The organism is uncultured Lactobacillus sp. (assembly GCF_944327175.1).
Classification (GTDB): domain Bacteria; phylum Bacillota; class Bacilli; order Lactobacillales; family Lactobacillaceae; genus Lactobacillus.
The window spans coordinates 1-55,147 of record NZ_CALVGT010000058.1; the positions used below are offsets into that span (position 1 = coordinate 1).

At 51.3% G+C, this 55,147-nt stretch carries 60 protein-coding genes, 2 tRNA genes and 1 pseudogene (1 of these 63 cut by a window edge); 53 read left to right on the forward strand and 10 right to left on the reverse strand.

What is annotated here, in order from left to right:
• Positions 1-226: 226 nt before the first annotated feature.
• Both Q0J41_RS07650 and Q0J41_RS07655 read right to left on the reverse strand, forming a co-directional pair.
• Positions 227-299: transfer RNA gene (locus Q0J41_RS07650), tRNA-Gln, on the reverse strand.
• A gap of 5 nt (positions 300-304) precedes the next feature.
• Positions 305-376 (reverse strand) — tRNA-Glu (locus tag Q0J41_RS07655).
• 169 nt (positions 377-545) lie between these two features.
• Here Q0J41_RS07655 and Q0J41_RS07660 point away from each other — a divergent pair.
• A complete protein-coding gene (locus tag Q0J41_RS07660) occupies positions 546-1,550 on the forward strand; it encodes a serine hydrolase (RefSeq protein ID WP_296228083.1) in 1,005 nt (334 codons plus the stop codon).
• A 22-nt stretch (positions 1,551-1,572) separates the two neighbouring features.
• Positions 1,573-1,824, forward strand: a complete 252-nt coding sequence (locus Q0J41_RS07665; RefSeq protein ID WP_003619086.1) for a hypothetical protein — start codon at positions 1,573-1,575, stop codon at positions 1,822-1,824.
• Positions 1,825-1,885: 61 nt separating this feature from the next.
• Here the strand turns inward: Q0J41_RS07665 and Q0J41_RS07670 are convergent, their stop codons facing one another.
• A complete protein-coding gene (locus Q0J41_RS07670; protein WP_296228089.1) occupies positions 1,886-3,241 on the reverse strand; it encodes a Mur ligase family protein in 1,356 nt (451 codons plus the stop codon).
• Positions 3,242-3,381: 140 nt separating this feature from the next.
• On the opposite strand from Q0J41_RS07670, the gene Q0J41_RS07675 reads away from it, so the two are divergent.
• The 18 genes from Q0J41_RS07675 to Q0J41_RS07760 all read left to right on the forward strand — a co-directional run bounded on the left by Q0J41_RS07675 (position 3,382) and on the right by Q0J41_RS07760 (position 17,347).
• The gene (locus Q0J41_RS07675; RefSeq protein WP_296228091.1) at positions 3,382-3,984 is read left to right on the forward strand and encodes a thymidine kinase; all 603 of its coding nucleotides are present in this window, start codon (positions 3,382-3,384) and stop codon (positions 3,982-3,984) included.
• A gap of 23 nt (positions 3,985-4,007) precedes the next feature.
• Entirely contained in the window at positions 4,008-5,093 is a 1,086-nt protein-coding gene (gene prfA, locus Q0J41_RS07680) for a peptide chain release factor 1 (RefSeq protein WP_296228093.1), read from the forward strand.
• Positions 5,086-5,928 (forward strand): peptide chain release factor N(5)-glutamine methyltransferase, encoded by an 843-nt coding sequence (gene prmC / locus Q0J41_RS07685; protein WP_296228095.1) that lies wholly within the window; start codon positions 5,086-5,088, stop codon positions 5,926-5,928. The genes prfA and prmC overlap by 8 nt, the downstream gene beginning before the upstream one ends.
• Positions 5,928-6,923 carry an L-threonylcarbamoyladenylate synthase gene (locus tag Q0J41_RS07690; protein WP_296228097.1) on the forward strand — a complete coding sequence of 332 codons (996 nt, stop codon included), beginning with the start codon at positions 5,928-5,930 and terminating at the stop codon, positions 6,921-6,923. The genes prmC and Q0J41_RS07690 overlap by 1 nt, the downstream gene beginning before the upstream one ends.
• A 99-nt stretch (positions 6,924-7,022) precedes the next feature.
• Positions 7,023-7,652: a uracil phosphoribosyltransferase gene (gene upp / locus Q0J41_RS07695; RefSeq protein WP_296228100.1), complete on the forward strand. Its 630-nt coding sequence runs from the start codon at positions 7,023-7,025 to the stop codon at positions 7,650-7,652.
• A gap of 109 nt (positions 7,653-7,761) precedes the next feature.
• Entirely contained in the window at positions 7,762-8,481 is a 720-nt protein-coding gene (atpB, locus tag Q0J41_RS07700) for a F0F1 ATP synthase subunit A (protein WP_296228102.1), read from the forward strand.
• 18 nt (positions 8,482-8,499) lie between these two features.
• Positions 8,500-8,727, forward strand: a complete 228-nt coding sequence (gene atpE / locus Q0J41_RS07705) for a F0F1 ATP synthase subunit C (RefSeq protein WP_296228104.1) — start codon at positions 8,500-8,502, stop codon at positions 8,725-8,727.
• 55 nt (positions 8,728-8,782) lie between these two features.
• Complete coding sequence (gene atpF / locus Q0J41_RS07710; protein WP_296228106.1) at positions 8,783-9,289, forward strand: F0F1 ATP synthase subunit B; 507 nt, start codon at positions 8,783-8,785, stop codon at positions 9,287-9,289.
• Complete coding sequence (gene atpH, locus Q0J41_RS07715) at positions 9,289-9,831, forward strand: ATP synthase F1 subunit delta (RefSeq protein ID WP_296228107.1); 543 nt, start codon at positions 9,289-9,291, stop codon at positions 9,829-9,831. The genes atpF and atpH overlap by 1 nt, the downstream gene beginning before the upstream one ends.
• Before the next feature lie 22 nt (positions 9,832-9,853).
• Positions 9,854-11,365 carry a F0F1 ATP synthase subunit alpha gene (gene atpA, locus Q0J41_RS07720; protein ID WP_270448245.1) on the forward strand — a complete coding sequence of 504 codons (1,512 nt, stop codon included), beginning with the start codon at positions 9,854-9,856 and terminating at the stop codon, positions 11,363-11,365.
• 10 nt (positions 11,366-11,375) lie between these two features.
• Positions 11,376-12,338 carry a F0F1 ATP synthase subunit gamma gene (locus tag Q0J41_RS07725; protein WP_296228110.1) on the forward strand — a complete coding sequence of 321 codons (963 nt, stop codon included), beginning with the start codon at positions 11,376-11,378 and terminating at the stop codon, positions 12,336-12,338.
• Positions 12,339-12,357: 19 nt separating this feature from the next.
• On the forward strand, positions 12,358-13,797 hold the full coding sequence (gene atpD / locus Q0J41_RS07730) for a F0F1 ATP synthase subunit beta (protein WP_296228112.1): 1,440 nt from the start codon (positions 12,358-12,360) through the stop codon (positions 13,795-13,797).
• Positions 13,798-13,808: 11 nt separating this feature from the next.
• Positions 13,809-14,249: a F0F1 ATP synthase subunit epsilon gene (locus tag Q0J41_RS07735; RefSeq protein WP_296228114.1), complete on the forward strand. Its 441-nt coding sequence runs from the start codon at positions 13,809-13,811 to the stop codon at positions 14,247-14,249.
• Positions 14,250-14,296: 47 nt separating this feature from the next.
• Positions 14,297-14,527, forward strand: coding sequence for a DUF1146 family protein (locus Q0J41_RS07740; RefSeq protein WP_296228116.1), 231 nt, complete (start codon positions 14,297-14,299; stop codon positions 14,525-14,527).
• An 85-nt stretch (positions 14,528-14,612) separates the two neighbouring features.
• Positions 14,613-15,602, forward strand: coding sequence for a rod shape-determining protein (locus Q0J41_RS07745; RefSeq protein WP_003611418.1), 990 nt, complete (start codon positions 14,613-14,615; stop codon positions 15,600-15,602).
• 2 nt (positions 15,603-15,604) lie between these two features.
• On the forward strand, positions 15,605-15,892 hold the full coding sequence (gene yidD, locus Q0J41_RS07750) for a membrane protein insertion efficiency factor YidD (protein WP_003617406.1): 288 nt from the start codon (positions 15,605-15,607) through the stop codon (positions 15,890-15,892).
• A gap of 12 nt (positions 15,893-15,904) precedes the next feature.
• The gene (locus Q0J41_RS07755; protein WP_002880076.1) at positions 15,905-16,132 is read left to right on the forward strand and encodes a DUF2969 domain-containing protein; all 228 of its coding nucleotides are present in this window, start codon (positions 15,905-15,907) and stop codon (positions 16,130-16,132) included.
• 24 nt (positions 16,133-16,156) lie between these two features.
• Positions 16,157-17,347: an FtsW/RodA/SpoVE family cell cycle protein gene (locus Q0J41_RS07760; RefSeq protein ID WP_296228125.1), complete on the forward strand. Its 1,191-nt coding sequence runs from the start codon at positions 16,157-16,159 to the stop codon at positions 17,345-17,347.
• A gap of 73 nt (positions 17,348-17,420) precedes the next feature.
• Here Q0J41_RS07760 and Q0J41_RS07765 read toward each other — a convergent pair whose 3' ends face one another.
• The 5 genes and pseudogenes from Q0J41_RS07765 to rpsD all read right to left on the reverse strand — a co-directional run bounded on the left by Q0J41_RS07765 (position 17,421) and on the right by rpsD (position 21,121).
• Positions 17,421-17,882: a universal stress protein gene (locus tag Q0J41_RS07765; RefSeq protein WP_296228127.1), complete on the reverse strand. Its 462-nt coding sequence runs from the start codon at positions 17,880-17,882 to the stop codon at positions 17,421-17,423.
• A 57-nt stretch (positions 17,883-17,939) separates the two neighbouring features.
• Positions 17,940-18,224, reverse strand: coding sequence for a hypothetical protein (locus tag Q0J41_RS07770; protein WP_296228129.1), 285 nt, complete (start codon positions 18,222-18,224; stop codon positions 17,940-17,942).
• Positions 18,225-18,575: 351 nt separating this feature from the next.
• The gene (locus tag Q0J41_RS07775) at positions 18,576-19,880 is read right to left on the reverse strand and encodes a replication-associated recombination protein A (protein ID WP_296228131.1); all 1,305 of its coding nucleotides are present in this window, start codon (positions 19,878-19,880) and stop codon (positions 18,576-18,578) included.
• Positions 19,877-20,385 (reverse strand): annotated as a pseudogene (locus Q0J41_RS07780) (YueI family protein). The gene Q0J41_RS07775 and the pseudogene Q0J41_RS07780 overlap by 4 nt, the downstream one beginning before the upstream one ends.
• Before the next feature lie 124 nt (positions 20,386-20,509).
• Positions 20,510-21,121, reverse strand: coding sequence for a 30S ribosomal protein S4 (gene rpsD / locus Q0J41_RS07785; protein ID WP_270448230.1), 612 nt, complete (start codon positions 21,119-21,121; stop codon positions 20,510-20,512).
• Between the two features lie 296 nt (positions 21,122-21,417).
• Here rpsD and ezrA point away from each other — a divergent pair, with 296 nt between their 5' ends.
• The 4 genes from ezrA to Q0J41_RS07805 all read left to right on the forward strand — a co-directional run bounded on the left by ezrA (position 21,418) and on the right by Q0J41_RS07805 (position 26,315).
• Positions 21,418-23,136 carry a septation ring formation regulator EzrA gene (gene ezrA, locus Q0J41_RS07790; RefSeq protein ID WP_296228135.1) on the forward strand — a complete coding sequence of 573 codons (1,719 nt, stop codon included), beginning with the start codon at positions 21,418-21,420 and terminating at the stop codon, positions 23,134-23,136.
• Positions 23,137-23,221: 85 nt separating this feature from the next.
• Entirely contained in the window at positions 23,222-24,379 is a 1,158-nt protein-coding gene (locus tag Q0J41_RS07795) for a cysteine desulfurase family protein (protein WP_296228137.1), read from the forward strand.
• A 2-nt stretch (positions 24,380-24,381) separates the two neighbouring features.
• Positions 24,382-25,599, forward strand: coding sequence for a tRNA uracil 4-sulfurtransferase ThiI (gene thiI, locus Q0J41_RS07800; RefSeq protein ID WP_004560522.1), 1,218 nt, complete (start codon positions 24,382-24,384; stop codon positions 25,597-25,599).
• A complete protein-coding gene (locus Q0J41_RS07805) occupies positions 25,599-26,315 on the forward strand; it encodes a pseudouridine synthase (protein WP_296228145.1) in 717 nt (238 codons plus the stop codon). Before thiI ends, Q0J41_RS07805 begins: the two co-directional genes overlap by 1 nt.
• 56 nt (positions 26,316-26,371) lie before the next feature.
• Here the strand turns inward: Q0J41_RS07805 and Q0J41_RS07810 are convergent, their stop codons facing one another.
• On the reverse strand, positions 26,372-26,497 hold the full coding sequence (locus Q0J41_RS07810; RefSeq protein ID WP_274606601.1) for a hypothetical protein: 126 nt from the start codon (positions 26,495-26,497) through the stop codon (positions 26,372-26,374).
• 81 nt (positions 26,498-26,578) lie between these two features.
• Here Q0J41_RS07810 and Q0J41_RS07815 point away from each other — a divergent pair, with 81 nt between their 5' ends.
• From Q0J41_RS07815 to mreD, 7 genes are all read left to right on the forward strand, one after another.
• On the forward strand, positions 26,579-29,218 hold the full coding sequence (locus Q0J41_RS07815) for a valine--tRNA ligase (protein ID WP_296228149.1): 2,640 nt from the start codon (positions 26,579-26,581) through the stop codon (positions 29,216-29,218).
• A 4-nt stretch (positions 29,219-29,222) separates the two neighbouring features.
• Positions 29,223-30,488, forward strand: a complete 1,266-nt coding sequence (locus Q0J41_RS07820; protein ID WP_296228151.1) for a folylpolyglutamate synthase/dihydrofolate synthase family protein — start codon at positions 29,223-29,225, stop codon at positions 30,486-30,488.
• An 18-nt stretch (positions 30,489-30,506) separates the two neighbouring features.
• Positions 30,507-31,187 (forward strand): HAD family phosphatase, encoded by a 681-nt coding sequence (locus Q0J41_RS07825; RefSeq protein ID WP_296228153.1) that lies wholly within the window; start codon positions 30,507-30,509, stop codon positions 31,185-31,187.
• Positions 31,188-31,235: 48 nt separating this feature from the next.
• On the forward strand, positions 31,236-31,850 hold the full coding sequence (locus Q0J41_RS07830; protein WP_013439330.1) for a JAB domain-containing protein: 615 nt from the start codon (positions 31,236-31,238) through the stop codon (positions 31,848-31,850).
• A gap of 90 nt (positions 31,851-31,940) precedes the next feature.
• Positions 31,941-32,945 (forward strand): rod shape-determining protein, encoded by a 1,005-nt coding sequence (locus Q0J41_RS07835; protein WP_296228156.1) that lies wholly within the window; start codon positions 31,941-31,943, stop codon positions 32,943-32,945.
• Positions 32,946-32,995: 50 nt separating this feature from the next.
• Positions 32,996-33,847: a rod shape-determining protein MreC gene (gene mreC, locus Q0J41_RS07840; RefSeq protein ID WP_296228158.1), complete on the forward strand. Its 852-nt coding sequence runs from the start codon at positions 32,996-32,998 to the stop codon at positions 33,845-33,847.
• Complete coding sequence (mreD, locus tag Q0J41_RS07845) at positions 33,847-34,386, forward strand: rod shape-determining protein MreD (RefSeq protein WP_296228160.1); 540 nt, start codon at positions 33,847-33,849, stop codon at positions 34,384-34,386. The genes mreC and mreD overlap by 1 nt, the downstream gene beginning before the upstream one ends.
• Positions 34,387-34,442: 56 nt before the next feature.
• On the opposite strand, the gene Q0J41_RS07850 is transcribed toward mreD, so the two are convergent.
• A complete protein-coding gene (locus Q0J41_RS07850; RefSeq protein WP_296228163.1) occupies positions 34,443-34,565 on the reverse strand; it encodes a DUF4044 domain-containing protein in 123 nt (40 codons plus the stop codon).
• A gap of 117 nt (positions 34,566-34,682) precedes the next feature.
• Between Q0J41_RS07850 and Q0J41_RS07855 the strand changes: the two genes are divergently transcribed.
• The 22 genes from Q0J41_RS07855 to mnmA all read left to right on the forward strand — a co-directional run.
• Positions 34,683-35,012 carry a DUF3397 domain-containing protein gene (locus Q0J41_RS07855; RefSeq protein WP_296228165.1) on the forward strand — a complete coding sequence of 110 codons (330 nt, stop codon included), beginning with the start codon at positions 34,683-34,685 and terminating at the stop codon, positions 35,010-35,012.
• 130 nt (positions 35,013-35,142) lie between these two features.
• The gene (mraZ, locus tag Q0J41_RS07860; protein ID WP_296228167.1) at positions 35,143-35,574 is read left to right on the forward strand and encodes a division/cell wall cluster transcriptional repressor MraZ; all 432 of its coding nucleotides are present in this window, start codon (positions 35,143-35,145) and stop codon (positions 35,572-35,574) included.
• 2 nt (positions 35,575-35,576) lie between these two features.
• Entirely contained in the window at positions 35,577-36,521 is a 945-nt protein-coding gene (gene rsmH, locus Q0J41_RS07865; protein ID WP_296228169.1) for a 16S rRNA (cytosine(1402)-N(4))-methyltransferase RsmH, read from the forward strand.
• 11 nt (positions 36,522-36,532) lie between these two features.
• Positions 36,533-36,889 (forward strand): cell division protein FtsL, encoded by a 357-nt coding sequence (ftsL, locus tag Q0J41_RS07870; protein ID WP_296228171.1) that lies wholly within the window; start codon positions 36,533-36,535, stop codon positions 36,887-36,889.
• Complete coding sequence (locus tag Q0J41_RS07875; RefSeq protein ID WP_296228173.1) at positions 36,889-39,051, forward strand: penicillin-binding transpeptidase domain-containing protein; 2,163 nt, start codon at positions 36,889-36,891, stop codon at positions 39,049-39,051. The genes ftsL and Q0J41_RS07875 overlap by 1 nt, the downstream gene beginning before the upstream one ends.
• Before the next feature lie 7 nt (positions 39,052-39,058).
• On the forward strand, positions 39,059-40,018 hold the full coding sequence (gene mraY, locus Q0J41_RS07880) for a phospho-N-acetylmuramoyl-pentapeptide-transferase (RefSeq protein ID WP_296228175.1): 960 nt from the start codon (positions 39,059-39,061) through the stop codon (positions 40,016-40,018).
• 7 nt (positions 40,019-40,025) lie between these two features.
• Entirely contained in the window at positions 40,026-41,408 is a 1,383-nt protein-coding gene (gene murD / locus Q0J41_RS07885) for a UDP-N-acetylmuramoyl-L-alanine--D-glutamate ligase (RefSeq protein WP_296228177.1), read from the forward strand.
• A 1-nt stretch (position 41,409) separates the two neighbouring features.
• Positions 41,410-42,522, forward strand: a complete 1,113-nt coding sequence (murG, locus tag Q0J41_RS07890) for an undecaprenyldiphospho-muramoylpentapeptide beta-N-acetylglucosaminyltransferase (protein WP_296228179.1) — start codon at positions 41,410-41,412, stop codon at positions 42,520-42,522.
• A gap of 23 nt (positions 42,523-42,545) precedes the next feature.
• Complete coding sequence (locus tag Q0J41_RS07895) at positions 42,546-43,391, forward strand: cell division protein FtsQ/DivIB (RefSeq protein WP_296228182.1); 846 nt, start codon at positions 42,546-42,548, stop codon at positions 43,389-43,391.
• Between the two features lie 58 nt (positions 43,392-43,449).
• A complete protein-coding gene (ftsA, locus tag Q0J41_RS07900; protein WP_296228184.1) occupies positions 43,450-44,832 on the forward strand; it encodes a cell division protein FtsA in 1,383 nt (460 codons plus the stop codon).
• A 15-nt stretch (positions 44,833-44,847) separates the two neighbouring features.
• Entirely contained in the window at positions 44,848-46,206 is a 1,359-nt protein-coding gene (gene ftsZ / locus Q0J41_RS07905) for a cell division protein FtsZ (RefSeq protein ID WP_296228186.1), read from the forward strand.
• A 14-nt stretch (positions 46,207-46,220) separates the two neighbouring features.
• A complete protein-coding gene (locus Q0J41_RS07910; protein ID WP_296228188.1) occupies positions 46,221-46,667 on the forward strand; it encodes a cell division protein SepF in 447 nt (148 codons plus the stop codon).
• A complete protein-coding gene (locus Q0J41_RS07915) occupies positions 46,667-46,969 on the forward strand; it encodes a YggT family protein (protein WP_296228190.1) in 303 nt (100 codons plus the stop codon). The genes Q0J41_RS07910 and Q0J41_RS07915 overlap by 1 nt, the downstream gene beginning before the upstream one ends.
• Positions 46,969-47,766 (forward strand): YlmH/Sll1252 family protein, encoded by a 798-nt coding sequence (locus Q0J41_RS07920; RefSeq protein WP_296228192.1) that lies wholly within the window; start codon positions 46,969-46,971, stop codon positions 47,764-47,766. The genes Q0J41_RS07915 and Q0J41_RS07920 overlap by 1 nt, the downstream gene beginning before the upstream one ends.
• Before the next feature lie 318 nt (positions 47,767-48,084).
• Entirely contained in the window at positions 48,085-50,880 is a 2,796-nt protein-coding gene (gene ileS / locus Q0J41_RS07925) for an isoleucine--tRNA ligase (protein ID WP_296228194.1), read from the forward strand.
• Entirely contained in the window at positions 50,880-51,089 is a 210-nt protein-coding gene (locus Q0J41_RS07930; RefSeq protein ID WP_296228196.1) for a cold shock domain-containing protein, read from the forward strand. The genes ileS and Q0J41_RS07930 overlap by 1 nt, the downstream gene beginning before the upstream one ends.
• Positions 51,090-51,104: 15 nt before the next feature.
• Positions 51,105-51,662, forward strand: coding sequence for an NUDIX hydrolase (locus tag Q0J41_RS07935; RefSeq protein ID WP_296228199.1), 558 nt, complete (start codon positions 51,105-51,107; stop codon positions 51,660-51,662).
• Positions 51,663-51,665: 3 nt separating this feature from the next.
• Positions 51,666-51,884 carry a hypothetical protein gene (locus Q0J41_RS07940; protein ID WP_296228201.1) on the forward strand — a complete coding sequence of 73 codons (219 nt, stop codon included), beginning with the start codon at positions 51,666-51,668 and terminating at the stop codon, positions 51,882-51,884.
• A gap of 19 nt (positions 51,885-51,903) precedes the next feature.
• On the forward strand, positions 51,904-52,602 hold the full coding sequence (locus Q0J41_RS07945) for a 5'-methylthioadenosine/adenosylhomocysteine nucleosidase (protein WP_296228203.1): 699 nt from the start codon (positions 51,904-51,906) through the stop codon (positions 52,600-52,602).
• A complete protein-coding gene (locus Q0J41_RS07950; RefSeq protein ID WP_296228205.1) occupies positions 52,602-53,765 on the forward strand; it encodes a cysteine desulfurase family protein in 1,164 nt (387 codons plus the stop codon). Before Q0J41_RS07945 ends, Q0J41_RS07950 begins: the two co-directional genes overlap by 1 nt.
• Positions 53,766-53,819: 54 nt before the next feature.
• Positions 53,820-54,161: a DUF1831 domain-containing protein gene (locus Q0J41_RS07955; protein ID WP_296228207.1), complete on the forward strand. Its 342-nt coding sequence runs from the start codon at positions 53,820-53,822 to the stop codon at positions 54,159-54,161.
• 4 nt (positions 54,162-54,165) lie between these two features.
• Positions 54,166-55,147 carry the 5' portion of a tRNA 2-thiouridine(34) synthase MnmA gene (gene mnmA / locus Q0J41_RS07960; RefSeq protein ID WP_296228209.1) on the forward strand. The gene runs 146 nt beyond the window's last position, so only the first 982 of its 1,128 coding nucleotides appear in the window; the start codon lies at positions 54,166-54,168; its stop codon lies beyond the right edge, outside the window.

Sequence of the window (55,147 nt, forward strand, 5' to 3'; positions counted from 1 at the left end):
ACTGGCAAAAAGCAGAGCAAAAGCTTTCTCTGTACGAATTTAAGTAAAAAGAGGCTGGCAAGCCCTATCCCTCCACCCATTGAAATAGGTGGAATCCCGGGCTTGCCAGCCATTGACAATCATTGAAAAGAAGAAAAAGTGCTAGACGGGAGCTAGCACTTTTTCATTTGATCTGAAAAGGACAAGAAAAAAGGCAAGCTCCAGAGGAACTTGCCTTTCGGTATTATTGCGATGTCCGGGCTCGAACCGGAACATTATGGATTCAGAGTCCACTGCCTTACCAATTTGGCTACATCGCAGTAAATCACCCGTACGAGAATTGAACTCATGACTCCACCTTGAGAGGGTAGCGTCTTAACCACTTGACCAACGGGCGAAGTTTGTGTTCGAATTACCGACATTCATTATTATGCTTTCTTTGCAAGAAAAAGTCAAGGCTCCAGACAAAAAAAGTCTAAAATTTTTTCAGGCTGGCTTGGAAAGGCTGAAAACTGCCGTATAATAGAGCTAATTGCCTGTTCGGGCCTTTTAGAAAGGAGTCACGCTTGCTTAATTTTCCTAAAACCCAGCTGCTGATTGAAAGCCTGGTTTCTGAAAGAATTGTTCCCGGAGTCAACTACGCCCTTTTAAAAGGGGACCAGGTCTTTGCCTCGACCTTGGGCTTTGCCAGCATCTACCCGGCCAAAAGCCAGCTGAGCCCCTTTGCCTACTATGACTTAGCCAGCTGCACCAAGGTTTTGGCCACGACGGCTGCTTTCTTGCAGCTGAGGGAAGAGGGAAAGATTGACTTTGCTGACTCCTTGCAAAAATACGTGCCAGAATTCAAGGACGGCCGGGTCCGGCTCAGCCATCTTTTGACCCATACTTCTGGCATCCGGGGCTGGATCGAAAACCGGAACGCCTTGTCCGGTCCGGAATTAATGAGGGCGATCGTGGGCTTGCCGGTGACCAGCGAGTTTAACCGGGTGGTTCGCTACGCTGATACCAACTTCGTCCTTTTAGGCCTGGTTTTAGAGCGGATTACAGGCAAAGCAGTCCAGGATCTGGCCAGCGAGCGGATCTTTCAGCCGGCTGGCTTGATGGAAACGACTTTTGCCCCGCCAAAAGAGGAGTGCGTGCCAACGGAACTAGTTGACGGCCAGGTCATTCAAGGCTTTGTTCATGACCCTAAGGGCCAGCAACTGGGCCGGCGGTGCGGGTCAGCTGGCCTGTTCAGTACCGTCAGCGACCTGGTCAAAATGGGGCAGGGCTACATGGGGGTCAGTGACCTTTTGCCATTAAAGAGAGAGACGATCCAGGACCTCTACCAGGTCAAGACACCAGCGGGGTTAAAGGCCCGGTCCTGGGGCTGGAACCTGCTCTTTGACCCTAAGGAAAACTATCCCATTATCTACCACACCGGTTTTACCGGCACTTTGGTCTTGTTTGACCAGGTCAAGCAGTCCGGCTTGATTCTTTTGACCAACCGGGTTCACCCTTCCCGGCATAATCAGATCTTTTTGACCATGCGCAGCCGGATCATCAACGCTTTTTTGCAGGAAAACCGCTAGCTAGAAAGAGGAGCAAAATCACATGAAATTAAGCAATAAGCAAAAGGGCTGGCTGCTTTTAGCTGTCTATGGCCTGGTCATCATCATCCTGGGCCGTTTTAACAGCCGGATGTCGCCTTATTATGCCATCACCGCTATCGCGGCGTTTGCCGTGGCCCTAATCGAGGGCCTGCTTTTTGCCTTTAGCAAGAACGCGACCTACAAGGCGGTTGCCTTTTTTGCCGGCTTGGTTGCCTTGATCAACGTAGTCGCCGTCTTAACCACGGCAATTTAAAAAATCCCGCGGCTGACCGCGGGATTTTTATTTACTCTTTTACTTACTTGCTTTGCGTATACTAGTTGATTCTTCTCTTCAAGACGCCCTTGTCGGCAAAGACCTGCCGCAGGTGCAACATGGCCGTGTAGGTTGAGAGAATGTAGATCTTGTCAGTCGGCGCCTTTGCAAAAGCGGCCAGCAGCTGGTCAAAGTCGCTTTCAATGACCATCTTGTCCGGGTCAAAGCCGGCAACTTCCAGGCGGAAGGCCATGTCCTTGTGCCGCTCACCGCCGACGATAACCTGGTCGATCTTGGCCCGGTCCAGGCTTTCAAAGTTTCCGTCCCAGATCCAGCTGGTGTCGATGCCGTCAGCGTGGTGGGCGTTTAAGAGGGCAGCCAGGCTGTAGTGGTCCTTTTCCGTGTCCAGGAGGCTGAGGACTTCGTTTAAGCCGACCGGGTTCTTGACCAAGATGATGTTGATCTGCTTGCCCTGGTAGTGGATCAGTTCCTGGCGGCCGAAGATGCGCTTGTTTTTGGCAAAAGCCGCCGCGATTTCATTGGCGGAAACGCCGAATTCTCTGGCGCAGGCAAAGGCAGCCAGGGCGTTGTAGATGTTGTAGGTACCGCCGATGTTGATGGCGAATTCCTTGCCTTCAATGGTGAACGTGATCCGGCTTGGGGTCTGCTCGCTGATTTCTTCCAGCTTGTAGGTCAAATCCGGCCGCTTGTAGCCGCAGTTCGGGCAGAAGAAGTCACCTAGGTTAGCATAGGAAATTGCGTGGTAGTGCAGGATATGCTCGCACTTAGGGCAGAGGACCCCGTCAGTGTTGACGGCCGCCTTGAGGCCGTTTTGCGGTTTGTCCTGGTCAGTTTCAAAGCCAAAGAAGACTTTTGGATTCGGCAGGTCGACTGAAGAGAAGATGCTGGCGTCCCCGTTAGCGATGATGGTTGCCTCTGGTGCCAGCTTGATGCCGTTGACGATCTTTTCATAGGTCGTGTAGATTTCCCCGTAACGGTCCATCTGGTCTCTGAAAATATTGGTCAAGACAAAGGCCTTGGGGTGGACCAACTGGGTTACAGCCTTGACATTGGCTTCATCGACTTCCAAAACGGCCAGTTTCCGGCTGCTTTTTTTCTGGCCATGAGCCAAAAAGGCGGTCACGATCCCCTGGGCCATGTTGGAGCCGGAGGGGTTGGTCAAAATGTCACCGTATTTTTCCTTCAAGGTCTGGGTGATGAGGGCCGTGGTCATGGTCTTGCCGTTGGTCCCGGTAACGATAATGGTCTCGTAGTCCTTGCCCAGCTGCTCAAGGACGTTTGGGTCAAGCTTCATGGCCAGCTTGCCGGGGAAGCTGGTCCCGCCCTTCAAGACATTGTGCAGGAACCAGTAAGATGACTTGCCGGCAAAAGTTGCGATGTTGGATTTAAAACTCATGATTAACTCCCTATTCTGCATTAAAACTATGATAAATCTTACCATAAGACGGAAAGTTTAGCGGGGAAAATGCGACGCTTTTAAACTTTTGCAAAATACACTATACTTATTTGAGCGAGATTAATACAAAGGTGGAGAATATGGCACAGTTTTTTTTCGAATACGGAGCGATGGGCAGCGGCAAGACGATTGAAATCTTGAAGGTTGCCCACAACTACGAAATTCAAGGACGCAAGGTGGCTTTATTGACCAGCAGTGTTGATACCCGGTCTGGCCGCGGCGTGGTGGCTTCCCGGATCGGGCTCAGCCGCAGCGCCCAGCCGATTGAGCCGGACCTGGACCTCTTTGAATACATCGCGGCTTTGAACCAGCAAGAGCAGGAGTCTGACGGCCACCCCTTAGCGGCGGTCTTGATCGATGAGGCCCAGTTCTTAAAAAAGGACCAGGTCATCCAGTGTGCCCGGGTCGTGGACGACTTGCACATTCCGGTGATGGCCTTTGGCTTGAAGAATGATTTTCAGAACCATCTTTTTGAAGGCAGTGAGTATCTTTTGCTTTATGCTGATAAAATAGAAGAGATGAAGACGATTTGCCACTTTTGCGGGCACAAGGCAACCATGGCCCTGCGCTACAAGGACGGTTTGCCCGTCTATGAGGGCGAGCAGGTGCAGATTGGCGGCGACGAGGCCTACTACCCGGTCTGCCGTTTCCACTATTTCCACCCCGATCAGGCAAGAGACTAGTTTTTATTGGAAGGATTGATTAAATGGATAATGTAATGGCACAGCTAGAAAGCTTGGAAGTGCGCTATGAAGAAATTCAGGAAATGATGGCGGACCCGGAAGTCATCGCTGACACCAAGCGCTACATGGAAATTACCAAGGAAGAAGCTGACATGCGGGAAGTCGTGCAGAAGTTCCGCAAGTTCAAGGCCGACAAGGAAGAAATCGCCGGCAACAAGGAAATCATCGCTGACGGTTCAGACGCTGAGCTGGTTGAGATGGCCAAGATGGAAAACTCGGAGCTGGAAGATGAAATCAGCCAGCTGGAAAACGAAATCAAGATCTTGATGCTGCCAAAGGACCCTAACGATGATAAGGACATCATCATGGAAATCCGGGGGGCAGCCGGCGGAGATGAAGCTTCCCTGTTCGCGGGCGACCTTTTGCGGATGTATGAAAAGTACGCGGAAAACCAAGGCTGGAACGTCTCGATTGTCGACAGCGAACAAACTGAAGTTGGCGGCTACAAGCGGGTGGACATCATGATTACCGGCAGCAAGGTCTACTCCAAGCTGAAATATGAAAACGGGGCCCACCGGGTGCAGCGGATTCCAGTAACTGAATCTGCCGGCCGGGTGCACACTTCAACTGCCACTGTTGCCGTCATGCCAGAATATGAGCAAGTCGACATCGACCTTGATCCAAAGGACATCCGGGTGGACGTCTACCGGTCATCCGGTGCGGGCGGTCAGCACATCAACAAGACTTCCAGTGCCGTCAGAATGACCCACTTGCCAACTGGTATTGTAGTTGCCATGCAGGACCAGCGGTCCCAGCAGCAAAACCGGGCCAAGGCCATGGAAATTTTGAAGTCCCGGGTTTATGACTACTACGAAAGCCAGAACCGGGACAAGTATGACGCCAAGCGGAAGAATGCGGTCGGGACTGGTGACCGGTCTGAAAGAATCAGAACCTACAACTATCCGCAAAACCGGGTGACTGACCACCGGATCGGCCTCACTTTGAACAAATTGGACCGGATCATGAACGGGGAACTGGACGAAGTCATCGATGCTTTGACGGTTTACTACCAAACCAAGCAATTAGAGGAGCTGGCAGAAAATGCCTAAGAGTTTACGAGAAATGCGGATTGAGGCCAGTGAACTGGCTGAAAGCGCCCGGAACGAGGAAATCGACTTTCTTTTGGCTGAACGGCTGGGCCTGACACCAAGCCAGTTTCAGCTTAAGCAGGAAATGGAATTGTCTGACAGCGAAGTCAAGCAGGCCAGAAAGGACATGAAGCGCCTGGCTAAAGGGGACTCACCCCAGTATATCCTGGGCTATGCCTGGTTTTTAGACTACCGCTTGCGGGTGGCCAAAGGCGTGCTTATTCCCCGCTTTGAAACCGAAGAATTGGTTGAATGGGCCCTGGCGCACTTAAAAGACGGCGATACTGTCCTTGACCTGGGAACCGGGTCAGGCAATATTACGGTGGCCCTGGCCAAGGAAGCTGAAAGCAAGGGGATCAAGGACCTGCATTTTTACGCCAGTGACATTAAGGACACCCCGCTCAGAATCAGTGAAGAGAACTTTTTGGACTACGGCCTGGACGTAACCACCCGCAAGGCCAATGTTTTGCTGGGCCTGGGCAAGTTTGACCTGATCATTTCCAACCCGCCTTATATCAAGCCCAGTGAGAAGAACATGATGGACAAGAGCGTTCTGGCCAATGAGCCGGAAGAAGCCTTGTTCGGCGGCCAGGATGGCCTGGCCTTTTACCGGAAGTTCGCTGAAGAAGTCAGAGACCACTTAAATCCGGGCGGCCGCTTCTTCATGGAATTCGGCTTTAGCGAGGAAGATGAGCTGAAGACCCTGTTTGCTGAAAAATTGCCGGACTTTAAGGTGGAATTCCGCCGGGACATGGCCGGCAAGCCGCGGATGTTGTTTGGGGAGTGGCAGAAATAATGGAAACCAAGATTTTTAAACGGGAACAATTAGATGAAGCAGCCCGCCTGCTTGGGCAAGGAGAATTAGTTGCCTTTCCGACGGAAACTGTTTATGGCCTGGGGGCTTTGGCCACCCGGGATGATTCAGTCAAAAAGGTTTACGCGGCCAAGGGCCGGCCTAGCGACAACCCCTTGATCGTGACCGTGGCTGACGAAGCCATGATGCGGCCTTACGCTAAGGAAGTGCCGGAGCGGGCAGAGAAGTTGATCAAGCATTTTTGGCCTGGTCCTTTGACCATCCTGCTTTTTGCCAAAGAAGGGGCCCTGCCGGAATCAGTAACCGGGGGCCTGCCAACTGCTGCCTTCCGCTGCCCGGATGACCAGCTGACCCATGACTTGATTGCCAAGCTTGGCTACCCAATCGTCGGGCCTTCAGCCAACACTTCAACCAAGCCGAGTCCAACCACGGCCCAGCATGTCTATCATGACTTAAAGGGCAAGATTGCCGGGATTGTTGATGGCGGTGAAACTGAAGTGGGCCTAGAATCAACCATCGTCGACTTGTCAGTTAATCCAGCGGTCGTTTTGCGGCCAGGCAAGATCACCCCAGAAGAAATCAGTCAGGTTTTAGGCGAAGAAGTTTTGATCAACCGGGGCCAGGTAAGTGACAAAGACGTGCCGAAGGCGCCGGGGATGAAGTACCGCCATTACGCGCCAAGTGCCCAGGTTTACGTGGTCGACCAGGCGGAAACTTTTGCCAAGCTGGACCTGGATGCTTCCTGCGGGGTCATGGCAACTAGTGACCTTTTGGAAAAATTACCAGTTCCTGAGGAAAATAAGTTCAATTTAGGCAAAAATCTGACAGAGGCTGATCACAACCTGTTTGCCGGCCTCCGCTATTTTGACGACCGGCAAGAAATTAAAACTATTTATGTAGAGGGCTTTGATCAAGGAGAGGAAAGCCTGGCCTACATGAACCGGTTAAACAAGGCTGCTGGCGGCCATCATGTCTAACCTGGACGATTTGATGCTTGTAAAAAAGAAATGGCTTTAAACCATTTCTTTTTTTATTTATAATAGAGAGGACATGGTATTTTTGAATGGAGGAACTATATGGGAAAGTTCACTGTGTTAAACCATCCATTGATTCAGCACAAGCTGACGATTATTCGCCGCAAGGAAACTGGATCAAATGAATTTCGGAGAATCGTTGGCGAAATTGCTGGTCTGATGACCTACGAAATCACCCGCGACCTGCCTTTGCAAGACGTTGAAATCGAAACGCCAATGGGCAAGACGGTGCAAAAGGAACTGGCCGGCAAGAAATTGACCATCGTGCCAATCCTGCGGGCCGGCATGGGCATGGTCAACGGGGTTTTGGAAATGATTCCGTCAGCCAAGGTCGGTGTCGTTGGCATGTACCGTGACGAAGAAACCTTGAAGCCGGTAGAATACTTCTTCAAGGTTCCTAAGGACGTTACGGAACGTGAATGCCTGGTTGTTGACCCGATGCTGGCTACTGGCGGTTCCGCCAACCTGGCTATCGAAGCTTTGAAGAAGCGGGGCGTGACTGACATCAAGCTGGCTGTCCTGGTTGCTGCTCCAGAAGGCGTTAAGGCTGTGCAAAACGAACATCCGGACGTTGACATTTACGCGGCTGCCCTTGATGACAAGCTCTTGCCAAACGGCTACATCTTCCCAGGTTTAGGGGATGCAGGTGACCGAATCTTTGGGACTAAATAATTAAAAAAGTCGCTATAAAAGCGATTGCAAAAGTTCCAATTCATTTTTATTGGTGTACAATAAATGACGTGTTCGAAGAATTCAACACAAGAAGGGAGGTCACGAAGAATTGGAGAAATCACTTGTCTTCAATATTAACGGTACCGGACTGAATGTCGACTTGGTCGGCATTATCGGTTCGACCTTGATGGCAATTGTGGTTTTTGCCATTTGTTACGCTCTTTCACGTAAAGTTGAAATGAAACCGAACAAGAAACAAAATGTCCTGGAATACCTGATCGATTTTACCGACGGGATTGTCAAGGACAACGTCGAAGACCCGGCTGCGCAAAAACATCTGTCTCTTTACGCCTTTGTTTTGTTCCTTTTCATCTTCTGCTTGAATCAACTAGGGTTGTTCTTGGAAGTGAAAGTCGGTGACTATATGGTCATCAAATCACCAACTGCTGATCCAGTGACGACGATGTCGTTCGCGATGATGACCTTGCTTCTGTCGTTTACCTTCGGGATTCAGAAATTTGGCACGAAGGGCTACCTGCAGAACTATGCACGTCCTGTCGGTTTTCTTTTGCCGATTAACATCATTGAAGAATTTACCAACTTCTTGACGTTATCGCTGCGTCTCTACGGTAATATTTTTGCGGGTGAAGTCCTGCTGACCCTGATTGGGAACCAGCTGGGGCCAAGCATGGGGATTGTAACCAGAATCCTGGCTGCGCCGCTCGCAATGATCTGGCAAGGTTTCTCTGTCTTCATTGGCTCTATCCAGGCGTATGTTTTTGTAACCCTTTCTATGGTTTATATTGGCAAGAAGGTTACACAAGAATAATTTTTCGGAGGTTTTATTATGACTACAGGTTTAAAGGATTTAGCTGCTGCACTTGTTGCTGGTATTGCTGCTTTGGCTGCTTCATGGGGGAACGGTAAGGTTATCTCAAAGACGATCGAAAGCATCGCCCGCCAACCAGAAAGTGCTGGTAACTTGAGATCAACTATGTTCATCGGTGTTGGTTTGATCGAAGCCGTTCCAATTTTGGCCATCGTTATCGCTTTCTTGATTTTGTTCCTGAAATAAAGTCTTTTTTAAGAAACTTTACTATCACTAATAAATTGAGAGAGAAGGATTGTCGATGGAATTTCAACCAGTATTCGCCGGCGCCGAAATCTCAATCGTTAATACCCTTTGGTATTTAATTGTATTTGCACTCTTGCTGGTTGCCGTTAAGCACTACGCTTGGGGCCCAGTTAAGGAAATGATGGAGAAGCGCCGTCAGAAAGTCATTGATGACTTGGATCAAGCTGCCAGCGACCGCAAGAAGGCTGAAACTTTGGCCAATGAACGGGAAGCAGCCTTGAAGAATTCAAGACAAGAAGCAACCCAGATTCTCTCCGATGCCAAGAGTAATGCGCAAAAGACCGGCAAGCAAATCGTCAGCGAAGCCAACGATGAAGCTTCCGCTATCCGGGAAAAGGCCAAGGCTGATGCAGCGCAAGCTAAGACTGATGCCTTGAACGAAGCCCGCGACGAAGTTGCTGATCTTTCTGTGACGATTGCGGAAAAGGTAATTGCTAAGAACTTATCTGCTGCTGATCAAAAAGAATTAGTTGATCAGTTCATTAAGGGGTTGAACGATTAATGGCCTTAAGTAGAGAAGAAACGGCAAGACGCTACGGAACAGCGATCTTTGATTTTGCCAAAGACAGCGGCAAGACTGAGCTCATGTACAGTGAACTGACTGAATTGAAGCAGGCAGTTCAAGCAGAGCCCCGTTTTGTCCAGGTTCTGAGCAATCCTGTTTTAGACGCTAAGCAAAAGAAGAATCTTTTAACGGCGGTTGAACAAGGCTTTTCTGCAGAGCTTCAAGAAGTTCTGAACTTCTTGCTTAGCTATGATCGTTTTGACAACTTGGTTGACATCATTGATTACTACATTCACCTGTACAATGTCGCCAACCACATCGGAACGGGTGTCGCTAAGACTGCAGTGAAGCTAGATGAAGATCAGCTGCAGCGCCTTGCAGACAGCTATGCCAAAAAGTATGGCTTGCAGGCACTTCATCTTGAAAATGAAGTTGATCCAGAAATTATCGGCGGCGTGGTCCTTGAGGTTGAAGGCCGCGTAATCGATGGCTCAGTAAAGCATCGATTGGAGAAAATCCGCGCCGTATTAACAAAGTAAGTATTATAAAGAGGTGAAACCATTGAGCATTAAAGCGGAAGAAATCAGCTCTTTAATCAAGCAGCAACTTGAACACTACGACGATAAGCTAGACATCGATGAAGTCGGTGTCGTAACTTACGTCGGCGATGGTATCGCCCGCGCTCACGGCTTGAACAATGTCTTGTCAAGTGAGCTTTTGCAGTTCGACAATGGTGCCTACGGTATTGCCCAAAACTTGGAAAGCAATGATGTTGGTATCATCATTCTGGGCAAGTTTGACGATATCCGGGAAGGCGACCGTGTTAAGCGAACTGGCCGGATTATGGAAGTTCCAGTTGGGGATGCTTTGATTGGACGGGTTGTGAATCCACTTGGTCAGCCAGTTGACGGCTTAGGCGAAATCAAGACTGACAAGACTCGGCCAATCGAGTCAAAGGCGCCAGGTGTTATGCAGCGGCAGTCAGTTAACCAGCCTTTGCAAACTGGTATCAAGGCCATTGATGCGCTGGTGCCAATTGGCCGTGGTCAGCGTGAGCTGGTCATCGGTGACCGTAAGACTGGTAAGACCAGTTTGGCGATCGACACCATTTTGAACCAAAAAGGGCAGGACGTAATTTGTATTTACGTCTCAATTGGTCAAAAGGAATCAACTGTCAGAGCACAAGTTGAAACCTTGAAGAAGCTGGGGGCGATGGACTACACCATCGTCGTTGAAGCCGGTCCGTCAGAACCAGCGCCAATGCTTTACATTGCGCCATATTCTGGGACCGCGATGGGTGAAGAGTTCATGTACGCTGGCAAGGACGTCCTGGTTGTCTTCGACGACTTGTCCAAGCAGGCTGTTGCTTACCGTGAACTTTCCCTGTTGCTTCGCCGGCCACCTGGCCGTGAAGCCTACCCAGGTGACGTCTTCTACCTGCACTCACGTTTGTTGGAACGGAGCGCTAAGCTGAGCAAGGAACTGGGCGGCGGCTCACTGACTGCCCTGCCATTCATTCAAACTGAAGCCGGGGACATCTCCGCCTACATTCCAACCAACGTTATTTCCATCACTGACGGACAGATCTTCCTGCAAAGCGACCTGTTCTTCTCAGGCACGCGTCCGGCCATCGATGCCGGGGCTTCTGTTTCCCGTGTCGGCGGGGCCGCTCAGATCCCAGCCATGAAGAAGGTTGCCGGTACTTTGCGGACCGACCTGGCTTCATACCGGGAACTGGAAAGCTTTGCCCAGTTCGGCAGTGACCTGGACCAAGCAACGCAAGCCAAGCTGGCCCGCGGCCGGCGGACCGTCGAAGTTTTGAAGCAGCCGCTGCACAAGCCGGTTGCCGTTGAAAAGCAGGTTGTCCTGCTTTACGCTTTGACCCATGGCTTTATGGACGCGGTACCAGTCGATGATATTGCTCGCTTTGAACAAGAACTTTACACCGACTTTGACGCCAACCATGCTGATCTGTTAGCTGAAATCAAGTCAACTGGCAAATTGCCAGATGAAAGCAAGCTTCAAGAAGCTATTCAACAATTTGCATCCAGCTTTTCATCAAGTAACAAATAGGAGGTAGACTATGCCTGCATCTTTACTTGAATTGAAGAAGAGAATTGCTTCTGTCAAGCAAACGAGTAAGATTACTGAAGCCATGCACATGGTTTCAGCAGCTAAACTGAATCAGACTGAAAAAAGAGACAAGGGCTACCAGGAATACAACCGGCTGCTCCACCAAACCGTGTCGCGGCTGATGAGTGCCAGCGTGATCAACCACTTGAATAAGGCCAACTACCGCCTGACGCAAGACAACATTGACTCCATCGATTACGATGACGTCTTTGGGATGGGGATCATTTCTGACATGATCAAGCCCCGGGCTGAAGTTCATTCCGTTGGCTACCTGGTAGTTACCGGTGACCGTGGTCTGGTTGGCTCCTACAACAGCTCAGTCATCAAGCAGATGATGAGCCTGGTGGCCGACGACAAGCTGCAGGGCAGAGAGTCCAAGATCCTGTCAATCGGCAGCGTTGGCTCCCAGTTCTTCAAGAAGAACAACTTGAACGTTGTCTATGAAAAAGACGGCGTTTCAGACGTGCCGACTTTCAAGGAAACCCTGCCGATCGTTTCAACGGCGATCAAGATGTACTTGAACGGCGTTTACGATGAACTGTACGTTTGTTACACCCACCACGTGAATTCTTTGTCTTCAGCCTTCCGGGCCGAAAAGATGCTGCCGATCGTCGACCTTGACATCGACACCGCGGAAGCCAAGGAAAGCAAGAAGATCGAATTTGAAGTTGCCCCTGACATTGACAGCGTTTTGGCAACCTTGCTGCCGCAATTCGCGCGGGCGGAAATCTATGGCGCCATTTTGGATGCCAAGACTGCCGAACACGCAAGTTCTATGACGGCTATGAAGAGTGCCACGGACAATGCCAAGGACCTTGTTTCTAGTCTTAGTTTGCAAATGAACCGTGCAAGACAAGCACAAATCACTACTGAATTGACTGAAATCGTCAGTGGTGCGAATGCACTTGAATAAGAGAAAAGGAGGTAGAAGTTTGAGTCAAGGTGAAATCGTTCAAGTAATCGGCCCTGTTGTCGACGTCAAGTTTCCAATTGGCAAAGACCTGCCAGACATCAACAATGCCTTGAAGGTCATCAAGTCTGACGAAGACTCGATTATTCTTGAAGTTACTCTTGAACAAGGCGATGGCGTTTTGCGCTGCATCGCGATGGAATCTACCGATGGCCTTCGTCGTGGGATGAAGGTTGAAGACACTGGGAGCTCAATTTCCGTACCAGTTGGTCCGGATACCTTGGGCCGGGTCTTCAACGTTTTAGGTCAACCGATTGATGGTGGTCCAGAATTTCCAGCTGACCACCCTCGCTCAGGGATCCACAAAGAAGCACCTAAGTATGATGAATTAACTACTAGCCGTGAAATCCTGGAAACTGGTATCAAGGTTATCGACTTGCTGGAACCATATCTGCGTGGTGGTAAGGTCGGTCTGTTCGGTGGTGCCGGGGTCGGCAAGACCACGATCATCCAGGAATTGATTCACAATATTGCCCAGGAACACAACGGTATTTCCGTCTTTACTGGTGTCGGGGAAAGAACCCGTGAAGGTAACGACCTTTACTTCGAAATGAAGGCATCCGGCGTTTTGGAAAAGACCGCCATGGTCTTCGGGCAGATGAACGAGCCGCCTGGTGCCAGAATGCGGGTCGCTTTGACCGGTTTGACGATCGCTGAATACTTCAGAGACGTTGAAGGCCAGGATGTGCTGCTCTTCATCGACAACATCTTCCGGTTTACCCAGGCCGGTTCCGAAGTTTCCGCCTTGCTGGGCCGGATTCCGAGTGCCGTTGGTTACCAGCCGACTTTGGCAACGGAAATGGGTCAATTGCAAGAAAGAATCACTTCCACCAAGAAGGGGTCAATCACCTCTATCCAAGCCGTTTACGTTCCAGCCGACGACTACACTGACCCAGCGCCAGCGACTACTTTCGCCCACTTGGACGCGACGACCAACTTGGAACGTAGCTTGGTAGAACAAGGTATCTACCCAGCCGTTGACCCGCTTGAATCAACTTCCAGTGCCCTGGACCCAGAAATTGTCGGCCAGGAACACTACGACGTTGCTACCCGGGTTCAGCACATTCTGCAACGCTACCGCGAACTGCAAGACATCATCTCAGTTTTGGGTATGGATGAATTGTCAGACGAAGAAAAGCTGATCGTTGCCCGGGCACGTAAGATTCAGTTCTTCCTGTCACAAAACTTCTTCGTTGCCGAAGTCTTTACCGGCGTTCCAGGCTCATATGTTCCAATCAAGGAAACGATCAAGGGCTTCAAGATGATCCTCGACGGCCATCTTGACGACTTGCCTGAAGATGCCTTCAGAGGCGTTGGCCCGATCGAAGACGTTTTGAAGAAGGCGCAAAAGATGGGGGTTACCCCAAGCGATCCGGAAGCAAAAGCCTTATTAGAAAAGTAGGTTGATGCATCATGGCAGAAGCAGAGAAACTGTTTAAGATCAATATCGTTACGCCAAACGGGTTAATCTATTCTCACCGTGGCAGCTCCGTCTCAATGCGGGCTATTGACGGCGACCGGCAGATCTTGTACAACCACCTGCCGATTTTAACTCCGCTCACGATTGGTGAAGTTCGGGTCCAACGCGGCGCCGATGTCGACCACAAGGTTGATCACATCGCCGTCAGCGGGGGGATCATCGAATTCGCCGACAATGTGGCAACGATTATTGCCGACAACGCAGAACGCGCGCGCAACATTGACCTCAGTCGGGCTGAAGCTGCCAAGCAGCGGGCCGAGGCGCACATCAAGGAAGCCAAGGAAAAGCACGACGAGCAGTCATTGGAACGGGCTCAAATTGCTTTGCGGCGGGCTGTAAACCGGATTCACGTTTACGACGCGCTGCACAAATAAGGGAAAAGAGCGGATTTATTCCGCTCTTTTTTTATGGTAGATTTTATATGAGACAACTTGGAATTCACGCAATCATCAGCTTGGTGATCTACTTTGTTTGCATTGCCTTAGCCTTTCATGCGATCAAAGCCGTCAGAATTGAGAAAATCATTCGGTCTAGCCGGGTCTTTGAGGCCCAGGTCTTCTTGATTTTCACGGCGATTGCCCTAGGCTATACGGTCGGCCAATTTTTGATCGCCTTGATAGATACTTCATTGCAATTGTCTAACCTGTTTTAAAGAATAGGTTAAAGCTAGGCGGAAGCCGCTATACAGAGGGCTTTTATGGTACAATTAAAATTAATATGTTATGGAGGAAATAGACGTGTCAAAAGATATTGGTATTGATTTGGGGACCGCAAACGTTTTGATCAACGTTTCCGGCAAGGGCATTGTGATCGACGAGCCATCCGTGGTTGCCGTGGATACGAACACCAACAAGGTGGTCGCTGTCGGCACCGAAGCTTATGAAATGGTTGGCCGTACTCCTGGCAACATCCGCGTTATCCGGCCTTTAAAGGACGGGGTAATTGCTGATTTTGACATTACTGAAGCCATGCTGAGCTACTTTATTGAGAAGCTGAACGTTAAGGGCTTCATGAGCAAGCCGAACATTTTGGTCTGCACCCCGACTGGCGTAACTTCAATTGAGCAAAAGGCCATCATCCAAGCCGCGGAGAAGTCAGGCGGCGGCAAGGTATACTTGGACTATGAGCCAAAGGTAGCAGCCGTTGGGGCAGGCCTGGACATTTTCAAGCCGCAAGGCAACATGGTCATCGACATCGGCGGGGGGACGACAGACATCGCCATCCTGTCCATGGGTGAAATCGTGACTTCCAAGTCCCTGCGCTATGCCGGGGACCGGATGAACCAGGCTATTGTCAACTACATCAAGGCTAACCACCAGCTCTTGATTGGGATGCGGACGGCTGAAGCCATCAAGATTGAAATTGGTGCCGCTACTGATCCAGACCCGGACGCAAGCATGAATGTCCGTGGCCGGGATACTATTGACGGCCTGCCAAAGCAGATCAAGGTAAACAGCTCTGAAGTAACCGAGGCCCTGCAAGAAGGCCTGCAAAGCATCATTGACACTACCAAGCAGGTTCTGCAGGAAACGCCGCCGGAATTATCCGCCGACATCATCGATCGCGGGATTATGATCACCGGTGGTGGCGCCTTGCTTAAGAACATCGACAAACTGATTGCCGACAGCCTGCAGGTTCCGGTCTTGATCGCTGAATCACCGCTTGAATCAGTTGCTTTGGGCACTGGCATCCTGCTGCAGCATATTGAAAAGCACGAACGTCACTAATAATGCGTCAAATAATGATTCTTCTAGTTCGCTTTTACCAGCGGGCAATCTCACCAATTTTGCCGGACAGCTGCCGTTTCTACCCGACCTGCTCCAGCTATATGATCACTGCTTTGGAAAAGCATGGTCCGCTTTTGGGACTGCTGATGGGCCTGGCGAGGATCCTGCGCTGCAATCCTTTTAACCGCGGCGGGGTGGATCCAGTACCGGACAAGTTTACTCTTTTGCGCAATCCCCACCCAGAAGAATATGAAGACGAAATTATTGCCAGGAAATTCCACAGTCACTAACGAGGAGGGAATATGTCAAGAAATCAAGAAAACATCGGAATCGAGGTCAACGAACTGTCTGGCCGCCGGGTACCGACTTGGGAAGTAGTCATTCCGAAGAAGCGCCAGATCGGCTTGATCGAACAGGTTGACGGCAAGTTCCGGGTAACCAGCAGCAAGTCCAAGAACGTGATGTTTGCCAAGAGCCTTGATGCCGGTATCAACGATCTGCTGGCCTACTTCACCTTGCACGAAAAATAATTTTTACGAATAAAGTGATAGTTAATGGCAAAAGTTCAAGAAGAAAGCAAATGGTATGACCGCATCGCCTGGGGAGTTATCATTCCCGTGGTCTTGTTGTCATTCGTCAGTTTCTATTCAATTTACAACGCGTCAGTCAATGACTCGACCTATGGGACGCCAACCAGAACAGTGGCCATGCAGATTGTCTGGTACACGGTTTCCTGGCTGATGGTGGCCTTCATCGTCCGCTTTGACGCCGAGCAGATCTTTAAGCTGGCCCCCTACCTATATGGCTTGGGGATCCTCATGCTGGTCGCGGTCCTCTTCCTGTATGACCGGACAACGGCTGCCAGCAGCGGGGCCAAGAGCTGGTTCGTCGTTGGGCCTGTCAGCTTCCAGCCTTCGGAAGTCATGAAGCCGGCCTTTATCCTGCAGCTGGCCCGGGTCGTCAAGGAGCACAATGAGCGTTACTCCCACAACCTTAGAAATGACTGGCTTTTGATCGGCAAGGTCATGGCCTGGTTTTTGCCGGTAGCCATGCTACTTATGCTCCAGCCTGACTTTGGGACCACCTTGGTCTTCGTGGCAATTACCGCGGGGATTCTCCTGGTTTCAGGGATTTCCTGGAAGATCATCATTCCGGTCTTTCTGCTCATGGTGCTTGTGGGCGTCGGCGTCATCCTCCTGGTCTTTACCAGTGAAGGGCAGACGATTCTGCGCCACTACTTCAAGACTTACCAGCTGGAGAGAATCAAGTCCTGGAGTGACCCGTCAGGGGACAACTCCAACAGCGCCTACCAACTCTGGCAGAGCATGAAGGCGATCGGGTCCGGGCAGATTTTTGGCAATGGCTTTAACAATATCAAAGTTTACGTGCCAGTCCGGAATTCAGACATGATCTTCTCCGTGGTCGGTGAAAGCTTCGGCTTTGTCGGCGGCGTAGCCTTGATCGGGATTTACTTCGTCTTGATCGTGCAGATGGTCAAGATCACTTTCTCGACCAAGAACGCCTTCTATTCATACGTGTCCACAGGGATTATCATGATGATTTTGTTCCACGTCTTTGAAAATATTGGTATGAGCATTGATTTACTGCCCCTTACCGGGGTGCCCTTGCCATTTGTTTCACAGGGTGGGTCCGCCTTGATCGGGAACATGATTGGGATCGGTCTGATCCTCTCGATGAAGTGGCACAACAAGGACTACATTTTCAGCACGGCTGGCGACTTTTAACTGAATTTTTGAGAGTATACGAAAACCGCCTCGGTCTATTTGACCGGGGCGGTTTTATTTTATTTCGCTGGACTTAGTCCAAGCCAGCCTTGTTGTGCCGAACGACCAAGATGTCGCAGTCAGCAGTTCTGGTGACGTATTCAGTCACGCTGCCGATGAGCAGACGTTCAACGGCGTTCAAGCCGGTCGCACCGACAACGATCAGGTCGATGTCGTGCTTCTTCGGGAATTCCCGGCTGATGATGGCCTTTGGTGAGCCGAATTCGATAGAGTAGTGGACTTCCTTGACGCCACTGTCTAAGGCAGACTGGTGGTACTTTTCCATCTTCTTCTTGGCGTCGTTGGAAACCTGCTCAACCATGGCTGAGTCAAAGCTGGAAATGTTTTGGAAGGCCCGCGTGTCGATAACGTGGAGAATTTCCAGGCTGGCGTTCATGTGCTTGGCAACCGTTACGGCCTTCTTGAAAGCCAGGTCAGCTTCCTTGGAACCGTCAACAGCTACTTGGATATGTTTGTATTGGTATTGTTTAGTCATTTTTGCCACCTCTTCCTGTCTCTATTTTACCAAAAAAATGAAAGCATTTTAATAAATTTACTGATTGTTTTGTGAAAGCAGGAGGGCGAAGATAAAAATTATCGCTGAGCCCAAAAAGAGGGTGATCAAGTTGAGGTACTTGTTGTCAAAGAAGAGCAAAACAATCCCTAAAACGCTGATCGCCAGCAGGGTCCAAGCGCAGATGGTCATCAAGCTGTGGAGCTCCGGAGAGCTGGAGACGTCAAAGACCAGGAAGGCGCCATTTCTCCGGTGCCAGAGGTACCAGGCGGTCAGCAGCAGGCAGGCGATAAAAATAATCATGAAAATACGGATGTAGAGCATCGGTTAAACTTTCTAGTTTTCAGAAGAAGTGAAAACACACTGAGTAAGCTAGCGGCAGAAATAAACAAAAAAAGCGGCCCGAAGGACCGCTGTTATTGTCTAAGAAAATCCGAGTTGACCAAAGCATAAATGGCGCTGTTGATCCCGTAAAAAATTCACAAAATCCGGCCCGTCGCGCAGTGAATATGGATTCTGCGTGAGCAGCATTCCGATTCAGTAGTTACTGACAGGCCACCACGTCCTTAAGTTTGATCGGTCAACTAATTACAAATAAGCTTTCTGACGATCAACTCAGATCACTTATTATAATATAGAACCCAGCAGCCTTTGTCAAGCATAAATGCAGCGCTTTCATTTTCCCTTAAGACCCGTTTTTTGCAGGTCATGCAGGCGCTGGTACTGGCTCTTAAAAGCCGCTTCAAACTTGCTTTCGCCCTTAGGAGCGAAATATTGCTTGCCTTGCAGGCGGTTAGGCAGATAAGCCTGGGCCACCCAGTCGCCCGGGTAGTCGTGAGGGTAAAGGTAGCCAGTCCCGTGGCCCAGCTTGCTGGCCCCCTTGTAGTGGGCGTCTTTCAGCTGGTCAGGAATCTGGCCGACATTACTCTGGCGGATGTCAGCTAAAGCCGCGTCAATGGCCGTCATTGCAGAATTGCTCTTAGGGGACAAGCAGAGCTCGATAACGGCGTTGGCCAGGGGGATCCGGGCTTCTGGCAGGCCCAGCTGCTGGGCCGTCTGTACGGCCAAAATAGCCCGCTCACAGGCCGGGGGATTGGCCAGGCCGATGTCTTCGTAGGCAATCACGCTGAGCCGGCGGCAGATTGAGACCAGGTCGCCGGATTCCAGCAGCCGGCCTAGGTAGTGCAGGCCCGCGTCAGTATCTGAGCCCCGGATGGACTTTTGAAAGGCGGATAAGAGGTCATAGTGGCCGTCCCCGTCAGCGTCAAAGTTTTGGATCTTCATTTGCAAAGAATCCGCCATATCATCCAGGGTGACCGTAAAGGAGGAGGCGTCTTTGCCCTCAGCTTCCAGTTCCTGCTTGGTCGACAGAACGGCCAGTTCCAGGCTGTTTAAAGTGGCTCGCAGGTCTCCGTTGCCTTTTTGCGCTAAAAATTCTCCTGCTTCTTTCGTCAGTTTGGCATGGTACTTGCCCAGACCTCTTTCTTCATCGGTCAAGGCCCGGTCAACAGCAGTCAAGATCTCTTCCTCAGTCAACGGCTTCAGTTCAAAAATCTGGCAGCGAGACCGGATGGCTGGGGAGATGGCCAGGTAGGGATTTTCCGTGGTTGCCCCGATCATGATCACCTGGCCGGATTCAAGCAGCGGCAAAAGGAAGTCCTGCTTGACTTTGTTGAGGCGGTGGATTTCATCCAGCAAAAGGACGACCGTCCCGCTCATCTTGCCTTCTGCGGCGACCTGGGAGAGTTCCTTTTGCCCGTCGGTAGCTGCGTTGAGCTGGCGGAAGGCGTACTTGCTACTGCCGGCGATCGCGCTGGCGATACTGGTTTTGCCAATACCAGGTGGACCGTACAGGATCATGGACGAGAGCTGCCGGGCTTCAACCATCCGGCGGATGATCTTTTTGGGACCGACCAGGTGCTGCTGACCGACGACTTGGTCGATGGACTGGGGCCTCATCCGGTAGGCTAAGGGCTTCATTTATTGCCCCCAAAGAATCTGGCCAAAAAGCCCTTTTTCTTTGGGGCCGGCAATTCTTCAGCCGGTAGCGGCGGGGCGTAGACTTGGGTTAGTTCGATCCGCATCCGGTTGATAGCCTTCTTGCTGACGACCAGAATGGCGGAATCGTCATCGCCTTTTCTGGCGCTTTCGTCATTGACCAGGCAGAAGGGAACCTGTTCCTTGCTGGCCCGGCTTTCAATCTGGGGCAGAAGGGAACCTGTTCCTTGCTGGCCCGGCTTTCAATCTGGCTGACGAAGGCCGGGTTGGGGGTGTTGGCGTTGATTAAAATGGTATAGCCCTTGTAGTCGGCAAAGTGGTCCATGAAGAGTTTGGTCAACTTGGCGTCTTCACAGTCTTTGATGGTCATGCGCACGAAAACCCGCTCCCTTAAAGAACCCAAAAAGCGCCGCCGCTCGTCGGGCTTGGTCTGCGGAGTAATGCCATTCGCGGCGTTTTCGACTCTTTTGGCTAAATCTTCAGTCATGGCTTAGTCCTTTCTAAAAATTAAAATTGTCTTTTTCTGGCTCTAAAGCATATTATAACTGAACTTTTTGGGCAAGAAAAAAGCCTTTCCCAAAACTGGGAAAGACTTTGAAGCCGAATTGATATTACAGCAACTTGTTGTAGTATTCAACAACCAGGGCTTCGTCAATTTCTGGTTCCATTTCGTCACGTTCTGGGAAACGAACCAATTGACCTTCCATCTTGTCTTCGTCAAATGAAACAAATGATGGACGTGAAGCAACAGCTTCCAAAGCGTCCTTAACTTGTTGCAGGTTCTTTGACTTTTCCTTCAAGCTAATGGTTTGACCAACTTTAACTTCGTATGAAGGAATGTCAACGCGCTTGCCATCAACAGTGATGTGGCCGTGGTTTACCAATTGACGGGCTTGTTCACGGGTAGTAGCCAAGCCGAGACGGTAAACAACGTTGTCCAAACGACGTTCAAGCAAGATCATGAAGTTGGTACCGTGTTGGCCTTCACGGATCTTACCAGCGCGGGCAAACAAAGTACGGAATTGACGTTCGTTCAAACCAAACATCCAGCGCAGCTTTTGCTTTTCGTGCAATTGCGTGCCGTATTCTGAAAGACGGCCGCGTTGGTTAGGACCGTGTTGACCTGGAGCGTATGAACGACGAGCAAGTTCCTTGCCAGTGCCTGACAAAGAAATACCCAATCTTCTTGACCGCTTCCAACTTGGACCAGTGTATCTTGACATATTAAAATTCCTCCAATAAAAATAATAAAAATTGTTGGAGTAAAATAATCACAATATAAGCTCAACATTCGTGCATCCCGAGTTTACATTTTCGCCCGTGCAGCGTGGGTTACTCGTTCACTAAACGTCCCGGGATGTTGACGTTCTTGTCGCTTATGGCTGCAAATATTTTACACGTTGACCATTATAAGGGCTTTGAGCCCGGAAAGCAAGAAAAAAACGCAGAAAGTCTGGCAAAGATAAAATATTTTGGGGGCTAGTTTGGTATAATTAACTTTAGTTCGGAGGAGAAAGATATGTCATCAACACAATCTCTACTACTCATCACTTTAATTATCACGATCATCGTCCTGGTCATGGCCATGCTTTTGATCAACCGCCGGCAATTGCGCGAGATCGAAGAGCTCGACAATGAACTGGGCAATATGGAAGACTTGCACCTGGAGCGGGCGATTGGCAAGCTGGACCAGATGGAACTGGCCGGGGAAAGCCTGGCTACGCTTAATACATGGAAGAAGAGCTACCAGAAGGCAGCGGAACTTTTTCCTGAAATCCAGCGTTTGATTGAAGACGGGGCGGACGAAAACGCCCGCTACCGCCTGGTCAAGTCCCACCAAAGCATCAAGCAGGCCAGAGAATTGGTCGACTCCATCTCTGAAGACGTCAAGAATTCATCCGACGTCTTCACCCAGCTTTTGGAATCGAACCGGGAAAACAAGGCCCAATATGACGAATTGATGCAGAGCTACCGGGAAATCCGCAAGGAAATCCTGGCTGATTCTTTTGACTACAGCGTGGCCCTGGAAGAAATCGAAAACCACTTGTCTGCCATAGAAGAAGACTTTGCCCAGGCCAAGAACCTTTCGGCCCAGGGTGACCATGTTGAAGCCAAGCGGGTCTTGTCAAAGATCCGGGCGGACCTCACGTCCCTAAAGGCCAAATTGCCAGAAGTCAAGGAAGACCAGCACAACCTGCAGACTGTTTTTGCCGACCAGCTAGACGAAATCGCGGCTGGCTATAAGGAAATGCGGGATGCTAAGTACGGCTTCGGAAGCCTGGACGTTCTGCTGGAAATCAAGCAAAGCAACGACCAAATCGACCGGTCTCTGGCGGCTTTGGCCCAGCTGGACTTAGAAGAGACCAGCAAGGGGGTGAAGAAGGTCGAAAAGGAAATCAAGACCCTTTACGGAATCCTGGAGAAAGAATACAAGGCCCGGCCTTTTGTGGAAAAGAGCCAGGACAAGCTGCAGCGGCTCTTGACCCACCAGCAGACTGTCAGCCAGCAGCTGATCAAGAAACTGCGCCATATCGACGAAAGCTATGAACTGACCCACGGGGAACTGGACGAAAGCCGGGAGCTTGAAAGAGAAGTTCACAAGATGGATTCTGACTACATCCGGGCCAGCCAGCGGATCGCTGACGGCCGGGCCGTCTACTCTGAAGTCCAGGATGACTGGATCAGAATTCTTGGCCGCCTGCAGGAAATCGGCAAGCGCCAGCAGGAGCTCTCTGAAGCAGTTGACGGCCTTTACGAGGCTGAAGAAGTTGCCCAGCGGTCGATCAAGGAGTTCAAGCAGCAGGTCTCCCTGGTCTACCGCCACCTCAGCCGGCAGAATCTGCCGGGGATTCCGGAAGGATTTTTGCAAATGTACACCCTGGTTATCAATGAAATCAGCAAGACCAGCGGGGAACTCAATCAGGTCCGGATCAATATGGAAAAGATCTCTGAAGAACTGGTGCAGATCTCAGATGACGTTGACCGCCTGCAAAGAGAAGCGGAAGACATCATCAGCTCAGCCAATCTTTTTGAACTGACCATGCAGTATTCCAACAAGTTCCTGGACAATGAAGGGGTAGTCCGGGCCCGCGGAAAAGCCATGAAGCTGTATGACCGGGACTACAACTACAAGGATGCCCTGGATACAATCGCCACGACGGTAGAACGGGTTGAACCGGGCAGCTACCAGCGGATTGAAAATTCCTACTATCAGGAACAAAAAGAGCTGATTGATTGAAGTCAAGCGGCTTTTGGACTAAAATAGAATATCATTTGTAATTAAGCGGTCATTAAAATGGCCGCTTTTTTAAGGAGCAAGAAGCGTGATTTATTTTGACAACAGTGCCACGACCAAGATGGCACCTGAAGCATTAGAGACCTACAGCCAGGTGGTGACCAAGATATGGGGCAACCCTTCCAGCCTGCATAGGCTGGGCGACCGGGCCCATGGTCTGCTGGAAGCTTCCCGCAAGCAAATCGCTGACTTATTGGGAGTAAATACCGACGAAATCTACTTTACTTCCGGCGGGACTGAATCCAACAATACGGCCATCAAGGGGACGGCCTGGGCCAAGCGGGAATTTGGCAAGCACATCATTACCTCATCCGTTGAGCATGCCTCAGTGGCTAATACTTTTACCGAACTGGAAAACCTGGGCTTTCGGGTTACCCGCCTGCCAGTTGACAAGGAAGGCCGGGTCAATCCGGAAGACTTGAGGGCAGCCCTGGACAAGGATACGACCTTGGTCTCCATCATGGGCGTCAACAACGAAATCGGGACTATCCAGCCGATCAAGGAAATTTCTGAAATCCTGACAGATTACCCGAACGTCCACTTCCACGTCGACAATGTTCAGGCTCTGGGCAAGGGGATCTGGGACCAGGTCTTTACCCCCCGGGTCGACATGATGAGCTTCTCTTCCCACAAGTTCCATGGCCCGCGCGGCATTGGTATTTTGTACAAGCGGCGGGGCCGGATGTTGATGCCTTTGTGTGAAGGCGGCGGCCAGGAAAAGGGCTTAAGAAGTGGGACGGAAAACCTGGCAGCTATCGCGGCCATGGCCAAGGCCACCCGCCTGCTTTTGACGGATGAAAAGGAAAAGGCGGACAGAGAATACGCCATTAAGGAAAAGATCAGCAAGTACCTGGCAGACAAGCCGGGCATCCATATCTTCTCTCCTTTGAAGGCGGACTTTGCCCCCCACATCCTCTGCTTTGCTTTAGAGGGGATTAGAGGTGAAACCCTGGTTCACACTTTGGAAGACCAGGACATCTATATTTCCACCACTTCCGCCTGCGCCTCAAAGAAGGCAGACGAAGCCAGTACTTTGGCGGCGATGAAGACGCCAGATGCAATCGCGACCAGCGCCGTCCGCCTCAGCTTTGATGAAAGCAATACTTTAGAAGAAGCAGACGAATTCATCGCAGCTTTTGCCAAGATTTACCAGCACTTTGCCAAGATCAACCACTTAGGAGAATAAATTTGCAATACACAGAAATCATGATTCGCTACGGCGAACTGTCCACCAAGGGCAAGAACCGGAAGGACTTCATCAACCGCCTGGCCAGCAATGTTCAGAAGGTTTTGCACGACTTCCCGGACCTAAAGATCCAGACCCACCACGACCGGATGCACATCCTTTTGAACGGGACGCCTTTTGAGCCGGTCAATGACCGCTTGAAGGTTGTTTTCGGGATCCAGACCTACTCTCCAGTCATCAAGACTGAAAAGAGCCTGGAAGCCATTGAGAAAACTGCTCTGGAATTGATGCAGGCAACTTACAAGGCCGGTATGACCTTCAAGGTCAACACCAGAAGAAGCGACCACAAGTTTATCTACGACACTAACCAATTGAACCAGATGGTAGCTGACTACCTTTACAACCATATGGAAGGCCTGCAGGCGGAAATGAAGCACCCGGACATGGTCCTGCTTTTGGAAATTCGCCAGGACGGGGCCTACATTTCCAACCAGCTCCTGCATGGGGCAGGCGGGATGCCAGTTGGCACAGCCGGCAAGGCAGTGATGATGCTGTCCGGCGGGATCGACTCTCCGGTAGCTTCCTACCTGGCCATGAAGCGGGGGGTGAACATCGAAATGGTCCACTTCTTCTCACCGCCATACACTTCTGAAAAGGCCCTGGCCAAGGCCAAGGAATTGACCAGCATCCTGGCCAAGTACAGCGGCCGGATCAACTTCATCGAAGTGCCTTTTGCTGAAATCCAGGAAACGATCAAGGAAAAGCTTCCTGAAGGCTATTTGATGACTGTTCAGCGCCGCTTTATGCTGCGTCTGGCCGACATCATCAGGGAAAAGCGGCACGCTTTGGCCATCTTCAACGGGGAATCAGTTGGCCAGGTAGCTTCCCAAACTTTGGAATCCATGGCAGCAATCAATGACGTGACGACCACGCCAGTATTGCGGCCAGTTGCCACCATGGACAAGACCGAAATCATTGCCAAGGCTGAAGAAATCGGGACCTTTGACCTGTCCATCCAGCCATTTGAAGACTGCTGCACCATCTTTGCCCCGCCGCGTCCAAAGACCAAGCCAAAGATCGACAAAGCTCGGGAATATGAAAGCCGCCTGGATGTTGACGGCTTGATTGAGCGGGCCTTGGCCGGGGTTAAGGTCACTCCGATCTACCCGGGCCAAAGCTTCCTTGACGACCTGGCTGAAGAAGACGCGGACCTGCTTTAATGCTGCGCCTGGACAAATTTTTGGCCAACATGAAGGTGGGCTCCAGGTCCCAGGTTCATGAGATTATTAAAGCCGGCCAGGTGACGGTCAACGGGAAGGTTTGCCGGTCAGCCAAGCAGAAGGTGAAAGAGGACGCTGAAGTCCTGGTCAATGGCCAGGCGGTTGTCTACCAGCAGTACCACTACTTTTTGCTCAATAAGCCAGCCGGCGTCTTGTCGGCAACAGAAGACTCCCGGCAAAAGACTGTTCTGGACCTGCTAAAAGACCAGGACCACTATCAAAAGATCGCTCCAGTTGGCCGCCTGGATAAGGACACGACTGGCCTCTTGCTTTTGACCAATGACGGTCAATTGGCTCACCAGCTCCTGGCTCCGGAATACCATGTGGCCAAGACCTACTACGCACTTTTGGCCGGAGTGGCTGATGAAGAAACGGCCAAGGCAATCGCGGCAGGCCTCACCTTAAAAGACGGAACGGAATTAAAGCCGGGCCAGCTGAAGATCTTGCGGCAAGACCAAGACCAGGAGCAGTCAGAAATTGAGATCACCATTACCGAAGGCAAATACCACCAGGTTAAGCGGATGTTTGCCTCCCAGGGGATGAAGGTCTTAAAGCTCAAGCGGCTTAGCATGGGCCCTTTGACTTTGCCGGCTGATTTGGCGCCTGGCTCCTACCGGCCTTTGACGGCAGAAGAGCTGGCACAACTTTCTCTTTAATGGCTGAAAAAATTATGCTATACTTTGTGACAAAGCCAAGATCAAGAGGTGGCGCTTCATGACAGAGAAAGGTCATTTAAGCTGAGAGACCGGAAGGCGCCTGGTAGCTTGATTCGCTGGCCGGCTGAACCAGGAGTAAGCCGGTCCGGTACCCGCGCCGTTACCGCGTTTAAGCGGAGCATTATGCTCAATTTAGGTGGTACCGCGGTTATATATCGTCCTAGACATTTACTTGTCTAGGACTTTTTTATTGGAGGAAATTTATGACAGAATTAGCACCAAAATACAACCCGCAAGAGGTTGAAGCTGGCCGCTATCAAGAGTGGCTGGACGAGGACCTGTTCAAGCCGTCTGGTGACAAGAAGGCCAAGCCATACTCAATCGTTATCCCGCCGCCAAACGTTACTGGCAAGCTGCACCTGGGCCACGCCTGGGACACGGCAATTCAAGATACCTTGATCCGCTACAAGCGGATGCAGGGCTACGACACCCTTTACCTGCCGGGCATGGACCACGCCGGTATCGCTACCCAGGCCAAGGTTGAAGCCCGCCTCAGAGAACAAGGGGTCAGCCGTTATGACCTGGGCCGTGAAAAGTTCGTGGAAAAGGTCTGGGAATGGAAGGATGAATACGCCAACATCATCAAGAGCCAGTGGCAAAAGCTGGGTCTGTCCCTGGACTACAGCCGGGAACGCTTTACCCTGGACAAGGGCCTGTCCAAGGCTGTCCGCCGGGTTTTCGTCCAGCTTTACAATGAAGGCTTGATTTACCGGGGCGAATATATCATCAACTGGGACCCGAAGCTGCGGACTGCTTTGTCTGACATCGAAGTTATCCACCAGGACGACCAAGGGGCCTTCTACCACATCAACTATCCGCTGGCCGACGGCTCTGGCAGCGTGGAAATCGCTACTACCCGGCCGGAAACCATGTTTGGTGACACGGCCGTGGCTGTTGCCCCAGGGGATGAACGCTACAAGGACCTGGTTGGCAAGAAGCTGATTCTGCCGCTGGTTGGCCGGGAAATCCCGATCATTGAAGACCAGCACGTCGACCCGGAATTTGGGACCGGTCTGGTGAAGATCACCCCAGCCCATGACCCGAACGACTTTGAAGTCGGCAACCGGCATGACCTGCCGCGGGTCAATGTGATGAACGACGACGGGACCATGAACGACAAGGCTGGCAAGTATGCTGGCATGGACCGCTTCGACTGCCGCAAGCAGCTGGTTGAAGACCTCAAGGCTGAAGGCTACTTGATCAAGGTTGAACCAATTGTCCACTCAGTTGGCCACTCAGAGCGTTCCGGTGTGCAGGTTGAACCTCGTCTGTCCACTCAATGGTTCGTCAAGATGAAGCCACTGGCTGACAAGGTTTTGGAAAACCAAAAGGGTGAAGGCAGAGTCAACTTCGTGCCTGACCGCTTTGAAGGCACTTTGGAGCGGTGGATGGAAAACGTCCACGACTGGGTCATCTCCCGCCAGCTCTGGTGGGGTCACCGGATTCCAGCTTGGTACAACAAGCAGACCGGGGAAATGTATGTTGGCGAGGAAGCGCCAGAAGATATTGAAAACTGGGAACAAGACCAGGACGTTTTGGACACCTGGTTCTCCAGTGCCCTCTGGCCATTCTCAACTTTGGGCTGGCCGGATGAAGACTCAGCTGACTTCAAGCGCTACTTCCCAACCAATGCCCTGGTAACTGGCTACGACATCATTTTCTTCTGGGTTTCCCGGATGATCTTCCAAAGCTTGCACTTCACCGGCGAGCGGCCATTTGACAATGTCGTTTTGCACGGCTTGATCAGAGACGAGCAGGGGCGGAAGATGTCCAAGTCCTTGGGCAACGGGATCGACCCAATGGACGTCATCGACAAGTACGGTGCTGACGCTTTGCGCTGGTTCCTGCTCAACGGGACCGCGCCTGGCCAGGATACCCGTTTCAGCTACACCAAGATGGACGCGGCCTGGAACTTCATCAACAAGCTCTGGAATGCCAGCCGTTTCGTGATCATGAACCTGCCGGAAGATGCCAAGCCTGCCCAAAAGCCAGATACGAGCAAGTTTGACCTGGCTGACGCCTGGATTTTTGACCGCTTGAACCACACCGTCAAGGAAACTAACCGCCTCTTTGACGAATTCCAATTCGGGGAAGCCGGCCGGGAAATGTACAACTTCATCTGGAACGACTTCTGTGACTGGTACATCGAAATCTCCAAGGTTGCCCTCTACGGCGATGATGAAGAACTTAAGGCCAGAAAGCAGGCCAACCTGACCTGGATTCTGGACCAGATCCTGCGCCTTATCCACCCAATCATGCCATTCGTAACTGAAAAGCTCTGGCTGTCCATGCCGCATGAAGGCAAGTCCATCATGACTGCCGCTTACCCGGAAACCCACGATGAATTTGACAATGTCAAGGCTGATGAAGACATGGCCTTCTTGATCGAAATCATCAAGGCGGTCCGGACCATCCGGATGGAAGTGAACGCTCCAATGTCCAGTGCCATCGACATCTTGATCCAGCTTGATGACGAAAAGAATGAAGCAATTCTACGGGACAACATGGAATACGTTGAAAACTTCCTGCACCCGAAGAAGCTGGAAATCTCAGGCAAGATTAACGCGCCGAAATTGGCCAAGACGGCTGTTATCGCCGGGGCCCAAATCTTCGTGCCGCTGTCAGAACTGGTTGACCTGGACGAAGAAATCGCCAAGATGGGCAAAGAAGAAGCCCGCCTGGAAGCTGAAGTTGACCGGGCAAGCAAGAAGCTGGCCAACAAGGGCTTTGTTGACCACGCTCCAGCTGCCGTGGTTGAAAAGGAAAAGGGCAAGCTGGCCGAATACGAAAGCCAGCTTGCCGGCGTGCGCGACCGCATCAAGGAATTGAAAGAAAGTCGTTAAAGACGTGAAATTTAAGACAGTTAATGAACTTACCGCTTATCTCTACCATTTGCCGCGCTTGCACGAAAAGAGCGACCTGACTTATGTCAAAAGGGTGCTTAAGGCCCTGGGCGATCCCCAGGACAAGGTCAAGTGTTGCCACATTACTGGAACCAACGGCAAGGGCTCAACTGCATATTACCTGAGCAATCTGCTCCAAAAGGCCGGTCAGCAGACTGGCCTTTTTGTTTCGCCCTTTATCATCCGCTTTAACGAGCGGATTCAGCTGAACGGGCAGGCAATCGCGGATGAGGACTTGTTGGAAGTGGCTAGCGAAGTTGAAGTAGCAGTCAGCCGCTTGCGGGAAGGCGAGCCAGATTTTGCCCTGGTGACCTTTGAATATGAAGTCGCCATGGCCTTTCTCTTTTTTGCCAAGCAAAAATGTGATTACGCGGTTATTGAAGTCGGCATCGGGGCCGAGCATGACAAGACCAATGTGATGACGCCAGTAGTCAGCTTGATTACCACTATCGGCCTCGACCATGAGCAGATCATCGGACCAACTTTGGCTGATATTGCCAAAGAAAAGAGCGGGATCATCAAGCCGGCTGTCCCGGTCATTCTCGGCGACATCCCGGCCAGAGTAAAGGGAATCGTTGAAGAAAAAATTACTAAATCGGCCAGTCCGGCTTACTGGCTGGGCCAGGACTTCCAGGTTAAAGAGGGAAAAGCAGGCTATGAGCTGGCCGTCTTCGGGAAAAATTACCATTTGCCGGTCTGGCCCCTGCCAGAAGCTAAAGACGCGGCCATGGCTTTGGCGGCCTTTGCCCTTTTGCCTCTTGCATTAAGTGAAAAGGCGGTAGAAGAAGCCTTGACCCAGACCACGGTTCCTGGCCGCTACCAGCGCCTGGAAAAGGTGGGATGCAGCTTTTTATTGGACGGGGCCCACAATGTCCAGGCCGGAAGCGAGCTTTTGCCATATGCCCGCCGCCTGGCCAAGGAAAAAGGCGGCCGGCTTTTGGCCCTAGCTGGCATGATGAAGGACAAGGACTTGAGCGACTTTTTGACTCTGCTGAAGGGCGAAAAAGTCACCTTGACCAGCCTGGCCTACCCGCGGGCTGCTAAAAAGGCTGATTTCCCGGCCTGGACTCAGGAAAGATTTGCCTATGAGGGAGATTTTGTCCAGGCTTTAAAGCAAGTGATGGAGAAAGCTGGAGACCGGGACTTGATCTTGGTTACGGGTTCATTTTACCTGGTCAGCGCGGTCTTGCAGCTTCTGCAGGATAACTAAGGATGAAGGGGGAAAAATATGCGTGTTGAAGGTTTAAAGACAGACAAGCAGGGAGTCATTTTTGACATGGACGGCCTCCTGGTCAACTCCGAAGAGCTCTACTGGCAGGCCAACATTCAGGCCGCCCGGGAATACAAGCTGGGCATCAGTGATGATACCTACCTGGGTTTGGTCGGCGCCAGCGTCAAGGCTATGGATGACTTTTACGAAAAATACTTTCCAAGCGATGAGGTCCGCCAGGCTTTTGTCAAGCGGACTGATGACCTGGTCTGGGAGTGGACCGACCAAGGCAAGCTGAAGCTGAAGGCGGGGGTCAAGGAGGCACTGGAGCGCTTTAACGATCTAGACCTTACCATTGGGATTGCCAGCAACAACTACAAGAGCGTGGTTGACCACAATCTTTGGGTGACCGGCTGCCGGAACAGCTTTGACTTTATCGTCACCCATGACGAAGTTGCCGAGAAAAAGCTCCGGTCCAAGCCTTTCCCGGACCTCTACCTGACTGCCCAAGAGCGCAGCGGCCTGGGTAAAGACCAGCTCTTGATCTTTGAAGACTCCAGCATGGGAGTCGAAGCGGCGGAAAATGCCGGGATCGACTGCGTCATGATTCCCGACATCAAGCCCGCTTCAGCCGAAGACCGGGCCAGAGCCCAGCTGATTTGCCCGGACTTTTTTGACTTTTTGAAAAAAATTTCCTAGTTTTTGGCGTAATTAGTAGTAGAGCGTAAAAATAAGGAGGAAATGCAAATGACCGAAACTACGCAAAACTACTATTATGTTGAAAGTGACCGTGACCTGCTCAAGCTGCTCTTTGACCAGCTGCCCTGCCAGAGTCTGGAAGACTTGTTGCAGCTGCTGGATCAAAAGCACATTGCCAGCTTCAAGGACATCTTGGACTACGCGTCAGGACCGGACTGCCCCAATGACCTGGCTTTGACCATCGAGGTGGCCATGGACCGGTTGCGGCGGACTGACATGCGGCGCAGCTCTGACTGGGCCAGCAGCTCTAAGATTGGCAACTACCTGGCTAATAAACTGCTGGGGCAAAAGCAGGAGCAGTTCTGGGTCCTCTATTTTGACCAGCAACAGAATCTCTTGGGTGAAAAAATGCTTTTCCAAGGCACCCTGGACCGGTCCTGGGTCCATCCCAGGGAAATCTTCCGCTGGGCGGTGGTCTACGGCTGCGCAAGCATCATCGTGGCCCACAACCATCCCAGCGGGGCGCTGACTCCGTCAGACAATGACCTGGAATTGACCAAGGGCTTGAAAAAAGCCAGCAAGATCATGAAGATCACCTTTTTGGACCACTTCATCATCGGCGGGGGAGAGTACTTAAGCCTGCGGGAGCGGGAATTGTTTTAAAATTAGCTAAAATTTGTACCAATCCATGACTTTCACAGGCATTATGCTATAATTAAGCAAGATTAAGCGAGTAAATAAGGAGAGATATCCGTGTTTGGATTAGGTTCAAAGAATATCGGTATTGACCTGGGTACCGCCAACACCCTGGTCTACGTTGAAGGCAAAGGCATCGTTTTGCGTGAGCCTTCAGTCGTTGCCAAGAATACCAAGACTGGCGAAGTTATTGCAGTTGGTTCAGAAGCCAAGGAAATGATCGGCAGAACTCCAGGCTCAATCGTGGCTATCCGTCCGATGAAGGACGGGGTTATCGCTGACTACGACACGACCGCGGCCATGCTTAAGTACTTTATGGGCAAGACGGTCGGCAATTCCAAGCCTTCAGTCATGATCTGCGTGCCTTCAGGCGTTACTGAAGTTGAAAAACGTGCTGTTATCGACGCTGCCCGGGTGGCAGGGGCCAGAGAAGCTTACGTGATTGAAGAACCATTCGCCGCAGCTATTGGTGCTGGTTTGCCGGTTATGGAACCAACTGGTTCCATGGTTGTTGACATCGGTGGTGGTACGACTGACGTAGCCACTATTTCCCTGGGCGGGATTGTTTCTTCAACTTCCATTCGTCAGGCTGGTGACAAGTTCAACCAGGCAATCACCAACTTTGTGCACGGCAAGTACAACCTGCTGATCGGTGAAAGAACCGCTGAAGACATCAAGATCCAAATCGGTTCAGCTTCCGTTGAAGCAGCCAAGGGAATCGAATCAATGACCATCCGCGGCCGGGACCTGGTGTCAGGCTTGCCGAAGTCATTGGAAATCAGTGCCGTTGACGTTGCAACTGCTATTCAAGACGTTGTTCAAGACATCATTGTTGCGATCAAGGAAACCTTGGAACTGACTTCTCCTGAAATTGCCGCAGACGTAATTGACCATGGTATCGTCCTGACCGGTGGTGGTGCCCTGCTCAAGAACTTGCCAGAAGTCATCTCTGACGCGACCAAGGTGCCTGTCTTCATCGCTCAGGATCCGCTTGACTGTGTAGCAATCGGTACCGGTGAATCTTTGAAGCACCTGGACGTAATGCGGAAGACTAGCAGATAAGAAATAAGAAAACCGGCCTCCGGGCCGGTTTTTATATTGGATGGGTGTTTATGAAGAATTTTTTTCAAAACAGAAAAATGCTGGCGGCTTTCGGGACCGTAGCGCTTTTAGCAGCCCTGCTGGGCTCAACGGTGATGCTGAGAAATAACCTAAGCGCGCCGCTTTTGATCCAGCGCTTGGGTAATGACATCATCTCTGTCGGTTCAAGAATCGTGAGCGTGCCGGTTTCCTGGTTTACTGACGGTATCGACAGCGTCAAGGACTTGCAGAACGCGGCTGACGAAAACAGCCATTTAAAGAAGAAGGTCTCTGAACTTGCCCAGGTAGAAGCCAGGAATGCTGCCCTGGAAAAGGAAAACAAGCAGCTCAAGGCCGCGGCTGGAATTAAAAAGACCTTGACTGGCTACACGACCACGACTGCTTCAGTAATTTCTCGCTCCAGCGACAGCTGGTCAGAAGTCTTGACCATTGACAAGGGCAAGAGCTCAGGCTTAAAGAAGGACATGGCGGTCATGTCCGGCGGCGGCGTGATTGGCCGGATCCTGGAAGTCGACGCGGCCACCAGCAAGGTGGAACTGATCACCACGACTGACAGCTCGGCCAACCGTTTTGCCGTGCAAGCCACGACTGACACGGGCAAGGTGTTGCACGGGATCATCAGCGTCCAGTCAAACGGCACTTTGACCTTTACCCAGGCCTCCAGCTCAAGCAAGCTGAAGAAGGGGACCAAGGTCTACACCAGTGGCTTAGGCGGGACTTCACCGAAGGGCCTCCTAATCGGGACAGTGGCGGAAACAACCAAGGACAGCTTTGGCCTGTCTGACTTGATCAAGATCAAGCCGGCCGGTAATTTGAGTGACGCGTCCGTGGTAACGGTCGCCAAAAGGAGCGTGGCTGGCTAATGCGGATTTTCAAGCAATGGGTTTTGGCCATCGCCCTTTACCTGGCTCTGGTTGTAGAGGGGACCCTGTCCGTTTACCTGCAGCCGGCCTTGACTTACCAGCACGGTCGGGCGGGTCTTTTGATCCTGCCAATTGCCGCTTTGATCATCGCTTATGAAGATGAGAGAAATGAAAAGGAAATCTGGCTGGCCCTAGCTGCCGGAGTAGTTGCCGACCTCTACTTCTGGGGGATTATCGGGATCTACACCTTTATCCTGCCGGCCCTGTCAGCTTTTGGCCGCTGGTATGCCCGGGTCTTTCCCGAACTCTTCGTTTTCCGCCTGCTGGGCAATATTTTGGCGATTACCGTCAGCTGCCTTTACACCTGGCTGGTCTTCCGTTTGATTGGCTGGACGGACTTGACCTTGAAGGCCATCGGTTTCAGCCTCTTATACACGGCCGGCTGGACGATCGGGATCAGCCTGGCAACTTACTGGCTTTGGGCCAAATTGGCCAGATCGTATCCTTTCCTAGTTGACCTGGACAATTACCGGTATTAATGAGCAATAAAAAAGCGGCCAGCGTGAAGCTGACCGCTTTTGAGCGTATTGCCGGTTTATTGGGCAGTTAAGTAGTAAAGAATTGAGGCTGCCACGCCAAAGAGCGTGATCAAAGCCATCAAGACTACCATGAAATTCTCAATTTTTTGAAATGTCGACTTTTTCTTTTTACGTGCCATAGAAGCCTCCTATATGAGAGTGATTATAACCTTTTTGGCGGTGATTTGCAATTTCCCAGCTGCACTTTAAGAGAAAAATAAAAATGTGCTAAACTAGCTAGCAGATGGAGGAAAATTATGCTGATGATATTCTTATTGCCGGTCTTTGGCCTGGCTTGTGCCTACCTGGTCAATCTGATCTGGCCCAGAGCTTCCTTTAGAGGCTATGACGTCATGCCCTTCTTTTTGATCTATGCCTGCCAGCTGATGACCAATTTAAAGGGCGTGCCTTCCTTTTTGCCTGCTGGCTTTCTGCTTTACTTCATATTGATATTGCTGGCTGCGATCAGATGGGCCGTGATCAACAAGAACATTTCTTTAGGGAAGATGTTCCGCCAGTTCTGGTCCTACCTGGATGCCTGCAGTTTCTTTTGGTACTGTGGCTTGCTTTTGGTCGTTATGATCTGACAAATTACTGTCAGCCGCTTCGCGCGGCTGGCAGTTTTTTAATTTTTTCGGAAATCTGCTTGTGTTTTTCAGATATTGTGGTTTAAAGTGGGGATTTGTGGTAAATTGTTAACAGAAGGGAGGACCTGCCATGTTCATGGGCGAATACCAGCACAATTTGGACGCCAAAGGCCGCTTGATCATTCCGGCAAAACTGCGCGAACAGATTGGGCCAGCCATGGTTTTGACCCGGGGCATGGAAGGCTGCATTTTTGGCTATCCTTTGACGGAATGGACCAAGATAGAGGCCAAACTGGCCAAGCTTCCCTTGACGAAGAAGAACGCGCGGAGTTTTACCCGGATGTTTTATTCCGGCGCCATGGAAGGCGAATTCGACAAGCAGGGGAGAATCAACTTGTCCCCCACCTTGAAGAAGCATGCCGGCCTGGTTAAGGAATGCGTCATTGTCGGCGTCTCCAACCGGATTGAAATCTGGGCCAAGGAGCGCTGGGAAGAGTATTCTGACGAAGCCAACGAAAGTTATGATGAAATTGCGGAAGATTTGGACGATATCGAGTTATAAAGATGGAATTTAAGCATACTAGCGTGTTATTGCACGAAACGATCGACAACCTGGCCCCACAAAGCGGCGGCACTTACGTGGATGCCACCTTCGGCGGGGGCGGGCATGCAAGATACCTGCTTAGTAAGCTGGACAAAGGAAATCTGATCGGTTTTGACCAGGACCAGTACGCGATTGACAGCGCCCAGAGCAATTTTGCTGCCTTTTTAAAAGAAGACAGCCAGCCGCGTCTGCAGTTGGTCCACAACAACTTCAGCCATTTAAAAGAAGAACTGGCCAAACTGGGGATTAGCGGCATTGATGGCATCTACTATGATTTGGGCGTTTCATCTCCGCAATTGGACCAGGCAGAGCGCGGTTTTTCCTACCGTTTTGACGCAAGGCTGGACATGCGGATGGACCAGAGCCAGGACTTTGACGCCTACCAGCTGGTCAACCAGTATGACCAAAAGCAGCTGGCTGACGTCCTTTACCGCTATGGCGACGAGAAGTTTTCCCGGCAGATCGCCAGAAAGATCGTTGAAAGAAGACGGGGCAAGCCGATTGAAACTACTTTTGAGTTGGTTGAGATCATCAAGGAAGCAATTCCGGCCGCAGCCCGCCGCAGCGGCGGCCACCCGGCCAAGAAGAGCTTCCAGGCCATCCGGGTGGAAGTCAACCACGAGCTGGACGTTTTGCAGGCATCTTTGGAAGAAGCCATCGGCCTGCTCAACCCCGGCGGCCGGATCAGCGTTATTACCTTCCAGTCTTTGGAAGACAAGATCGTCAAGAAGACCTTCAAGAAGTATTCAGAAGTTGAAATTCCCCGCGGAATGCCGGTTGTGCCTGAAGGGATCAAACCAACTTTACGCCTGGTCAACCGCAAGCCGATCACGGCCAGCGAAGAAGAACTGGCGGAAAACAACCGGTCACACAGTGCAAAGTTAAGAGTAGCAGAGAAGTTATAAAGAGGACCACAATGGCTGGAAACACAGTTAGAAAATATAATTATGAACCAGAAGAGGAAGCCCGGAAAAGTCCTCGTTTGGTGGTTGACCCGCAGAAGGTGCCGTACTCAGCTTTTGAAAAGCTGCTGGCCGCTGTAGGTTTGCTTGGAGCAGCGGCTTTGATTACCTTGAACGTGTCTGCCAGCGTTTCGGCGACTTATGCCCAGCGGCAGTTAACCAACGTCAAGGAATCAATTACCAAGCAAAAGAACGCAACGACTGACTTGCAGCAGGAAATTGGCGAGTTGTCGTCAAATACCCGCTTGAACAAGATCGCCCAAAGTCAAGGACTGAAGTTGCGTGAAAATAACATTAGGACAATTCGCTAATGAAGAAGACCACTAATTTAAGAAAAATAAAATCCAGAGCACACGGCTATCGCTTTACAGTTGGGAGAATTCTAGAGCTAGTCGTTGCTTTGGTTTTTCTTTTTTTTGCTGGTCGCATGCTCTATCTGTCGATTTCCAAGACCATTGACGGCCAGGACATCAGCAAGAGAACTGCCGCGATTTACCGGCGAAACACTGTTTTGACGGCTAACCGGGGCACGATTTATGACAAGAACGGCTTGATCATTGCCCAGGATTCCCACACCTACACGGTCTACGCGATTTTGGACAAGACTTATGTTGACTCCAATAAGAAACCGCTCTATGTCCAGGATAAGGAGAAAACGGCTGAAAAGCTGGCCACGGTTTTGCCGCTTTCTAAGGCTAAAATCCTTAAGTATCTGAACCCGAAAAATAAAAACACCTTCCAGGTTCAGTTCGGGACGGCCGGATCTGGTTTAACCTTGACTGAGAAAAAGAAGATCCAGGCCATGCACCTAACCGGGATCAAGTTTATGGAGACGCCGTCTCGTTTGTATCCAAATGGGGTTTTTGCCTCAAACGTGGTTGGCTACACGGTTTCAAAGAACAATTCCAAGACGCAGACGACGGAACTGGAGGGGGTCACGGGTCTTGAAGCCTACTTTAACAAGATCCTCAAAGGGACCAACGGTTATGAGACCAGCATGGTTGACTCCACGGAAAACCAGCTGCCAAGTGGGTCTCACTCCTACAAGGCAGCTAAAGACGGGGACAATCTGTATTTGACGATTGACTCTCAGCTGCAAAGTGCCCTGGAGTCCTACATGAGCGAGGTGCAGAAGAACTACAAGCCGAAAGCCATGACAGCTGTTATTGAAGACTTGAAGACAGGGAAGATCCTGGCTGCTTCCCAGCGGCCAACCTTCAACTCCCAGACCAAGGCCGGGATCAGCAAGGCGGGCAGCAACCTCCTGGTCCAGTCCAGCTATGAGCCAGGTTCTGTTTTCAAGATCCTGTCCCTGGCGGCCGCGGTCAACAGTGGCAACTATAATCCCAAGCCCTACTTCCGGTCAGGATCGATCACTGTTTCCGGCTCCACCATCTATGACTGGCAGAAGTCCGGCTGGGGAACAATTCCGTTCTCCCAGGCCTTCCCGCGCTCCAGTAACGTCGGGATGGTCTACCTGGAGAAGAAGATGGGGGCCAAGCTCTGGCGCAAGTACCTGGAGATGTTCCGGATCACCCACAAGACCGGGATTACCCTGCCAGGTGAAGTTTCAGGCAGCATGCCTTTCTCAAGTCCGGTTGACCAGGCGGTAACTTCCTTTGGTCAAGGGGTCACGGTCAACGTCATGCAGATGATGCAGGTATACAGTGCCCTGGCCAACAACGGGCAGATGGTTAAGCCGCAATTGGTGGAAAAAATCACCAATTCTTCGGACAAGACGGTCAAGAGCTACAAGGTCCAGAAGGTTGGCAAGAAGATTTTTACGGCCCAGACCAGAAAAGTAGTCATGCAGAACATGAAGAAGGTTTTGGACAAGGAAATCGGGACTGGCCACATCTATTACATGAAGGGCAAGGACTTCGTGATCAAGACCGGGACGGCCCAGATTGCCAAGTCAACAGGCGGCTACATGACCGGGGACCGGAACTACATCTTCTCAGTCGTGGGGATTACCCCAACTGACAATCCCCGTTACTGCATCTACTTGACCATGAAGCAGCCAAGCAAGCTGGGCAGCGGGGCCGAAACTATCCTAGCCCAGATCTTTAAGCCGATGATGAGCCGGCTGGTGCTTTTGAACAAGGGCGACAAGTCAGCTTCTGCCGTGGTCAAGGTACCGAAATTCACCGGCATGACTTACGCCAAGGCCAAGAAGACAGCGACCTCAAATGGTCTCAACCTGGTCCGCCTGGGGACTGCTTCTAAAGTTCTAAGTCAAAAGGCAGCGGCGGGCGAAACGGTATCCGTCGGCAGCACTGTCTTTGCCTTGACCAGCGGCAAGATCACCCTGCCGGATTTGACTGGCTGGACTGAAAGCCAGCTGGAGGCTTATGCCTCCCTGGCTGGAATCAAGCTGCAGCTGTCAGGCAGCGGCAAAGTCAAGTCGCAAAGTCTGGCCCAGGGGACGGTAGTTAAATCAGGGACGAAATTGAAAGTAGAGTTAAAGGAGTAATAGATCGATGCAAGCAAGTTTGATTGCTTTTATGATTTCACTGGTATTAAGCGCCTTGCTTTTGCCATGGTTGATTATCTGGATGAGAAGCCACGACGAAGGCCAGCAGATCCGGGGTGAAGGGCCAAAGTGGCATGAGAAGAAGTCGGGGACGCCGACCATGGGGGGGACGGTCTTCGTTCTTTCAGCGGCCTTAGCAACGATCGCCATCTGCGCTTATAAGGGCCAGCTGACCAAGACGGTCTGGATTTTGTTAGTTGCTCTTTTGGGTTACGGGGTTATCGGCTTCCTGGATGACGGTTTGAAGCTCTTTTTCAAGCGGAACCTGGGTCTTAGAGCCTGGCAAAAAATGGCCCTGCAGCTGGTCGTAGCTGCCGGGATCGTTTTGCTGGCAGCCAGTGACAACTTTGACTTTGGCCTCTACCTGCCTTTTGCCGGGGTGGTCAAGAACATGGCCCTCTTTACCTTGTTTGAAGTCTTCTGGCTGGTCGGCTTTTCAAACGCCGTCAACCTGTCAGACGGCCTGGATGGCCTGGCAACCGGCTTGTCCTTTATCGCTTACGGCACCTATGCCTGGCTTGCTTTTAAGAGTCAGAATTTTGGCGTTCTGGTCTTCTGTATGGCGGTAATGGGGGGCTTGGCAGCCTTCTTTATGTTCAACCACAAGCCGGCTAAGATCTTTATGGGGGATGCTGGTTCCCTGGCCCTCGGGGGCGGTTTGGCGGCGGTCAGCATCTTCTTGGGCCGGCCATGGTCCTTGCTTTTGATCGGGATTGTCTTTGTCTGTGAAACGGCCAGCGTTATTTTGCAGGTCGCTTCCTTCAAGACAACTGGCAAGCGGATTTTTAAAATGACGCCAATCCACCACCATTTTGAAATGCTGGGCTGGTCCGAATGGAAGGTCGACCTGGTCTTCTGGCTGGTTGGACTGATTGGCAGCGGAATTTATTTGATGATTTGGGGATAATTAAACGATGAAAGAAATCGATAAATATGCTGGTAAAAACATTCTTGTTTTAGGTCTGGGCCGGAGCGGCTTCTCGGTCAGCAAGCTGCTCCTCAAGCTGGGCGCGCGCCTGACTTTAAATGATAAGGCGGACCTGGCTGCTGACCCTAAGGCCAAGCAGTTAGCTGACCTGGGCGTCAGAGTAATTGGCGGCAGTCACCCAGTCGACCTGTTTGACCAGGAAAAGTTTGACTACCTGGTTAAAAATCCCGGCATCCCTTATGAGAACCCGATGGTGGCCAAGGCCAGCGAAAAAGGGGTTCCCATCATCACTGAACCTGAAGTTGCTTTAACTGCCAGTGAGTCGCCTTACGTCTGCGTCACCGGGTCAAACGGCAAGACCACCACGGTCATGCTGACTCAGCAGATCATGGACCACTACCTGCAAAAGCAGGGCCACCACGCTTACGCGGTCGGCAACATTGGCTGGCCGATTTCTGAAGTAGTTTTAGACCAAGCCGGCCCAGATGACCTTTTGGTCGTGGAAATGTCCAGCTTCCAGCTGATGGGGGTAACTGACATTGAGCCAAAGGTAGCCGCCATCGTTGACATCTACAACAATGTCCACCTGGACTACCACAAGACTTTTGACAACTATGTTGATGCCAAGCTGAACGTTGGCCGCTTCCAAAAGGCCAGCGACTACTTCCTGGCCAACTTTGATCAAAAGGACATCCTGGCTAAAGAAGAAAAGGCGACTAAGGCCAAGATTCTGACCTTCAGTGAAAATGATCCAGCCGCTGACTTCTACATCGGCCAGGACCACTTGATGCATGGCGAAGAAAAGATGATGAAGATTGCCGACATCAAGCTGCCGGGGATCCACAACCTGCAGAACTCCCTGGTTGCCATCGGCATCAGCAGCTTGATGGGGGCAGGCAAGGACGACATCGCGGCCGTTTTGTCCACCTTCACCGGGGCTGAACACCGCCTGCAGTATGTGACCACCCTTGACGGGGTCAAAGTCTACAATGACTCCAAGTCAACCAACATTGAAGCGGCCACCGTGGCCATCCAGTCCTTCAAAGAGCCGGAAGTCCTTTTGGCCGGGGGCCTGGACCGGGGCTTTGTCTTTGACTCCCTGATCGATTTGTTTAAAAAGCACGTCAAGGCCATCGTAACTTACGGGGAAACCCGCTACCTGCTGGCTGACGCGGCCAGAAAGGCTGGGATCAAGACTATCGTGGTTGTTGACAACCTGCATGAAGGGGTTAAGGCAGCATCCAAGCTGGCTGAAGCCGGCGACATCCTGCTCTTTTCACCGGCCTGTGCTTCCTGGGACCAGTTCAAGACCTTTGAAGAACGCGGCGAATATTTTGTCAAGTATGTAAAAGAATTGGAAGAGAAATAAAATGAGAGTTATTTTTTCTGGTGGCGGCACGGGCGGCCACATTTATCCCATCATGGCCTTGATTGAACGCCTGAAGGAAGAAGGCATCTGCCAAGACGATGAGATTTTGTTCGTTGGCACCAAGAAGGGGCTGGAATCCAAGATCGTGCCTGCCGCCGGGGTCAACTTTAAGACCATTGACATCCAGGGATTTGACAGAAAGCACCTGCTGAACAATGTTAAGACTATCCAGCTTTTTTTAAAGGCTACCAAGCGGGCCAAGGAAATCCTGGCTGACTTTAAGCCGGACGTTGTCCTGGGGACAGGCGGCTACGTCAGCGGGGCAATTGTCTACGAAGCCAGCAAGATGAAGATCCCGACCATGATCCACGAGTCCAACTCCGTGGTCGGGGTGGCCAACAAGTTCTTAGGCCACTACGTGGACAAGATCTGCTACACTTTTGACGACGCGGCCAAGGAATTTCCAGAAAAAAAGAAGCTGGTCAAGACCGGCAACCCTCGTTCCCAGCAGGTTTTGAGCTTAAACGCCAAGCTAGTTGACTTGGAGGGCGATTTGGGTCTTAACCCTCAGATCCCGACTGTCCTGGTCTTCGGAGGTTCCCGGGGGGCCTTGGCCATCAACCGGGTCATGCTCAAGTCTTTGATGGAGCTGAAGAAGAAGCCTTACCAAGTGATCTGGGCAACCGGGACTTACTACTATGACGCAATTGAAAAGAAGCTGGCTGAAGTTGACTACGGCAACTCCATCAAGGTCGTGCCGTATATCGCCAACATGCCAGGCCTTTTGCCCGAAATGACCTGCGTTGTTTCCCGGTCCGGGGCAACCAGCCTGGCTGAATTCACGGCTTTAGGCGTGCCGGTGATCTTGATCCCTAGTCCTAACGTGACCCACAACCACCAGATGAAGAATGCCATGGACCTGGAAAAGGCCGGGGCGGCTTTGGTGATTGCTGAAGACGACTTGAACGAAAACACCTTCGTATCTTCAATCGACCACTTGCTCTTGGACCGGAGCTATGCGGAAAAAATGCGGCAGGCTTCCAAGGCCTTGGGCGTGCCAGATGCGTCTGACCAGGTCATCAAGGTCATGAAGGAAATTTCCAAGAAAAACTGATGAAAAAAGATTAGGAGGAAGCAATGGCTCGCAAACGGATAACCCGCAGAGACCCGGAAGAGGAGCTCTCTAAATTCTTACGCCACGAACCTGGCCAGGGGCAGGAAACACGCAAATTGTCGAGCCAGCTTACTTCGCTTAAGAAAGAACGCCGGCGGGGCCTCTTGACCCGGCTGGGTTCGATCATGGCCGTCTGCCTGCTGGCCATCGCTTTTTTAACCTACTACGTCTTGCCTTTAGCTGACGTATCAACGGTGAGGGTGCTCGGAGCCGATGACCTGGATGGCAAAAGCATGGTGGAAGTAGCCCAGATCAAGGCTTCTGACAAGGTCGTTGATGCCTTGCGGGGGCAAAAGAAAATCAGCAAGAAGCTGGCCGCTAAATATCCTGAAGTGGCTTCGGTCACTTTATCAGTTAAGGGGCTGAACACTTTGAACATGCGGGTGCATGAGCGGAAAGTGATTGGCTACATTAAAGACGGGTCCAGCTACCGGAAGATTCTCGCTAATGGAGAACTGGGGACTAAGAGCTTGACCTGGAGCGAGGTCGACCACGTCAAGCCGCTTTTTATCGGCTACAGCAAGCAGGTGGCCTTGAAGACCAACCTTAAAATTTTTAACTCTTTTCCTGAATATTTCAAAAAGCAGGTCAAGATGCTGTCTGGCAATACCAGACGCAAAACCCAGATGATTCTGGTCATGAAAGATGGCAATGTGATAATCGGCAACACTGAGACGATAAAATCCAAGGTTAAGTACTATAACTCGATTAAACAGGATTTGACAACCAACAGTGTCATTGACATGGAAGTCGGTGCCTTTACCCGCCCTTTGACCAGCGCGGAAAAAAAGGCCTACGGCTTGTCTTAATTTTGTATCTTTAAAGAATTATGATATTATCTGAATATTAGAATTGGGGGAAGGAAACTTGGATAATTCAACTTTGTTAGTTGGTTTGGACATTGGGACCACGAGCATCAAAGTCGTTGTTGCCGACGCCGCTCATCAAGAGCTGCAGGTTTACGGGGCAGTTGCCGCTCCTACGCGGGGGATGCGGCATGGCAAGATCGTCGATATCGATCAAGTTGCTGAATCTGTCAAAAATGTGATTCAGCAGGTCAGCGAGAAGACCAATAGTAAGATCAACCGGGTAGTGACTTCCTTGCCAGTCAGCATGCTGCAGCTGGAGAATACAACCGGTCTGGTCAACATTTCTGATTCTGGCAAGGAAGTTGCCAATGAAGACGTGCAGCAGGTCATGTATGCCGCTATCAAGGCTGCCAAGAAAAAGGACCGGCAGGCCGTGGCCTTCTTCCCCAGCCGCTTTTTGATCGATGGGGAAAAGGACGTTGATGACCCGCGGACCATGATTGCCCGCTCCCTGCTCGTGCAGGGGTTGGTAATGACGGCGCCGTCAGCGGAAATTCACAACATCAACACGGTTTTGAATCACGCCGGCATTCGGAACAACTTCTTTGTTCCGGCTCCGATGGCTGTTTCCAGCGTGGCGCTTGATGAAGCTGAAAGAACTTTTGGGGCTATCCTTTTGGATATGGGCGGCGGCAGCACGACTGCCACGGTTATCCGCGACGGCCAGATCAAGTACGCCACGGTTGACCTAAAGGGGGCTGCCGACATTACCCATGATATTTCCGTGGTTTTATCAACGACCATGAGCGATGCTGAAGCCTTGAAGCGGGACTACGGCTATGCCGACCCGGACCTAGCTTCAGAAAATGAAAAATTCGCGGTTAAAGCCGTGGGGAAGGACGAAAACAACCTGGTCAGCGAGAAGTATCTCAGCGAGATCATCAACGCCCGCCTGCAGCAGATCCTGCGCCGGGTCGGCCGGGGCCTGTACAACCATGATGCCCTGTCTCTTCCAGCCGGGGTCATCATCACTGGCGGCAGCGCTCTTTTGGCCGGGATTGATGAATTGGTTGCGGCCGACTATGATGTCAAGGCCAAGATCTATCAGCCGGCCCAGATTGGCTTGCGCAATCCGGTTTATTCAGTGGCCTACGGGATCGTCAACTATGCCAACAACTTGAGCGATATTGGCTACCTGGCCAACACCGTAATTTATCGGGATTCAGCTCTTGCGTCAAATGAGCGGCTGGCCAGCGCCGGAAATAGTCAAAAAAATGCTAAAAGAGTGACACGGAAAGCTGAAAATGACACTGAATTAGCTTATAATAAGACTAAGCATGATAGGGAAGTAGACACTGAAACCCGGCATGAAGAAAAGACTAATAATAACGAAAATAAAAACAAGGGCTTAGCTGCATTTTTCAGAAAGTTCTTTGATTAAGGGTGGTAAACGTAGATGGCTTTGGATTTTACTTTTGATTCAGATGACAACAACAACGCAGTTATCAAAGTAATTGGCGTTGGTGGGGCGGGCGGCAATGCCGTTAACCGGATGATTGAAGACGGCGTGCAGGGCGTCTCCTTTATCGCGGCCAATACCGATGTACAGGCTTTGAACAGCAACAATGCTGAAGTTAAGATTCAGCTGGGGCCGAAACTGACCAGGGGCTTGGGGGCAGGTTCACATCCTGAAACCGGGCAAAAGGCCGCTGAAGAAAGCGAAGAAACGATTGAAGACGCACTTAAGGGTGCTGACATGATTTTCATCACTGCCGGTATGGGCGGTGGTACTGGTACTGGGGCTGCCCCGGTAATCGCCAAAATTGCCCGGGAAACTGGCGCTTTGACAGTTGGGGTGGTTACCCGCCCATTCAGCTTTGAAGGCCCTAAGCGGTCCAAGAACGCCGCTGAGGGGATCGCCAAGCTAAAGGAATACGTTGACACCCTGGTTATCGTTGCCAACAACCGGCTTTTGGAAATCGTTGACAAGAAGACGCCGATGATGGAAGCCTTCAAGGAAGCTGACAACGTCCTCAAGCAGGGTGTCCAGGGCATTTCCGACCTGATCACTTCAACTGACTATGTGAACCTGGACTTCGCCGACGTCAAGACGGTCATGGAAAACCAGGGGGCAGCCTTGATGGGGATCGGCCGGGCAAGCGGTGAAAACCGGACGGTAGAAGCAACCAAGATGGCGATTTCCTCACCACTTCTGGAAGTTTCAATTGACGGGGCCAAGCAGGTCCTCTTGAACATCACTGGTGGTCCGGACTTGACCCTGTTTGAAGCCCAGGATGCTTCAGAAATCGTTTCAACGGCTGCCGGCGAAGACGTTAACATCATCTTCGGTACGGCCATCAACCCTAACCTGGGCGATGAAGTCGTGGTTACGGTGATTGCTACTGGGATTGACGACGAAGCTGAAGCTGCTGCGTCTAAGCAGTTGCCAGGCCGTGGCCACCAGGTGAGCGCTCCTAGAGAAAAGCCGGCTGCGCCAAAGATCCTGACTCCAGAAGAGCCAGCTCCAGCTGCGCCTGTTCAAGAAGCGCCAGTTCAAGAAGCGCCGGAAAAGCCGGCCAGCCCGGTTAAAGAAGAGAAGCCAGCCATGATGGACCCGATCAGCGTTTGGGGCCTCAACGACGATGACTACTCAAGACGGCAAAACCCGGAAGAACAAAAGCGGCAGGCTGAAGAAAAGGAAGCGGCTTTGGATGCTGATCCAAGCAGCACGATTTCACAAATTGACATCAACACCGATTACGACGATGATGATGATGACGATATTCCGTTCTTCAAGCACCGCCGGGACCGGTAAAGGAGGCAGAGTAAATGAACAACAAGTTTAAGGACTTTTTCGGCTTCGGCGACAACGATTCCTACGAAGAAAGAGATGCCTACGAGGAAAATTACGACGAACAAGAAGAAATGCAAAACAGCTACCGGCCAACAAATAGCCGTGACAGCAATGTCGTATCTATTAAGGCCGGCCAGGCTGGCAGCGGCCCAAGCAAGATCGTCCTTTACGAACCGCGGGTATATTCTGACGCTAAGGAAGTAGCCCAGAACCTGCTCAATCAAAAGGCGATCATCATCAACTTCAGCCGGATGGACGACGCTTCTGCCCGCCGGGTAGTTGACTTCATTACTGGGACGGTTTACGCCCTTAATGGTGAAATCCAGCGCGTCGGCGACAAGATCTTCCTGGCTACTCCGCCGAAGTTTGAAACTGACGGCAAGATCACTGAACTGCTTGATAAGAAAGATACTTTAGGTTAATGCAAACATTTTTGGTTTTTTTGTACCGGCTGCTCCACTTCATCTGTGAAGCATACAGCCTCTTGATCATTATTGATGCCTTTATGTCTTGGATACCGGCAATCAGCGAGTCAGCGGCTGGCCGCTGGATCGACCGGATCGTCAACCCCTTTGTCAAACTTTTCCGACAGGGGCCGATCCTGCGCTTGGTCTACGCGACTGGCATTGACATCTCACCAATGATTGCACTGTTTGTGATCTACTTTGTCCAAAGCGTTGCCTTGGGCTGGCTCTTCAACATTTTAGGGAGGATTTTCCTGTGATGGACAAGCGGCAGGCCAGCAGCTTTTACCCACATTTTGCAATTGAAGAAAGACCAACAATTGACCAATTTGTTGGTCTTTTTAATCGTCTCTTGTTTACTGGCCAGGCCTTTTTAACCGACTTCCTGGACCCCCGGCAAAGGCAGATCATGGAGACGGTCGCCGGCGGGGAAGCCATCGTGCAGGCTTTTGGCGGCTATGAAGAGGCAGAAAAGTGCCGGCTCTACATCAGCCTGGAATGGGAGAACCTGCAGCCGGACAACTACCAGGTCCAGCTCTTTGAAATCGAATACCCGCAAAAGTTCGCCAGCCTCCGCCACAGCCAGATTCTGGGCAGCTTGGCCAATTCTGGGGTAAAAACAGATACTTTTGGCGACATCATCACTGACGGGCAAGGCCGGTGGCAGTTTTTCGCGGAAAAAGAACTGGCTGACTTTTTCGCCAGTCAAATTGACCGGATGGGGCCAGTCAAGGTCCGCCTGGAAGAGAAGCCGTTAAAAGACCGCCTGGAAGCAGAGGACAATTCCGAGATCATTACCGCTGTGGCTTCCTCCATGCGCCTGGACGCGGTTTTAGCGGCTCTAAGCAATAAGTCCCGCAGCCAGGTCAAAGAGGCCCTGGAAGCCGGCGAGGTCCGCTTAAACTGGCATGAAGAAATGAAGGGTGAAAGCCTGCTGAAAGTTGGCGACATCTTGAGCCTGCGCCGCTTTGGCCGGGTCAAGCTCTTTTCTGTCCAGCCCAGCAAAAAAGGCCGCCTGCGGGTGGAAGGCCAGTTTTGGCCGGCAAAAAGACAATAAATATTTGACAAAGGGCCGGTTGATGCCTTAAACTCTTTTACTGTAGATAGAAAACTTTTTTCATTGTTTTTTTATCTCTTACATAATTACGATTAATAAATCAGACTGACAGTCCTGCTTTATGGCGACCTTAGCGAGTTAATGATGGTGGAAGATTAACACAAGCCTGCGAGCGATCAGCTGCCGATTGGTCTGAGCGGGGGCCGGCACGATAAGCCGGCATAAGTGGGGCCCTTCGGGGCTCAATTTAGGTGGTACCACGATAGTCTCGTCCTATTTTAGGATGAGGCTTTTTATTTTAGCGAAAGGATTTTTTATATGCGGGTTAAGGATACGCTGAACCTGGGTAAAACCAAGTTCCCGATGCGGGGCAACCTGCCCAAGCGGGAAGCAGAATGGGAAAAGAACTGGGAAGACCAGAAGTTTTATGAAAGACGCTTGAAGCTCAACGAAGGTCATGAAAGATTTGACCTTCACGACGGCCCTCCATTTGCCAACGGCAACATCCACATGGGTCACGCCTTGAACAAGATCACTAAGGACATCATCGTCCGGAGCAAGAACATGGAAGGCTACTACGCTCCTTACGTTCCGGGCTGGGATACCCACGGCTTGCCAATTGAACAGCAATTGACCAAGCAGGGCGTTGACCGCAAGACCATGGACCGGGCTGCTTACCGGGAACTTTGCCGGAAGTTTGCCATGGAGCAAGTTGAAAAGCAGCGGACTGACTTTAAGCGCTTGGGCGTCATGGGCGACTGGGACCACCCTTACATCACCCTTTTGCCGGAATTTGAAGCCGCTGAAATCCGGGTCTTCGGCAAGATGTACGAAAATGGCTACATCTACCAAGGCAAGAAGCCGGTTTACTGGTCCTGGTCCAGTGAATCAACTTTGGCTGAAGCTGAAGTCGAATACCACGACGTGGAATCACCTTCAATCTACATCTCCTTCCCGGTCAAGGACGGCAAGGGCAAGCTGAGTGAAGAAAACACCTACTTCTTGATCTGGACGACCACCCCATGGACTATTCCTTCCAACCAAGGGATCGCCGTCAACCCGAAGTTTGACTACTCAGTCGTTGAAGTTGGCGATCGCCGCTACGTTGTCGGCACTGACCGCTTAAGCGCCGTAGCCGAAATCTTGGGCTGGGGCGACTACAAGACCGTTCAGCATCTTAAGGGGACGGACATGGAATACATGGTGGCCAAGCACCCTTACATCGAAGGCCGCGAAAGTCTTTTGATGGAAGCCGTCTACGTTACTGACGATGATGGTACCGGCCTGGTCCACACCGCTTCCGGCTTTGGTGAAGACGACTACAACACCGCCATGCGCTATGGCTTTGACGTTTTGTCCCCAATGGACAACAAGGGCTGCTTCACTGAAGAAATTCCAGACCCAGACCTGGTTGGCAAGTTCTACACGGACACCAACGAAATCGTCAAGGACAAGCTGGCCGCTGCGGGCAACCTTTTGCACTACAGCACCTTTGTCCACTCCGCCGCTCACGACTGGCGGACCAAAAAGCCGGTAGTCTACCGGGCAACCACCCAATGGTTTGCTTCAATCTCCAAGTTCAGAGACCAGATCCTGGACCAGATTGAAAAGACCACCTTCTACCCATCTTGGGGCAAGACCCGCCTTTACAACATGATCAAGGACCGGGGCGACTGGGTAATTTCCCGCCAACGTGCCTGGGGCGTGCCTTTGCCGATCTTCTACGCTGAAGACGGCACGGCTATCGTGACCCATGAAACTATCGAACACGTGGCTGACCTCTTTGCCAAGGAAGGCTCCAACGCCTGGTTCACCCACCCGGTTGAAGAGCTTTTGCCAGAAGGCTTTACTTCAGAACACTCACCAAATGGCAAGTTCACCAAGGAAACTGACATCCTGGACGTTTGGTTTGACTCCGGGTCATCTTGGAGCGGGATCCAGGCTCTGGGCAGAGACGTTCACTACCCGACTTCCATGTACCTGGAAGGCAGCGACCAATACCGGGGCTGGTTCAACTCCAGTTTGATCACCAGCGTGGCCACTAACGGTGTTGCTCCTTACAAGTCAGTCCTGTCTCAAGGCTTTACTTTGGATGGGCAAGGGCGGAAGATGTCCAAGTCCTTGGGCAACACGATCGCCCCTAACGACGTCATCAAGCAAATGGGGGCAGAAATCATCCGCCTCTGGGTTGCTTCTGTTGACGCTTCCGGCGACGTCGGCGTTTCAATGGACATCCTGCGCCAGGTTTCAGAAGGCTACCGGAAGATCAGAAACACCTTCCGCTACATGCTGGCCAACACGGCTGACTTTGATCCGGAAAAGGACCGGGTTGCTTACAAGGACCTGCGCAAGATCGACCAGTACCTGGAAGTCAAGCTCAACGACCTGGTTGCCGAAAGTATCATCAACTACGACAAGTATGACTTTGCTAACGTTTACAAGCTGGTCTTCAAGTTCATCACCAACGACTTGTCTGCCTTCTACCTGGACTTCGCCAAGGATGTCCTTTACATCGAAGGCAAGGACAGCCACGCCCGCCGGTCAATGCAGACGGTGATCTACGATGCCGCTGTCAAGCTGGCTAAGATCCTGGCACCAATTTTGCCGCACACCATGGGCGAAGTTTGGGGCTACTTGAAGGAAAAAGAAGAAGACGTCTACCTGTCCAACTTCCCTGAAATCGAAGACTACGCTAACGCTGACGACTTGAAGGAAAGCTGGAGCGAATTCATGAAGCTCCGCGATGACGTTTTGAAGGCTCTGGAAGAAGCCCGGGACCAAAAGCTGATCGGGAAGTCCTTTGAAGCCAGCGTAACTGTTTACCCAAGTGAAGAAGCCAAGGCTGCTTTGGACAAGCTGGCTGGCGAAGACTTCCGGGAAATCTTGATTGTTTCCAACTTGGTCATGGGTCAAGGCGAAGTACCTGCTGATGCCAAGAAGTTTGATCACGCTAGCGTAGTCGTCCGCCGGGCCGAAGGCGAAGTCTGCCCACGCTGCCGGATGTACCGGACTGACCTGGGTGCTGACAGCCGCCTGCCACAATTGTGCGGCCGCTGCGCGGCTATCGTGGCCGGCGACCACCCGGAAGTACTTGAAGAAGGCCTGGAAGACTAATGCGGACCGGAGTTGTAAAACAATTTGCCGATAAAGCAAGTTTTGGCTTTATCGAAGACGATCAAAATCACAAATCATATTTTGTCTTTTATACTGCCATCAAGGAGGAGGGCTATAAGAGGCTTGAGGTCGGCCAGCGGGTAAGATACCAGCTTGCCCAGGGTAAACACGGCCTGCAGTGCATCAACGTTTACTTGGCCAAAGACTAAGCAAAGGAATGACATATGGATTTAAAGGAAACTGAAATTTCAACGAAGGAGGCTTTCCACGGTAGCTTCATCAACCTGCGTGTTGAAAACGTGATGCTGCCAAATGGGAAAACCGCCTCTAGAGAGCTGGTAGACCACCGGCCTGCCGCCGCGGCCATCTGCATCAACGACGAAAAGAAGATGCTTCTGGTTACGCAATGGCGGGAAGCAATCAAGCAGCTGACTCTCGAAATTCCAGCCGGAATGATTGATGCTAGCGACGTAAGTCCCTTGGATGCAATGAAGCGGGAGTTAAATGAAGAAGGCGGCCTGAAAGCCGAATACTGGGAAAAGGTTGCCGAATTCTACACTTCACCAGGATTTTGCAATGAAAAGCTGTACCTCTTCTACTGTGACACGCTCAGCCCAGTGACAAACAAACTGGATCTGGACGAGGACGAGTTTTTGACAGCAGAATGGTACAGTCTTGAAGAGTTAAAGAACCTGTTGACAGAGGGCAAAATTGTCGATGCAAAGACCATTTATGCTATTTCCATATGGGAAAACATGCTGCTGACCGGTTCAGAAGGTTAGACTATGACAGAGAAACGTTCCGATTACCGCCGCCGCCAGGCAGAGCAAGCAGAAAAAGCAAATAGACAGGAAGCAGCTGATTCAGCTGCTTTTCCTGCTTTTAAGCAAGACCGGGACCAAAAGAACCTGAAGGCAGAAAGGCTGAAAAAAAGGCTAAATTTTGCTATCCTGGTCGTGTGTCTCTTGATCATCCTGGTTTGGGTGATTTTATTGAAATTTTAAACTGAATTGAGGATTACCGATGAAAATTGCAATCGTTGTGCCAATGGCTGAAGAAGCTGAATTTTATCATCAATACTTTTCCTCAGGTAAAAAAGAAATGTTCGGTTCAACTGAATTCGAGCATTTTTCCGTTGCCGGCAACGATCTTTACCTGGGCTTGACCGGGATCGGCAAGGTCCAGGCGGCCATGAACCTGACCAGCCTCCTGGCCAAGGAAAAGATTGACTTGGTCATCATGACCGGGTCAGCCGGCTCTTTGCAAAAAGAAGTTCAGCGGATGGACCTGGTTTTGCCAAGCGAATTTGCCTACCACGATGCCCACAATACTTCAGCGGGCAACTATGTTGAAGGGCAGATCCCGCAGGAACCGGCCCGCTTCAAGCTGGCCTCCAATGAAAGAGACAAGTTCAAGGAATTTTTGGCCAAAAAGGGCATGGCCTACAAGGAAGGCCTGGCCGTGACCGGGGACTCCTTTATTTCCTCCCAGACGCAAAAAGATGAAATTCTGGGTAATTTTCCAACTGCCCTGTGCGTGGAAATGGAAGGGGCAGCCTTTGCCCAAGTGGCCTACCACTTTAACGTTCCTTTGATCGCCTTGCGGGCTATCTCTGATAATGGGGATGAAGATGCCGACAACGACTTTGAGGCCTTTGTCAGAAAGGTTGGTGCCCAGGCGGCAGAACTGATCGTGGAATATTTGAGGGAGAATGATTTTTAATGAAGCAGGTATATCTTGACAACGCGGCAACCACGCCGATGTCACCGACCGTCATTGACGTGATTGCTGATGAAATGGCCAATGACTTCGGCAATGCCTCCAGCACCCACACCCTGGGCCGGAAGGCCCGCAACAGCGTGGAAAAGGCCCGGCACACCATCGCCCAGGCGATCAATGCCAAGGACCAGGAGATTATTTTTACCTCCGGCGGTTCTGAAAGCAACAACACGGTAATTTTTGGCGTGGCAGAAATGCAAAAAACAATTGGCCGGCACTTGATTACGACCAAGATCGAACATGAATCAGTCTTAAAGTCCATGCAGCACCTGGAAGAGATGGGTTACGAGGTGACCTACCTGGACGTGGACAGAGACGGTCACATTTCCCTTGACCAGCTCCGCGAGGCCATCAGACCAGACACGATTCTGGTCTCAGTCATGGCTGTCAACAACGAAGTCGGCAGTATCAACCCCCTCAAGGAAATTGGCCAAATCGTCAAGGACAGCCAGGCCTTCTTCCATGTTGACGCTGTCCAGGGCCTGGGCAACATCGACCTGGACGTAGAAGAAATGGGAATCGACTTTATGTCGACTTCAGCCCACAAGATCAACGGGCCGAAATTCCTGGGCTTCCTGTATGAAAGAGACGGGATCCGTCTGCCAAACCGGATTTACGGCGGCGACCAGGAACTGAAGCGGCGGGCCGGTACGGAAAACGTGCCGGGTATTGCCGGCTTTGGCCAGGCCGTAGCGGAAGTTCAGGCAGAAAGCAAGGCTGACCTGCAGGCCAAGTACACTGATTTCCAGAAGATCATCCTCAGCCGGCTGGATGAGAGCGGGGTGGCTTATGAGGTTAACAGCCCCTTGACCGGCCTGGTTTCCCACCATGTCTTGAATCTCCGTTTAAACGGTTTGTCCACTTATGTCCTTTTGGCCAACCTGGACCTGGCTGGCTTTGCTGTTTCAGGCGGGTCGGCTTGCACGGCCGGCAGCCTGACCCCGTCCCACGTTTTGACGGCCATGTTTGGCCAGGATTCACCAAAGGTCAGCGAATCGATCCGGATCTCCTTTGGCCGCTACAACACGGCTGAAGAAGTGGAAGCTTTCGCGGATGCCCTGGTGAAGGTGGCCCGCAAGCTGCAGGACCGGAAGCGGGAAGACTAAATAGTTGCTTTTTTTACGGAATGTACTTACAATTAATAAGCGAGGTTTTACTTTATGGCTAATACTGTGATAATCAATGGCGACAAGCGGAAGTTTATGCTTAACCCAGACGTGAAGCTGTATGCGTTGATTGACGCCGGCTTCCAGAAGACCCCCCGGGGCAACTTTGTCTACGAGCACCCACTTTACAACGAATCGCCTTACAACGCGACAACTAAGCTGAAGATGACGATCAAGAGCGACTTGTCCGGCTTGACTATGGTTGTTACGGATCCAAGCGGCCTGAAGAAGGTAAACATTTTCAAAAACAAGCAGCTGGCTCCGACGGTTGAACTTTTGGACTATATCTTGAAGGACCTGGAGGAGCGGAAGATTTTAAGCGAAGTGAAGGATTGATTTAATGGTTGACAATAGCAAGATCAGAGTCGTTGTCGGCATGAGCGGCGGGGTCGACTCCTCTGTGTCGGCCCTCTTGCTTAAGCAGCAGGGCTACGACGTCGTCGGCGTTTTTATGAAGAACTGGGATGACACCAATGATGATGGTGTCTGCACGGCAACTGAAGACTACGAAGACGTCAAAAAGGTGGCCGACAAGATCGGCATCCCTTACTATTCGATCAACTTCGAAAAAGAATACTGGGAGCGGGTCTTCCAATACTTTTTGAAGGAATACAAGGCTGGGCGCACGCCTAACCCCGACATCATGTGCAACACCGAAATCAAGTTCAAGTCCTTCCTGGAATATGCCCTGGACCTGGACGCGGACTACCTGGCCATGGGCCACTATGCCAAGACCATGGTCGATGAAAACGGGGTAACCCACATGATGCGGCCAAAGGATGGCAACAAGGACCAGACTTACTTCCTGAGTCAATTGACCCAAGAACAGATCAAGCGGGTCATGTTCCCCCTGCAAGATTTGACTAAGCCGGAAGTGCGGCGGATTGCTGAAGAAGCCGGCCTGGTCAACGCCAAGAAGAAGGACTCAACTGGGATCTGCTTCATTGGGGAAAGAAATTTCAAGCACTTCCTCAGCGAATTCCTGCCAGCCCAAGGCGGGGACATGGTGACCCCGGACGGGCAGGTTGTCGGCCAGCATGCCGGCCTCATGTACTACACGATCGGCCAGCGGCAGGGCCTGGGCCTGGGTTCAACCAAGGAATCTACTGCTCCATGGTTTGTTGTCGGCAAGGACCTGGAAAAGAACCAGCTGATCGTTGAGCAGGGCTATGACAGCCCACGCCTTTACGCTGACCGCCTGCAGGCTTCCGGCATGACTTTCTTTACCGGCAATCCTGACCAGGACACGGAATTTAAGGCAACTGCCAAGTTCCGCTACCGGCAGTGCGATGTTGGCGTTACGGTCAAGTACCACGCGGCCA

What these genes read in the sequence shown, in the direction of transcription:
- Q0J41_RS07825 (WP_296228153.1), top strand. Translation starts at nt 30,507, where the DNA reads ATGCGTGTTGAAGGTTTAAAGACAGACAAGCAGGGAGTCATTTTTGAC.
- Q0J41_RS07810 (WP_274606601.1), bottom strand. Translation starts at nt 26,497, where the DNA reads ATGCTCCGCTTAAACGCGGTAACGGCGCGGGTACCGGACCGGCTTACT.
- ileS (WP_296228194.1), top strand. Translation starts at nt 48,085, where the DNA reads ATGCGGGTTAAGGATACGCTGAACCTGGGTAAAACCAAGTTCCCGATG.
- Q0J41_RS07830 (WP_013439330.1), top strand. Translation starts at nt 31,236, where the DNA reads ATGACCGAAACTACGCAAAACTACTATTATGTTGAAAGTGACCGTGAC.
- Q0J41_RS07910 (WP_296228188.1), top strand. Translation starts at nt 46,221, where the DNA reads ATGAACAACAAGTTTAAGGACTTTTTCGGCTTCGGCGACAACGATTCC.
- rsmH (WP_296228169.1), top strand. Translation starts at nt 35,577, where the DNA reads ATGGAATTTAAGCATACTAGCGTGTTATTGCACGAAACGATCGACAAC.
- Q0J41_RS07675 (WP_296228091.1), top strand. Translation starts at nt 3,382, where the DNA reads ATGGCACAGTTTTTTTTCGAATACGGAGCGATGGGCAGCGGCAAGACG.
- Q0J41_RS07850 (WP_296228163.1), bottom strand. Translation starts at nt 34,565, where the DNA reads ATGGCACGTAAAAAGAAAAAGTCGACATTTCAAAAAATTGAGAATTTC.
- Q0J41_RS07775 (WP_296228131.1), bottom strand. Translation starts at nt 19,880, where the DNA reads ATGAAGCCCTTAGCCTACCGGATGAGGCCCCAGTCCATCGACCAAGTC.
- Q0J41_RS07805 (WP_296228145.1), top strand. Translation starts at nt 25,599, where the DNA reads ATGCTGCGCCTGGACAAATTTTTGGCCAACATGAAGGTGGGCTCCAGG.
- Q0J41_RS07855 (WP_296228165.1), top strand. Translation starts at nt 34,683, where the DNA reads ATGCTGATGATATTCTTATTGCCGGTCTTTGGCCTGGCTTGTGCCTAC.
- Q0J41_RS07940 (WP_296228201.1), top strand. Translation starts at nt 51,666, where the DNA reads ATGACAGAGAAACGTTCCGATTACCGCCGCCGCCAGGCAGAGCAAGCA.
- Q0J41_RS07665 (WP_003619086.1), top strand. Translation starts at nt 1,573, where the DNA reads ATGAAATTAAGCAATAAGCAAAAGGGCTGGCTGCTTTTAGCTGTCTAT.
- Q0J41_RS07755 (WP_002880076.1), top strand. Translation starts at nt 15,905, where the DNA reads ATGTCAAGAAATCAAGAAAACATCGGAATCGAGGTCAACGAACTGTCT.
- atpH (WP_296228107.1), top strand. Translation starts at nt 9,289, where the DNA reads ATGGCCTTAAGTAGAGAAGAAACGGCAAGACGCTACGGAACAGCGATC.
- Q0J41_RS07895 (WP_296228182.1), top strand. Translation starts at nt 42,546, where the DNA reads ATGGCTCGCAAACGGATAACCCGCAGAGACCCGGAAGAGGAGCTCTCT.
- Q0J41_RS07765 (WP_296228127.1), bottom strand. Translation starts at nt 17,882, where the DNA reads ATGACTAAACAATACCAATACAAACATATCCAAGTAGCTGTTGACGGT.
- upp (WP_296228100.1), top strand. Translation starts at nt 7,023, where the DNA reads ATGGGAAAGTTCACTGTGTTAAACCATCCATTGATTCAGCACAAGCTG.
- rpsD (WP_270448230.1), bottom strand. Translation starts at nt 21,121, where the DNA reads ATGTCAAGATACACTGGTCCAAGTTGGAAGCGGTCAAGAAGATTGGGT.
- atpF (WP_296228106.1), top strand. Translation starts at nt 8,783, where the DNA reads ATGGAATTTCAACCAGTATTCGCCGGCGCCGAAATCTCAATCGTTAAT.
- Q0J41_RS07815 (WP_296228149.1), top strand. Translation starts at nt 26,579, where the DNA reads ATGACAGAATTAGCACCAAAATACAACCCGCAAGAGGTTGAAGCTGGC.
- yidD (WP_003617406.1), top strand. Translation starts at nt 15,605, where the DNA reads ATGCGTCAAATAATGATTCTTCTAGTTCGCTTTTACCAGCGGGCAATC.
- murD (WP_296228177.1), top strand. Translation starts at nt 40,026, where the DNA reads ATGAAAGAAATCGATAAATATGCTGGTAAAAACATTCTTGTTTTAGGT.
- Q0J41_RS07770 (WP_296228129.1), bottom strand. Translation starts at nt 18,224, where the DNA reads ATGCTCTACATCCGTATTTTCATGATTATTTTTATCGCCTGCCTGCTG.
- mraY (WP_296228175.1), top strand. Translation starts at nt 39,059, where the DNA reads ATGCAAGCAAGTTTGATTGCTTTTATGATTTCACTGGTATTAAGCGCC.
- Q0J41_RS07735 (WP_296228114.1), top strand. Translation starts at nt 13,809, where the DNA reads ATGGCAGAAGCAGAGAAACTGTTTAAGATCAATATCGTTACGCCAAAC.
- ezrA (WP_296228135.1), top strand. Translation starts at nt 21,418, where the DNA reads ATGTCATCAACACAATCTCTACTACTCATCACTTTAATTATCACGATC.
- Q0J41_RS07690 (WP_296228097.1), top strand. Translation starts at nt 5,928, where the DNA reads ATGGAAACCAAGATTTTTAAACGGGAACAATTAGATGAAGCAGCCCGC.
- mreD (WP_296228160.1), top strand. Translation starts at nt 33,847, where the DNA reads ATGCGGATTTTCAAGCAATGGGTTTTGGCCATCGCCCTTTACCTGGCT.
- Q0J41_RS07875 (WP_296228173.1), top strand. Translation starts at nt 36,889, where the DNA reads ATGAAGAAGACCACTAATTTAAGAAAAATAAAATCCAGAGCACACGGC.
- ftsL (WP_296228171.1), top strand. Translation starts at nt 36,533, where the DNA reads ATGGCTGGAAACACAGTTAGAAAATATAATTATGAACCAGAAGAGGAA.
- mraZ (WP_296228167.1), top strand. Translation starts at nt 35,143, where the DNA reads ATGTTCATGGGCGAATACCAGCACAATTTGGACGCCAAAGGCCGCTTG.
- prmC (WP_296228095.1), top strand. Translation starts at nt 5,086, where the DNA reads ATGCCTAAGAGTTTACGAGAAATGCGGATTGAGGCCAGTGAACTGGCT.
- Q0J41_RS07740 (WP_296228116.1), top strand. Translation starts at nt 14,297, where the DNA reads ATGAGACAACTTGGAATTCACGCAATCATCAGCTTGGTGATCTACTTT.
- Q0J41_RS07725 (WP_296228110.1), top strand. Translation starts at nt 11,376, where the DNA reads ATGCCTGCATCTTTACTTGAATTGAAGAAGAGAATTGCTTCTGTCAAG.
- prfA (WP_296228093.1), top strand. Translation starts at nt 4,008, where the DNA reads ATGGATAATGTAATGGCACAGCTAGAAAGCTTGGAAGTGCGCTATGAA.
- murG (WP_296228179.1), top strand. Translation starts at nt 41,410, where the DNA reads ATGAGAGTTATTTTTTCTGGTGGCGGCACGGGCGGCCACATTTATCCC.
- ftsZ (WP_296228186.1), top strand. Translation starts at nt 44,848, where the DNA reads ATGGCTTTGGATTTTACTTTTGATTCAGATGACAACAACAACGCAGTT.
- Q0J41_RS07760 (WP_296228125.1), top strand. Translation starts at nt 16,157, where the DNA reads ATGGCAAAAGTTCAAGAAGAAAGCAAATGGTATGACCGCATCGCCTGG.
- Q0J41_RS07950 (WP_296228205.1), top strand. Translation starts at nt 52,602, where the DNA reads ATGAAGCAGGTATATCTTGACAACGCGGCAACCACGCCGATGTCACCG.
- mreC (WP_296228158.1), top strand. Translation starts at nt 32,996, where the DNA reads ATGAAGAATTTTTTTCAAAACAGAAAAATGCTGGCGGCTTTCGGGACC.
- Q0J41_RS07915 (WP_296228190.1), top strand. Translation starts at nt 46,667, where the DNA reads ATGCAAACATTTTTGGTTTTTTTGTACCGGCTGCTCCACTTCATCTGT.
- Q0J41_RS07930 (WP_296228196.1), top strand. Translation starts at nt 50,880, where the DNA reads ATGCGGACCGGAGTTGTAAAACAATTTGCCGATAAAGCAAGTTTTGGC.
- Q0J41_RS07670 (WP_296228089.1), bottom strand. Translation starts at nt 3,241, where the DNA reads ATGAGTTTTAAATCCAACATCGCAACTTTTGCCGGCAAGTCATCTTAC.
- Q0J41_RS07945 (WP_296228203.1), top strand. Translation starts at nt 51,904, where the DNA reads ATGAAAATTGCAATCGTTGTGCCAATGGCTGAAGAAGCTGAATTTTAT.
- Q0J41_RS07920 (WP_296228192.1), top strand. Translation starts at nt 46,969, where the DNA reads ATGGACAAGCGGCAGGCCAGCAGCTTTTACCCACATTTTGCAATTGAA.
- atpE (WP_296228104.1), top strand. Translation starts at nt 8,500, where the DNA reads ATGACTACAGGTTTAAAGGATTTAGCTGCTGCACTTGTTGCTGGTATT.
- Q0J41_RS07955 (WP_296228207.1), top strand. Translation starts at nt 53,820, where the DNA reads ATGGCTAATACTGTGATAATCAATGGCGACAAGCGGAAGTTTATGCTT.
- Q0J41_RS07935 (WP_296228199.1), top strand. Translation starts at nt 51,105, where the DNA reads ATGGATTTAAAGGAAACTGAAATTTCAACGAAGGAGGCTTTCCACGGT.